49 protein-coding genes and 1 CRISPR repeat array (1 of these 50 only partly in view) are annotated in these 57,671 nt (G+C 58.0%); of the genes, 3 read left to right on the plus strand and 46 right to left on the minus strand.

Going from position 1 to position 57,671, the window contains the following annotated elements; all coding sequences use genetic code 11:
- The first annotated feature begins 177 nt into the window (after positions 1-177).
- Positions 178-633: a CRISPR direct-repeat array (repeat unit 29 nt; unit sequence CGGCTCATCCCCGCGTGAGCGGGGAAAAC).
- An 18-nt stretch (positions 634-651) separates the two neighbouring features.
- The 16 genes from cas2e to purL all read right to left on the minus strand — a co-directional run bounded on the left by cas2e (position 652) and on the right by purL (position 20,559).
- Positions 652-1,053, minus strand: coding sequence for a type I-E CRISPR-associated endoribonuclease Cas2e (gene cas2e, locus HMPREF0045_RS10115; RefSeq protein ID WP_005986296.1), 402 nt, complete (start codon positions 1,051-1,053; stop codon positions 652-654).
- Positions 1,050-2,003 (minus strand): type I-E CRISPR-associated endonuclease Cas1e, encoded by a 954-nt coding sequence (gene cas1e / locus HMPREF0045_RS05495; RefSeq protein ID WP_005986298.1) that lies wholly within the window; start codon positions 2,001-2,003, stop codon positions 1,050-1,052. Before cas1e ends, cas2e begins: the two co-directional genes overlap by 4 nt.
- On the minus strand, positions 2,000-2,686 hold the full coding sequence (cas6e, locus tag HMPREF0045_RS05500) for a type I-E CRISPR-associated protein Cas6/Cse3/CasE (RefSeq protein ID WP_231196682.1): 687 nt from the start codon (positions 2,684-2,686) through the stop codon (positions 2,000-2,002). Before cas6e ends, cas1e begins: the two co-directional genes overlap by 4 nt.
- A 53-nt stretch (positions 2,687-2,739) precedes the next feature.
- Positions 2,740-3,471 (minus strand): type I-E CRISPR-associated protein Cas5/CasD, encoded by a 732-nt coding sequence (gene cas5e / locus HMPREF0045_RS05505; protein WP_005986302.1) that lies wholly within the window; start codon positions 3,469-3,471, stop codon positions 2,740-2,742.
- Entirely contained in the window at positions 3,464-4,591 is a 1,128-nt protein-coding gene (cas7e, locus tag HMPREF0045_RS05510) for a type I-E CRISPR-associated protein Cas7/Cse4/CasC (protein ID WP_005986304.1), read from the minus strand. The genes cas5e and cas7e overlap by 8 nt, the downstream gene beginning before the upstream one ends.
- Before the next feature lie 23 nt (positions 4,592-4,614).
- Positions 4,615-5,268 carry a type I-E CRISPR-associated protein Cse2/CasB gene (gene casB / locus HMPREF0045_RS05515; RefSeq protein ID WP_005986305.1) on the minus strand — a complete coding sequence of 218 codons (654 nt, stop codon included), beginning with the start codon at positions 5,266-5,268 and terminating at the stop codon, positions 4,615-4,617.
- The gene (gene casA, locus HMPREF0045_RS05520) at positions 5,265-6,935 is read right to left on the minus strand and encodes a type I-E CRISPR-associated protein Cse1/CasA (protein ID WP_005986307.1); all 1,671 of its coding nucleotides are present in this window, start codon (positions 6,933-6,935) and stop codon (positions 5,265-5,267) included. The genes casB and casA overlap by 4 nt, the downstream gene beginning before the upstream one ends.
- Complete coding sequence (locus tag HMPREF0045_RS05525; RefSeq protein WP_005986309.1) at positions 6,922-9,891, minus strand: CRISPR-associated helicase/endonuclease Cas3; 2,970 nt, start codon at positions 9,889-9,891, stop codon at positions 6,922-6,924. The genes casA and HMPREF0045_RS05525 overlap by 14 nt, the downstream gene beginning before the upstream one ends.
- 476 nt (positions 9,892-10,367) lie before the next feature.
- Complete coding sequence (gene purM / locus HMPREF0045_RS05530; protein ID WP_005986310.1) at positions 10,368-11,492, minus strand: phosphoribosylformylglycinamidine cyclo-ligase; 1,125 nt, start codon at positions 11,490-11,492, stop codon at positions 10,368-10,370.
- Entirely contained in the window at positions 11,492-13,066 is a 1,575-nt protein-coding gene (gene purF / locus HMPREF0045_RS05535; protein WP_005986311.1) for an amidophosphoribosyltransferase, read from the minus strand. The genes purM and purF overlap by 1 nt, the downstream gene beginning before the upstream one ends.
- A 169-nt stretch (positions 13,067-13,235) precedes the next feature.
- Complete coding sequence (locus HMPREF0045_RS05540; protein WP_005986312.1) at positions 13,236-13,607, minus strand: sterol carrier family protein; 372 nt, start codon at positions 13,605-13,607, stop codon at positions 13,236-13,238.
- A 191-nt stretch (positions 13,608-13,798) separates the two neighbouring features.
- Positions 13,799-15,136 (minus strand): NADP-specific glutamate dehydrogenase, encoded by a 1,338-nt coding sequence (gdhA, locus tag HMPREF0045_RS05545; RefSeq protein ID WP_005986313.1) that lies wholly within the window; start codon positions 15,134-15,136, stop codon positions 13,799-13,801.
- Positions 15,137-15,269: 133 nt separating this feature from the next.
- Positions 15,270-15,704 (minus strand): hypothetical protein, encoded by a 435-nt coding sequence (locus HMPREF0045_RS11000; protein ID WP_005986314.1) that lies wholly within the window; start codon positions 15,702-15,704, stop codon positions 15,270-15,272.
- Complete coding sequence (feoB, locus tag HMPREF0045_RS05555) at positions 15,701-17,734, minus strand: ferrous iron transport protein B (protein WP_005986315.1); 2,034 nt, start codon at positions 17,732-17,734, stop codon at positions 15,701-15,703. The genes HMPREF0045_RS11000 and feoB overlap by 4 nt, the downstream gene beginning before the upstream one ends.
- Positions 17,731-17,955, minus strand: a complete 225-nt coding sequence (locus tag HMPREF0045_RS05560; RefSeq protein WP_005986316.1) for a FeoA family protein — start codon at positions 17,953-17,955, stop codon at positions 17,731-17,733. Before HMPREF0045_RS05560 ends, feoB begins: the two co-directional genes overlap by 4 nt.
- A gap of 222 nt (positions 17,956-18,177) precedes the next feature.
- A complete protein-coding gene (gene purL / locus HMPREF0045_RS05565; RefSeq protein WP_005986317.1) occupies positions 18,178-20,559 on the minus strand; it encodes a phosphoribosylformylglycinamidine synthase subunit PurL in 2,382 nt (793 codons plus the stop codon).
- A 213-nt stretch (positions 20,560-20,772) separates the two neighbouring features.
- Here purL and HMPREF0045_RS05570 point away from each other — a divergent pair, with 213 nt between their 5' ends.
- A complete protein-coding gene (locus HMPREF0045_RS05570) occupies positions 20,773-22,263 on the plus strand; it encodes a glycosyltransferase (protein WP_005986318.1) in 1,491 nt (496 codons plus the stop codon).
- 207 nt (positions 22,264-22,470) lie between these two features.
- Here HMPREF0045_RS05570 and purQ read toward each other — a convergent pair whose 3' ends face one another.
- Together purQ and purS are read right to left on the minus strand one after the other, a co-directional pair.
- A complete protein-coding gene (gene purQ, locus HMPREF0045_RS05575) occupies positions 22,471-23,172 on the minus strand; it encodes a phosphoribosylformylglycinamidine synthase subunit PurQ (protein WP_005986319.1) in 702 nt (233 codons plus the stop codon).
- A gap of 3 nt (positions 23,173-23,175) precedes the next feature.
- On the minus strand, positions 23,176-23,427 hold the full coding sequence (gene purS / locus HMPREF0045_RS05580; protein WP_005986320.1) for a phosphoribosylformylglycinamidine synthase subunit PurS: 252 nt from the start codon (positions 23,425-23,427) through the stop codon (positions 23,176-23,178).
- 245 nt (positions 23,428-23,672) lie between these two features.
- On the opposite strand from purS, the gene HMPREF0045_RS10120 reads away from it, so the two are divergent.
- On the plus strand, positions 23,673-26,936 hold the full coding sequence (locus tag HMPREF0045_RS10120; RefSeq protein ID WP_005986321.1) for a beta-N-acetylglucosaminidase domain-containing protein: 3,264 nt from the start codon (positions 23,673-23,675) through the stop codon (positions 26,934-26,936).
- Between the two features lie 237 nt (positions 26,937-27,173).
- Here HMPREF0045_RS10120 and HMPREF0045_RS05595 read toward each other — a convergent pair whose 3' ends face one another.
- The 6 genes from HMPREF0045_RS05595 to efeU all read right to left on the minus strand — a co-directional run bounded on the left by HMPREF0045_RS05595 (position 27,174) and on the right by efeU (position 35,544).
- The gene (locus tag HMPREF0045_RS05595) at positions 27,174-28,079 is read right to left on the minus strand and encodes a phosphoribosylaminoimidazolesuccinocarboxamide synthase (protein WP_005986322.1); all 906 of its coding nucleotides are present in this window, start codon (positions 28,077-28,079) and stop codon (positions 27,174-27,176) included.
- Positions 28,080-28,081: 2 nt separating this feature from the next.
- Positions 28,082-29,347, minus strand: a complete 1,266-nt coding sequence (purD, locus tag HMPREF0045_RS05600) for a phosphoribosylamine--glycine ligase (RefSeq protein WP_005986323.1) — start codon at positions 29,345-29,347, stop codon at positions 28,082-28,084.
- Between the two features lie 208 nt (positions 29,348-29,555).
- The gene (locus HMPREF0045_RS05605; protein WP_005986325.1) at positions 29,556-31,400 is read right to left on the minus strand and encodes a phosphoenolpyruvate carboxykinase (GTP); all 1,845 of its coding nucleotides are present in this window, start codon (positions 31,398-31,400) and stop codon (positions 29,556-29,558) included.
- A 223-nt stretch (positions 31,401-31,623) separates the two neighbouring features.
- The gene (gene efeB, locus HMPREF0045_RS05610) at positions 31,624-33,060 is read right to left on the minus strand and encodes an iron uptake transporter deferrochelatase/peroxidase subunit (protein ID WP_005986326.1); all 1,437 of its coding nucleotides are present in this window, start codon (positions 33,058-33,060) and stop codon (positions 31,624-31,626) included.
- Between the two features lie 179 nt (positions 33,061-33,239).
- The gene (efeO, locus tag HMPREF0045_RS05615) at positions 33,240-34,556 is read right to left on the minus strand and encodes an iron uptake system protein EfeO (protein WP_005986328.1); all 1,317 of its coding nucleotides are present in this window, start codon (positions 34,554-34,556) and stop codon (positions 33,240-33,242) included.
- Positions 34,557-34,668: 112 nt separating this feature from the next.
- On the minus strand, positions 34,669-35,544 hold the full coding sequence (gene efeU / locus HMPREF0045_RS05620) for an iron uptake transporter permease EfeU (RefSeq protein ID WP_005986330.1): 876 nt from the start codon (positions 35,542-35,544) through the stop codon (positions 34,669-34,671).
- A 294-nt stretch (positions 35,545-35,838) separates the two neighbouring features.
- Here efeU and HMPREF0045_RS09660 point away from each other — a divergent pair, with 294 nt between their 5' ends.
- Positions 35,839-36,729, plus strand: coding sequence for an LppM family (lipo)protein (locus HMPREF0045_RS09660; RefSeq protein ID WP_155813104.1), 891 nt, complete (start codon positions 35,839-35,841; stop codon positions 36,727-36,729).
- A 172-nt stretch (positions 36,730-36,901) separates the two neighbouring features.
- Here the strand turns inward: HMPREF0045_RS09660 and HMPREF0045_RS05630 are convergent, their stop codons facing one another.
- The 22 genes from HMPREF0045_RS05630 to HMPREF0045_RS05735 form a co-directional block, all read right to left on the minus strand.
- Positions 36,902-37,630: a hypothetical protein gene (locus tag HMPREF0045_RS05630; protein ID WP_005986334.1), complete on the minus strand. Its 729-nt coding sequence runs from the start codon at positions 37,628-37,630 to the stop codon at positions 36,902-36,904.
- Between the two features lie 182 nt (positions 37,631-37,812).
- Entirely contained in the window at positions 37,813-38,826 is a 1,014-nt protein-coding gene (locus HMPREF0045_RS09665) for a hypothetical protein (RefSeq protein WP_005986336.1), read from the minus strand.
- A 69-nt stretch (positions 38,827-38,895) separates the two neighbouring features.
- On the minus strand, positions 38,896-39,216 hold the full coding sequence (locus HMPREF0045_RS05640; RefSeq protein ID WP_155813105.1) for a hypothetical protein: 321 nt from the start codon (positions 39,214-39,216) through the stop codon (positions 38,896-38,898).
- 94 nt (positions 39,217-39,310) lie between these two features.
- Positions 39,311-40,204 carry a hypothetical protein gene (locus HMPREF0045_RS05645; protein WP_005986339.1) on the minus strand — a complete coding sequence of 298 codons (894 nt, stop codon included), beginning with the start codon at positions 40,202-40,204 and terminating at the stop codon, positions 39,311-39,313.
- A 143-nt stretch (positions 40,205-40,347) separates the two neighbouring features.
- A complete protein-coding gene (locus HMPREF0045_RS05650; protein WP_005986341.1) occupies positions 40,348-41,361 on the minus strand; it encodes a hypothetical protein in 1,014 nt (337 codons plus the stop codon).
- Positions 41,362-41,497: 136 nt separating this feature from the next.
- Complete coding sequence (locus HMPREF0045_RS05655) at positions 41,498-42,388, minus strand: hypothetical protein (protein ID WP_005986343.1); 891 nt, start codon at positions 42,386-42,388, stop codon at positions 41,498-41,500.
- Between the two features lie 19 nt (positions 42,389-42,407).
- Positions 42,408-43,286 carry a hypothetical protein gene (locus HMPREF0045_RS05660; protein ID WP_005986345.1) on the minus strand — a complete coding sequence of 293 codons (879 nt, stop codon included), beginning with the start codon at positions 43,284-43,286 and terminating at the stop codon, positions 42,408-42,410.
- Between the two features lie 75 nt (positions 43,287-43,361).
- Entirely contained in the window at positions 43,362-43,970 is a 609-nt protein-coding gene (locus HMPREF0045_RS05665) for a hypothetical protein (protein WP_155813107.1), read from the minus strand.
- 375 nt (positions 43,971-44,345) lie between these two features.
- A complete protein-coding gene (locus HMPREF0045_RS05670) occupies positions 44,346-45,335 on the minus strand; it encodes a flagellar basal body-associated FliL family protein (protein ID WP_005986349.1) in 990 nt (329 codons plus the stop codon).
- Between the two features lie 274 nt (positions 45,336-45,609).
- A complete protein-coding gene (locus HMPREF0045_RS05675; RefSeq protein ID WP_005986351.1) occupies positions 45,610-46,389 on the minus strand; it encodes a hypothetical protein in 780 nt (259 codons plus the stop codon).
- A gap of 113 nt (positions 46,390-46,502) precedes the next feature.
- A complete protein-coding gene (locus HMPREF0045_RS10715; protein WP_005986353.1) occupies positions 46,503-47,363 on the minus strand; it encodes a hypothetical protein in 861 nt (286 codons plus the stop codon).
- Between the two features lie 246 nt (positions 47,364-47,609).
- The gene (locus tag HMPREF0045_RS05685; RefSeq protein ID WP_005986355.1) at positions 47,610-48,776 is read right to left on the minus strand and encodes a hypothetical protein; all 1,167 of its coding nucleotides are present in this window, start codon (positions 48,774-48,776) and stop codon (positions 47,610-47,612) included.
- Between the two features lie 19 nt (positions 48,777-48,795).
- Positions 48,796-50,082 carry an adenylosuccinate synthase gene (locus HMPREF0045_RS05690; RefSeq protein WP_005986357.1) on the minus strand — a complete coding sequence of 429 codons (1,287 nt, stop codon included), beginning with the start codon at positions 50,080-50,082 and terminating at the stop codon, positions 48,796-48,798.
- A 366-nt stretch (positions 50,083-50,448) separates the two neighbouring features.
- Complete coding sequence (locus HMPREF0045_RS05695; protein ID WP_005986360.1) at positions 50,449-51,402, minus strand: ribokinase; 954 nt, start codon at positions 51,400-51,402, stop codon at positions 50,449-50,451.
- Positions 51,399-52,799 carry a uridine transporter UriT gene (uriT, locus tag HMPREF0045_RS05700; protein ID WP_005986363.1) on the minus strand — a complete coding sequence of 467 codons (1,401 nt, stop codon included), beginning with the start codon at positions 52,797-52,799 and terminating at the stop codon, positions 51,399-51,401. The genes HMPREF0045_RS05695 and uriT overlap by 4 nt, the downstream gene beginning before the upstream one ends.
- Positions 52,796-53,758: a uridine-preferring nucleoside hydrolase UriH gene (gene uriH, locus HMPREF0045_RS05705; RefSeq protein ID WP_005986365.1), complete on the minus strand. Its 963-nt coding sequence runs from the start codon at positions 53,756-53,758 to the stop codon at positions 52,796-52,798. Before uriH ends, uriT begins: the two co-directional genes overlap by 4 nt.
- A 133-nt stretch (positions 53,759-53,891) precedes the next feature.
- Positions 53,892-54,914, minus strand: a complete 1,023-nt coding sequence (fbaA, locus tag HMPREF0045_RS05710; RefSeq protein WP_005986367.1) for a class II fructose-bisphosphate aldolase — start codon at positions 54,912-54,914, stop codon at positions 53,892-53,894.
- A 104-nt stretch (positions 54,915-55,018) separates the two neighbouring features.
- A complete protein-coding gene (locus HMPREF0045_RS05715) occupies positions 55,019-55,717 on the minus strand; it encodes a TrmH family RNA methyltransferase (RefSeq protein WP_005986368.1) in 699 nt (232 codons plus the stop codon).
- Positions 55,714-56,319 (minus strand): hypothetical protein, encoded by a 606-nt coding sequence (locus HMPREF0045_RS05720; RefSeq protein WP_005986370.1) that lies wholly within the window; start codon positions 56,317-56,319, stop codon positions 55,714-55,716. Before HMPREF0045_RS05720 ends, HMPREF0045_RS05715 begins: the two co-directional genes overlap by 4 nt.
- A gap of 113 nt (positions 56,320-56,432) precedes the next feature.
- Positions 56,433-57,002 (minus strand): orotate phosphoribosyltransferase, encoded by a 570-nt coding sequence (gene pyrE / locus HMPREF0045_RS05725; RefSeq protein ID WP_180962950.1) that lies wholly within the window; start codon positions 57,000-57,002, stop codon positions 56,433-56,435.
- A gap of 13 nt (positions 57,003-57,015) precedes the next feature.
- Positions 57,016-57,516, minus strand: a complete 501-nt coding sequence (tpx, locus tag HMPREF0045_RS05730; RefSeq protein ID WP_005986374.1) for a thiol peroxidase — start codon at positions 57,514-57,516, stop codon at positions 57,016-57,018.
- Positions 57,517-57,532: 16 nt separating this feature from the next.
- Positions 57,533-57,671, minus strand: the final stretch of a protein-coding gene (locus HMPREF0045_RS05735) for an SDR family NAD(P)-dependent oxidoreductase (protein WP_005986376.1). 638 nt of this gene lie beyond the right edge of the window; the window shows 139 of its 777 coding nt (coding positions 639-777); its start codon lies off the right edge, out of view; the stop codon is at positions 57,533-57,535.

A 57,671-nucleotide genomic window follows, 5' to 3' on the forward strand; every position in this document is an offset into this window, starting at 1 on the left:
CTCATCCCGCGTGANCGGGGAAACTTTGTCTGCTTTGGTTGTAGACGCGGCCGCCTAGGCTCATCCCCGCGTGANCGGGGAAAACCAGAAGTCCTTGCCATCAATCACCAGACCTAGCGGCTCATCCCGCGTGAGCGGGGAAAACTACATTGGAGCAGTTTTCAGCTTATGACTGGGCGGCTCATCCCCGCGTGAGCGGGGAAAACGTAGGGTTACAAGTGCTAGTGCTATCCATGAACGGCTCATCCCCGCGTGAGCGGGGAAAACGGACCCCCGTCTCCATGTCGTGGCATGACCTGCGGCTCATCCCCGCGTGAGCGGGGAAAACTGGTGGTGCATGTTTTAGAGGGTCGGGGCACGAGGCTCATCCCCGCGTGAGCGGGGAAAACGATCCAACACATGCCAATCCCATTGCAGCCTAAGGCTCATCCCCGCGTGAGCGGGGAAAACACCTGCTTGGGGGTGCGCAGGTAGAGGCGCGCCGGCTCATCCCCGCGTGAGCGGGGAAAACACCAAACTCCGTGTCCCATTTGGCTAGGGCTGCGGCTCATCCCCGCGTGAGCGGGGAAAACGGCTCCGGCTTGGCCTCAGCGGGCTTAGCGGCCGGCTCATCCCCGCGTGAGCGGGGAAAACACTTCTCGAACTGGGGCTTTACGCCCCAAATCGGTCAGATTTTGGAAAGCCTTGAGAGCTGCGCCTACGCTGAAATTTACTCACTGCCGGTCGCCTACGCAACCGACTCGCGGGATCAGGCTCAGAATACTGGCCGCGCCCCTCAGAGTAGTAAGGGCGCATCATCAAAGTGAGCCCCTCAAAGTCGACCGGCTGCCAAGGATCACCCCAGGTCAGAAAGGCCAAACCCTGCTCATTACGGGCTCGATACACCATCACTGCTCGCCCAGTTTTTAGGTTCGCAACGACTATATCCCATAGACGCTCACGCACACGAGCACTTAAAGTACCCACAAAAACACCAGGCGAAATCTCCATAAGCCAACGCGTCACATGACCACGCAAACCCTCAGGGACAGCAGATAAAACCAGCACAATCACCAGGGCACATCCTCATCATAGGAAACACCAGCAGCTACCGTCCCATCCGCGTCATCCCACAGCCGCAAGTCGGCAACATCTAGCTCGTCGTCGGGCAGATCCCCAGCCACCGAGAGTAGTCGCTTAATATCCGTGACACACCGCTCCAGCAGCCGAAACTCCCTCACGGCGTCACGCACAGCCTTGCGGGCCGCGCTACCTACCGATTCCTCAGTAGGACTAGCCGCCAGGTCAAATGCAATCGGAATGGTTAGGTTCGCCTTATACAGATCCGCAATGTCGTAGACAAAAGAGCGGTAGGTGCCGCTATGGACAAAACCCAGCCCCGGACTACAGCCCAACGCAACTATAACCGCGTGAATAACACCGTAAATAGCTGAGTTAGCTGCCGACAGCGCCTGGTTAACCACTGATCCGTCCTCGAAATTGTCCGGATCATACTCGCGCTTATCCCAGGGCACGCCGGTGCGCTGCGAATTCTGCTGATACAGCCTACGCACTCGCGCCCCCTCACGCCCCCGCAGCTGCTGCAAGCTCAGTTTAGAGACATCCTCACCCACAAAACGCATCAAATACATGTTGCGGGCAACAGCGAGTCTCAAAGCCGGGTCACTTACTGCGCGGGCCTGCGCCTCCAGCAGGCGGGAGGAGCGGGAAGGCGGGGTGCCGTGCGCGTAGTACCGCACCCCGTTCTCTCCCACCCACACAACCGTGGAGCCACTTTCTGACAGTACAGAGATCGCCGAGTGAGTGATACGCACTCCTGGCCCCAGCATTAGCACCGATAGTGCCGCCGCCGGGACGTGGGCGATACCGTGCCCATCGGCCACAGTAATCGCGTTAGAGTCGCGGTTAATTGTGCAACGTTCCACGTACAGGAACGTTAAACGGTCACGGGCTCGCACCAGGTCCTTCGGGTCAGGAGGCTTGGCTCCCGGTATTGGTTTCATGGCCGGGCTAGGGTCAGTAGGCCACAGCCGTAGGCTTTGCCTCGGCCAATCCCGTTGACGACGGCGTGGCGTAGCGCCTGCGGGTCGCTCACCTCAAGGACTCCCTCAAAGGTGGCTATCGATAGCCTGACTAGGCCATTGCCGCGCCTGAACTCAACCAGGCTCCGCTCAACCCCGTTGATCAGGAGGTTTTTCCCATCAACGCGCTGACCCTGGCTGTCTTCCAGCACCGGCAACTCACCACCCAGATCAGCAGATTCCAGGATCTTAAAACCGCAGCGTTCAGCCCGGTCTAAAACCCATTTAGTCTGCTGCTCCTGGGTGACGTGGGCCAGAATTTTCTTCCGCCCAGCCTGATCAAGCTGACTTTTCTCCCTGAACGTGGGGTTTACGCAGAGTCGGAAACCCCAACGCTGCCCAGCTTCAAGCCGGTCCAGGAACCCGTCAAGTTCGCGCACCACTACACCACCGTCGGTGTCGTAACCCGCCGTCTCAACAATGTGCGAGGGGTCAGGCGGCACCGGGCTGGAAATGAACAGTGCATAGGCGGGGCTGCCCTGCTTGCCAGCTGAGTTAGCGACCCGGTCCAGCCGCCACAGCACGCGCGGAGCTGCAGCGTCATCGAGAGAGCCGGGAGGGAAGCAGTTTAGAACCGCCGCGTGCATCGTCTGCCGACTACGCATTAAATTCCGTGCTCCCCGGCGAAACGGGTTTAGGTAGATACGCGTCAGAAACATCAGAGCACCTCCATCGGATCATGAGTCAAACCGGGCATGGATTGGGGCTTTACTGGCACAAATTCAGGGTTTTCTACCTCAATCCGCGTCTCTTCAACAGTGCGCAGGCTGTAGCGGCGATGCTGGGAATCGAAACTGATAGGCACATCCTGCAAGGTGTGGGTGTGCTGGTAAGCAGTTCCCGCCTTGACCGGGATGATCCCCTGATCTGCCACCACACGCAGGCTCACGCGAGCCTCTTTGCGCTTGCGCTGGTAGAACTTTGCAGCCAGCCAGGGGGTTGCCTGCAAGGCATCCCAGGCGGCGCCGTCGTGAACCGCTAAACGCAGGGGCATAGTGGGTGGGCAGGCGCGCCTACCCAGGTAGAGCGGGAATACAGGCCGCACAATTGCCTGCGCCAGGGCTTCAATCAGCTCATCGGGCCCCTCAATGAAGGCACCGAAAGCCGCGTCAGCCCAGTAAAAACGGTCAGACAGGGGCATCGAGACCTCGCCACGGTGGGCCGTGTGGAAATCGCGAAGTAGCTGACCAGGCTGGTCTACCCGCACCGCCACGCGCAGCTGGGCTAAGTCCTCAATGGGATCTACCCGACGGCGCCCCTGGGCTGCTGCTAGGAGGCCAACCAGAGCGCTTTTCGTGGGAAAAGCCTCGGTTGAGCGACGTGTGAACCGGCTGGAGGAGCCCCATGACTGCATGGGGCCAGCCAGCCTTAGGACGAGTACCTTACTCATCGATTGCTCGCACCACTTCAGCAGTAGCCCCACCCAGCTCCGCTAGAGACACCTGGTCGCCCAGGGCATCAAAGCCTGCTCCGCGCGGCGTGGTCCAGGAGACGATGGAGGACACCGGGTCCATGCCGGTGAGCTCGCGCAGCTGCGACTCAAATTCCACAAACCGCTTGATAGCCGGGGTAGCAAAGCCCTCGCCAGCTGCCACAATGGGGTCCTCAAAGGCGCCAGCCAGGTTGATTGGCTGATCATCACGTACCTGCACCAGTACCGCGTCAGGCAGGGTGCGGTTAGCGAAGGTGGTGATCTTGCCGGTGGGCATGGAGCGCACGAAGCTGTCTACAAAGAGCTTAATGGCTTCTTCTGCCACAGCCTCATCACCCAGGTTTTCCCGCAGCAGTTCCACGTTAATCGTGGCGTAGCGGTAGACCGTGGCCGAAGCGAACTCGATGGTGCCGATCATGCCTGCACCTGCGTCAGCCTCGTCATCCTGGCGCTTCTCGTCGTCGACGGCGGTGTAGTAGTCGTATTCGCGCTCAACCGCGCCCACACCGATAGCGTGGGCCACCTGGCAGGCTGCGTCAACGTTTAGCGAGTTAGGCTCAGCAACCATGCGACCAAACAGCGCGATGTCAATGGAGTGGTCAGTGTCTACCAAGTTCCGGGGCTTGAGTGCCTTGAAGGCTTTCTCCGGGTCATCCTCACCAGCCACAGAGATCAGCGCCTCTACCACGTGGTCAATCTGCTTAGCGGATAGGAATACCAGGAACCCCGCTTCCGCCAGCTGCTTTTCGCTCTTGTTGCCACGCGGCTCGGTGAGCTTGAAACCGATGGCCTTCAGCCCCATTGCCGCAAGGTCTGCAGCCTGCGCCTCTAGGTCCGGGCGCTTGGCTACGATGGCGCGGGCAACCAGGTCAACGATCAACTTAGTGCGAACACCGTAGTTGCCGTTAGAGATCTTCTTCTCGAAGTCTTGGCGGGTAGCGCGCTTGATGGCCTGCGAGGAGATGCGCATACGGCTGACGCCACCGAAGGTTGCGCTCTTAGGGGCGCCGGTGTCATCACGGTTCGGGTTCGAGGGGGGCAGGGTCTGCAGGACGTGGATATCGATGAAGAGTGACATTGGTTTTTCCTTTCTTTTTGGCGTCACTTGTTGTCGGTGTCAGTATCGGTGTCGGTGGCTTGCTTAACTCGGGCGAATTGACGCCCCCAGTCACGCATAACAGAGGTGCGGTAGCGCGGGTCTTGCCAGGTGAACAGGTCAGCAGCAAGCTGGCCGTAATCGCAGGGGATTTCAGCAGACTCAAGCTGAGATACCAGCGAGCGTAGGTGTACTAGCAGTCCCGCAAAGGTAGGCGACTGCACTGCAGCAGCAAAGCGCCGGTAGATTGGGGTTTCTTCAGCGCGCTTGTCACCACGCTGGCTCTCGGCAATTAGCCGGATAGCAGAAGCAAAGCGTCGTGGCTGCTCTGAAGTGTCGTGCATAGGCCGCGTGTTAGAGCCCTGATGTAGCGCCCAGAGAGTCAGTGCCGCGTGAGTGGCCTTCTCCCCACGGGTGGGAGCGTCACCTAGGTATCCTGAGCGATCATCTAGGGTCAGGTCCCAGATTGCTGGAACAGTGCCAACCTCCTTGCTAATCGCACCGCGTAGCTGTGCACGCAGTGCGCGCGCTGAGGGGGTGGACACAGACAGGCGGTGAACGATTACCCCATCCACCCGTCCGCGTACTGCTGCGCGTGAGCTGAACCCTTGGCTGCTAGGAGCCGGAGGCGTCTGAGCAGCAGCAACATTGCTGGTCATTTCATTCCTTCCTGTTTGTTATCTGGATTCGGCACTAGCTTTTGCAGAGCCGACCTAAAGAAGTTCTCGGCGATGGAGACATTCATGAAGCCCCAGCCGGTGTCCCGGCCGATAATCGCTGAAGAAGATGCGGAGGCTACTAGTTGTTCCCCTAGCTCAGTTGCGTAACGGCGCAGCTCGCTTGCCCACATCTGGCCCACTTCGCGGGCGCTAAGGCGTCCATCAACCTGTGCAAGCCAGGCCCTAAATGGGTCATCGATGCGGGAGAAAAATTGTTCTTTGGCGCGGTCGCGGGCGCCGTTACCGGCCCCGTCACCGCTTTCACCAGCCGCGCGGGCTAGATTGGCGGCGAGCATACCTACCGTTACAGCCACCTGCTCTGTCAGACGTGCCTGTCGATCAACCTCAGTTGCCAAGTCCTCGCGTTCAGTGCGCATCATGGCTACAGAAAGCGTCAGTTCATCAGCGTAGATGTCATCAACAGTTGCTTCTTGGGGACCATAGGTGACCCCTACAGCTTGGATCTGTATCTGTGTGGGATAGTCTTCAGCAAGCATTGAGCTCTTAAGCTCAGCGTGGAAGCTCAAGACTGCGGACTGCAAGAATTCTCGCTTAGGCTGTTTGTCTGCCCCCTTGATCATTTCGCAAACTGGCAGTGTGCCAGGTAGGTCTCGCCACAGTGCACGCCCCGCCTTGAATTTGCTGGGCATGTAGACGTCTTGCTTGAAATCTCTGGACTGAGGCAGCGAGTAGCGCCATAGACTCTGCGGCTCATAACGCTGCATCTGCTGGGGAGCCAGCTTGTCGCCTTGAGCCAGCACCACGCTTGTGACTCCGCTTGGGTCACCGATCAGCTTGATTCGGCGCGAATGCCAGGTCAGCAGCCTGGGGATGCTCAGGTCTCGCGGGGTTCCCTTTGGGTCTAGGCGGGAGTAGTTTCCGCGCGCAGACGTTTCAGGTGTACTTACTTCCCAGGTACACCAGTCCCATTCGGTTGTGACAGGCACTCCCTTGAGGTCGCCGGCATCTGCAGGCACCAGGTTTAGCAGCAGGGTTTCGTTGAAGTTCTTGCCCTTAAGCCATACCAGACCTAGGTGACCGCACCAGGCCGGACCAATCGGGTAGCCTTTACCGCCCTTCACCTCGCGGTCCCCTACAGCGCCTGAGCGGATTCCGGAGGGGTCGTAGGCTTGAGTGTGCACCACCCAGCGGGCGGCTTCTGCGGCACTAATGCGCTCCAGTGCCTTGCCGTTGCGGGTGGTGAAAAATTGCTCGCCGTTGGGCACGTCAGCAATCACTTTTTCTAGCCCTGAGACTGTGTCTTTAGGGGTACGTAGGTCTGCCACCTGCATGAAGGGGTACTGTCCACCGAATAGGTAGAAACGCTCACGCCACTTTTCCAAGTATTCGATCATTTGCTCGATGGGAGCGCCCTCTTCCAGCTGTTCTAGCCATTCTTCGGCATCTAGCGGCGTGGCCACTCGATAAGCAACAGCTAAAACTAGTCGCTGGATTGCGATGTTTTGTGTGGGTAGCTCGCAGGCTAGGTCAGCGATGTCAGTGCTACGCTGCAGCAGCTCCAGCAGTCCCACCTCGGTGATGGTCCCGTCGAGTAACCTGACGGGAACCCATGGTTCATCAAGCAGATTGTATTCAGGGGGTTTCATTACCCTGTACCTCCATTCCATTTTCAATCGAATAGGTAAGTTTGTGTCCGTATAGGTCTCGGGTCAGGCGCGTGCCGTCAGGGCTCAGGTACATGGCCAGGATTAGTTCTCCAGCTAGTAGCGGGTGCTGGAGGCAAGCCCAGTCTTGGGTGATGGGGTCGTCCCAAATTTCTTGGGCCACAGCGTCCACTGCTTCATCTAGGTCCTGCCCGCTAGCGCGAAATGCCCACGGCGGTAGGGAGATGCTCCAGCTGCAGATGTCGGCTATGCGGCCGCGAGCGTTGTATTCGCTAACTGCAAGCGGGGTGCCATCTGGTTGTGTGCCGCTGATTGGGGGCGCTACCGGCACGTTGTTTAGCTCTGGGTCTAGGGCGACGACGAGCACGGGGATTTGGTCCTCGCCGTCGCGTACGGCTGCTCGGCTGGCGGCTACGGCAGGCCCGTTTGATTCTTCCCCGGTGGCAGCGTTACCCATGAATTTGCTTTCTAATGCGGGGGCTTTCCACTTGGGTAGGTTCATGCCGTCTAGGCACCAGTCATCGGCTTTGGCCTGTGAGCGCTGGTTGTCGTGTAGGTACTTTTCCAAGGCGGCATCTAGGGAGGCAGCCCATTGCTGCGGGCCTACTGGTTCAGCTGTGTTGTAGGCCAAGGCGGTGAGCTGGGCGTAGTCGTTGGGCTCGCTGACAGTAATTTGTCCGCGATCAGCGAGGATGCCTAGGGTGCGTAGATTTGTGTAGCGCGCGTAGACGTAGTCGGTGCCGCTGGAGTAGCTCCAGGGGGCAGAGGCGAGATCATTGACTAGTACCAGGCAGCGGGCGGCTTGTAGACCTTGGGGGCGGTTGCGCCCAGCGTGGCGGTGTAGGCGGCCAATGCGCTGCAGCACTAGGTCCATAGGGGCGGGGTCGGTGAGCATCAGGTCGAAGTCGACGTCGAGGCTCTGTTCGATCACCTGGGTGGCTACTACCACGTGCCTTTGGGGGCGTTTGGTGCTGTTTTTGCCAAATAATTCCAGCATTGAGCTGTCTCGGGCAGAGCGTTCAACTGCCAGGAACCGCGAGTGCAGCAGCGTGGCTTGTTGGCGTCCGAAGACTTTTTTGACGGCGGCGTAGGTTTCTTGGGCTTCGCGCACCGTGTTTCGGATGACCACTGCGCAGCCGCCATCAGCTAGTTCTTGCTCTAGTAGTTTTGCGATTTCTTCAGCACTGGCTACTTGAGTGGGAATGATCTGTTTGGTTACTTCTGCTTCGCCCTCAATTTCGTGGATGCGTACTTCACTTGCGGTCACGGTGGAGATCACCGGGTAGCCGATTGCCTTATCCAGCGCGGTGTTGGCTGCGGTGGCACCTTGGCCGCGTCGGTAGGCGTCTAGCAATTCTCGACGGCGCTCGGGTGGCAGGGTGGCCGATAGTAGGACCACGGGGATTTGGTACAAACCCAGCCAGGTCAGTGCGGCTTTGAGGTAGGTCTGCATGTAGGCGTCAGCGGCGTGTACCTCGTCAATAATCACTACTTTGCCCATCAAACCTAGGTGGCGTACTAGTACGTGACGGGATTTGAGGGCGGCCAGTAGTACTTGGTCGATTGTGCCCACGACTACGGGAGATAGGGTGGAGCGCCACCTTTGTCCCATCCAGCGGCTGGCGTGTAGGCCATTGTCTTTGTTGTCGGCGTCGTCGTCATAAACTTCTAGGGGGCTGTGACCGCTTTCTAGCAGTTCCATAAACGATTTATTTAGGTTGTTTTTACCGTGGGCTAGGTGCACCCCAAGTTTTTGCGGCTCGTCACCCAAGATGCTGGTGAGCCAGCTGGTGACGCGCTCAAACATGGCGTTTGTGGTGGCCTGGGTGGGTAGAGCCACGAAGATTCCCTGTAGTCCCCGCTCACGCATAAGTACCTCGGCGGCGGCGAAAGCTAGTTCGGTTTTGCCTGAGCCGGGTGGGGCTTCAACGATCATCAGGTCCGGGTTTTCAGCGGCGGCGATCTCAATGACTTCGCGCTGGGCTTTGGTGGGCTGGTAGGAGGCGGGCCAGCTAAAACGGTGGCGGTAGAAATCTGTGGCGTTTTCACTATGGAAGCTGGGAACGCGCATGGGTGTGGGGAACTGGGCGCGTTTCCAAGCTCGCCTGACGCGTTCGCGCTGCTGGCGGGCGTTTAATTCCGGATAGCCGCTAATTGAGAGTTTGCCGCCGTCATCTACCGGGCGCAGTCGCAGTGGGAAGTAGTCTTCATTGGAGGCCAACCAGTCTGCGATCACTAGGGCGGAGGTGTAGGCGGAGGCTACTGCAATAGGTAGCTCAGGTAGGGCAGTGTCGGGGGCGATGAGGGGGAAACCGCTACGGCGAGCCATGAAGCGCAGAATTTCTGAGCGAGCCTGCCCCCAGCGCGGATCGTCCTGACTGGAGCCCTCCTGGTACCTGTATTGTTGCTGGGCTAGGGCGACAGCCGCAGCGTCCGGGTAGCGCCCGTGGTGCACCCCTACCAAAATTGCCCACTGGCGGGCAGCTAGCCGGTTACCGCCAGCTTCACTGATTTCATCCCATAGGGCAAACTGGCTGACCAGGCCGTGAGGTAGGTATGAGCGCTCGGGGTAGTCCCGCTTGCGCATTACTGTCAGGCCCTGGTTACGGATCAGTTCGGCCAAGTCTGTGCGCTGACACGAGAACTGGGGGCTCACTTTCCCCAGGTCATGTATGGACATTAGGAATGTAAGACTAGCGCGAGCTTTGGCTTGGTCGCCGCCCCACGCTGAGGCCATGAGCTGGCGGTGATGCTCGCTTAGATACTCATCAAACAGATAACCCGCTATATCTGCACTGTCCAGCAGGTGCTGCACCACTGAGAGCCAGGTTTCGGCGTTACCGCTTTTAGCCCAAAAGCTGCGGGCCAGCTCAGACAGCTCACTAGCCTCCAGTTGCGGCTGCGGCAGCGGGAATGCGGGAGCAGGTTTGCGAATCATTTGTAATTCCTTGCTTGAAACCGCCCTCCTAAAAACATGTCGAGGATTAGCATGAAATTCATGGCGAGGGCTGCTAGACGATCCAGCGGATCGACATCGACCGGTGGGGTTGATGTCTAAAATCTTAGCACCCTTCCTTATGCAATACATCTTTCAAAAAATTAAACATGTACTGCGTCAGGGAATGCCAGCACCTGGAGAGAACAAAAAAATCCCCGCTTTCGCGGGGAAAACGCCCTTCTAACGCACTACCTGATGCACTACATAGGGTCATCCCCTAGACAGGGGAACACGATAACTGTGACTAGTATCACTAGTTATCACTAGTGCTAGATGGACTCTAAAAACGTATCACCCTCCCCCATCCCATTCAATTTGCCCCGCCGGGCCCCCGCATACGCTCCTAGACACCGCCTAAACGCCAGTGGGGACTGGCCGCCCGGCCAGTCCCCACCACGCTCTAGTGTTGTTGCAGCTCAGATGCGGTAGACGCCGTGGATATCCACTGCACCACCCTGCACACCCTTGGTGCCGCTAACCACTCGGCCAGTGACTTCATACTCATCAGCCTTATGTACGCTACCCAGCACGCAAGCCTCAATCCCGGCAGCGCGGCTTACCTCAATGGCAGCTTCAGCGATGGACTCATCCACCACTGCCACCATGCCGATACCCAGGTTCAAGGTGCCCTCCAGGTCATCCCAGGGCACATTACCCAGGCGGCGCACCACATCAAAGACGGGCGGGATCTGCCAGGCGCTACGGTCGACGTCGGCAATTAAGCCAGAGGGCAGCACACGCGCCAAGTTAGCAGCCAGGCCCCCACCGGTGACGTGGCTAAGGGCGTGCACATGCATAGTGGCCGGGTCCGGGCCGCTACCCACGCCCTCAATCATGGCCAGGCAGGCGCGAGTGTATAGGCGGGTGGGCTCTAGTAGCTCCTCACCCAGGGTGCGGCCAAACTCGTCAACGTGACGCTCTAGGCCCCAGCCGGCCACCTCAACTACCCGCCGCACCAGCGAATATCCGTTAGAGTGCAGACCCGAGGCGGCCATACCAATCAGTACGTCACCAGCCCTTACCCGCTCAGCACCCAGCACGCGGCTAGCCTCAACCACACCCGTAGCCGCACCGGCGACGTCGTAGTCATCAGGACCCATCAAACCGGGGTGCTCAGCGGTCTCGCCACCCAGCAGCGGGGTGCCCACAGCCGCACAGGCCTGGGCCACGCCGCGCACAATGTCAGCGATGCGTTCGGGCACCACATGGCCGCAAGCAATGTAGTCAGTCATCAGCAGCGGGCGCGCACCCACCACCACGATGTCGTCAACCACCATGCCCACCAGGTCCTGGCCAATGGTGTCGTGGATGTCTAGGGCCTGGGCGATAGCCACCTTGGTGCCCACACCGTCAGTGGAGGTAGCCAGCAGCGGGCGGCGGTAGTCGCGCAGCTCGCTGACATCCACCAGCCCGGCGAATCCGCCCACTCCCCCAACCACGGCGGGGGTCATGGTGGCGGCCACGGAGGCCTTCATTAGTTCAACGGCACGGTCACCTGCCTCGGTGTCCACGCCCGCAGCGGCATAGGTAACTTCACTCATTACTTGACTCCTTCAATGCGTGGTACCACTGAGTTTCGACGCGGCAGGGGCGCGTCAGTTTTGTTTTCGTCGCGGCGACGGCGGTACACCGAGGGCACGCGCGAGATCGGCAGGGTGGAAATCACCGGGGCCGCATGTGGGGGCTCAATCGGGTAGTTACCGTCAAAGCAAGCCATACACAGGCGTGAAGCTTCCTGGCCACTGGCTTCCACCATGCCCTCTACGGAGAGGTAACCCAAAGAGTCAGCCCCAATGTGGTTGCAAATCTCCTGGGTGTTCATGCCGTTGGCGATCAGCTCAGCGCGGGTGGCAAAGTCGATGCCATAAAAGCAAGGCCATTTAACCGGCGGGGAGGAAATACGGATGTGGATCTCCTTGGCGCCAGCCTCACGCAGCATCCGCACCAGGGCGCGCTGGGTGTTTCCACGCACGATCGAGTCATCAACCACCACCAGGCGTTTGCCTTCAATAACCTCACGCACCGGGTTGAGCTTGAGCCTAATACCCAGTTGGCGCAGGGTTTGGGTGGGTTGGATGAAGGTGCGGCCCACATAGGCGTTTTTCACGATGCCCTGGGCGAAAGGAATACCTGATTCTTGCGAGTAGCCAATAGCGGCGGGCGTGCCCGAGTCGGGGGTAGCAATCACCAGGTCAGCTTCAACCGGGTGTTCGCGCGCCAGCGCCGCACCCATGGCGTTACGGGCCGCAATAATGGAGCGCCCCGAAATACGGGTGTCGGGGCGAGCCAGGTAAACATACTCAAATACGCAACCAGTGGGGGTGGCGGGGGCGAAACGGCGCGTAGCTACGCCGTCGGAGTTAATAGTCAAAAATTCGCCCGGCTCAACCTCACGCACATAGGAGGCACCCACAATATCCAGGGCGGCAGTCTCGGAGGCCACCACCCAGCCGCGCTCTAGGCGTCCCAGCACCAGCGGGCGCACGCCGTGGGGGTCGCGGGCCGCATAGAGGGTGTCTTCAGTCATGAAGGTGACTGAGAAAGCGCCCTTGAGCTGCGGCAGCATCAGCATGGCTACCTCTTCGAGGTCTAGCTCAGGGTGCTGCTTGGCGGTGAGGGAAAGCAGGGCGGCCATCACGGCGGTGTCGGTGGTGGAGCCGCGTCCCAGTTCACCGGAAATATCCTGGCCGGAGGCTTCACGCACGTATTCCATTAGCTCGCGCGTGTTGGTGAGGTTACCGTTGTGGGCTAGGGCCACCGTGTGCTCAGCTACCGGCCCCAGCATGGGCTGAGCGTTTTCCCAGGTGGTGGAGCCTGTGGTGGAGTAGCGTACATGCCCCACCGCGATATGCCCACGTAAGGCTGACAGGCTGGTTTCATCAAAAACCTGGGAGACCAGCCCCAGATCCTTATAAACCATGATTTTTTCGCCATCTGAGGCAGCGATCCCGGCTGCCTCCTGGCCACGGTGCTGTAGCGCGTACAGACCGAAGTAGGTCAGTTTGGCTACATCTTCACCTGGCGCCCACAGCCCAAAGACGCCACATTCATCTTCAGGCTTTGGCTCTAGATAATCGACGGGTTGACTTTTGCGCGGGATTTCACCGAGTGTCACCTTCTAAGTTTGTCACATCCCCTTTAGTGACGCATGTGGCCATTTGTCACATGCGCGCGCTAGTCTCGCTTAACCCACCCCCGCGTTTGGGCCCAGCCACCTCACTTTGAGCACATCAGCGCACCGGTATGACGACGGCGTCCCCCTAGCAGTTTTGGGCCCGCTGGGGTTAAAGCAGCGGCAGGAAATCGCTTAGATCTGTGCGTAGCCCCGAGGCGCTGAGTTTGCCCTCGTCTAGGGCCGCATTCCACTCCAGCACACCAATGGCCAGTTCCAGCCAGGTTTGGGCGTCAGTTTCTACTACCGACGGCGGGGTGCCGCGCCGGTGGGTGGAGCCGGCTACTGCTTGGGTAGCGCCGTATGGTGGTACGCGCACTTCCACGCTGCGTCCGGGGGCGACGGCGGCCAGCTCCTCCAGCGTGTAGCGCACGGCGGTGGCGGTGGTGTTGCGGTCAGCTTCTTGGCCTTGCTGGTACAGGTTGCGCCAGTGGTGTAGGGCAGCGATGCCTTCGGTGATGTCGATACGACGACGGGTGCTCATAGCTGGCCAGATTACCCTCTTGGGCGGCTCTTAAGCAGCCGCTAAAGCTGGCTGCTTATTTGCGGCCGCGCACAGCCCAGGGCACGCCGGCCCCCCAAGCCGCGCCTAACTCAGGCCGCGCACAATGCCAAAAAACACATTGACCCGCCAGGCGTTTAGCCCAGCGGGTCAAGTTGTTGAACTAGCTTGGATCAGATGATGCCGAAAGCGTTCATAACATCGGCTACGCGCACGAAACCAGCAGCGTTAGCACCCAGCACGTAGTCGCCCGGGCGCCCGTAGGTGTCGGCAGCCTCCAGGCAGGAGTGGTGAATGTCAGCCATGATGCCGGTCAGCTTGGCCTCAGCGGTGGCAAAATCCCAGCGGCTACGAGAAGCGTTCTGCTCCATCTCCAGTGCGGAGGTAGCCACACCACCAGCGTTAGCGGCCTTACCGGGGGCGTAAAGAATCCCGGCGGCCTGGAAGTGCTCCACAGCCTCGGGGGTGGAGGGCATGTTGGCGCCCTCAGCCACCACACCGCAGCCGTTACGCAGCAGGCGCACTGCGGCGTCGCCGTTTAGCTCATTCTGGGTGGCACAGGGCAGCGCCACAGAGCAGGTCACATCCCAAATGCTGCCGCCGGTAACCAGCTGGGCAGAGGGGCGACGCTTGACATAGTCGGCTACGCGACCACGCTCGACTTCCTTAACCTGCTTTAGTAGCTCCAGGTCGACGCCGGCCTCATCCACCACGTAACCGGAGGAGTCAGAGAAGGTAACTACCTTGGCGCCCAGGGCCTGGGCCTTTTCAATGGCGTAGATAGCCACGTTACCGGCGCCGGAAACCACCACGCGCTGGCCTTCCATCGACTGACCACGGGTAGCCAGCATGGACTGGGCAAACAGCACAGTGCCGTAACCGGTCGCTTCGGTACGCACTAGCGAACCACCCCAGGCTAGGCCCTTACCGGTTAGCACGCCGGCGTCGTAGGAGTTACGTAGGCGCTTGTACTGGCCGAACAGGTAGCCGATCTCGCGGCCACCCACGCCGATGTCACCGGCGGGAACGTCAACATTGGGGCCAATGTGGCGTGATAGCTCAGTCATGAAGGACTGGCAAAAACGCATGATTTCGGCGTCGCTGCGGCCGTGGGGGTCAAAGTCACTACCACCCTTACCGCCACCGATACCCTGGTTGGTCAGGGCGTTCTTGAAGATCTGTTCAAAACCCAGGAACTTGATGATGCCTGCGTTAACTGAGGGGTGGAAGCGCAAACCACCCTTGTAGGGGCCCAGCGCAGAGTTGAACTCAACCCGGAAACCACGGTTGACCTGTACGTTACCGGCATCGTCAACCCACGGCACACGGAAGATAATCTGACGCTCAGGCTCAACCAGACGCTCTAGCAGAGCGTTGTCGGCGTAGTGAGGGTCCTTTGCTAGCACCGGTTCCAGGGAGGTAAGTACCTCATGTACTGCCTGGTGAAACTCGTGCTCACCCGGGTTACGGCGGATGACGTCGGCATAAACCTTATCGATAGCGGCGGTCATAGCGACCCTTTCCTAAGAGCCCCGGAGGGCATCTGTATGCAATCTCGGTACGTGCATTAGCCTTGCAAAGAATTGTTTACTCTAGGTTACAGACGCAGAAAATCTCACTCCTTGACATAATGATTCACGTCACCTAAATGGTGCGTTTGAGACTTAAGGGACAGCCGGCGCAGCGTATCGCCGTATTTTCATCCACCTCCAGGCTGTGGCACGCCCCTAGGCCAGAGGCGCATAGGCTGGTGGCGCCCAGCAGGGAACCGCTGCGTCGTAGCTGCTCTACCATCACCGCCGCCAGTTGCGGGCTCACCCCGGCTTCTTGGGCGGCGCGCGTGAGGGTGGCGCCGCGCGCTAGGGCTTGGGTTAGGCGTTGGCGCGGTCCGGTTGCGTCCGTCTTGGGGGCGACGCCGGCCATGCCCGTCTTGGGGCCGACGGCGCCGGTTGCGCCACTACTGCCAGGGCCTGAGCTGTCACCAAGGCCGGCTGCGCTGCTGGCAGCCGCTGCGACGTCGTCGACCCCATTTGCACGGCGTAGGCGTGGCCATCCCAGCGCCACCCGCGCGGACTTCACCAAATCAGTCTCCCGATTTGGAACACCACCACCGCCAAGATCCAGGCCGTCACCAGCTGCACGCCCACAGCGCTAGCCGCCCTACGGGCCCCAATCTGGCGGGCCTGCTCAGCCACCGTAGCCAGGCAAGGCGTGTAGGTAAGCACAAACACCAAGAAGGCGTAGGCCCCCACCATGGCGTCGGCACCAGCAGACTTAGCGAAAGAGACACGCACCAACTTAGGCAGCTGACCCAAGTTATCGCCGCCATCTTCAGCGTCACCACCATCAGCTTCAGGATCCATGTTGTAGGAGGTGACCACCGAGGAGATTACGGTCTCTTTAGCCACAAAACCAGTCATAAGTGCACCGGTCATGTGCCATTCACCAAATCCGGCGGGCTTAAAGACAGGCTCTAACACCTGGGCGGTGCGGCCATAAAGCGAGTCCTCCATAGGCAGGTTGGAGTCAGCGAACTTGTGACCGCCAGCCATGGGGATTGCCCCCATCAGCCACACCACCAGGGTCATCAGCAAAATGATCTTGCCGGCGCCCACCACGAAGGCCCATGAACGCAGCCAGGTGTTCTTCAGCGTCACCACTACGCGCGGCACCTGGTAGGCCGGCAGCACCAGAAACAGCGGGGCGTGAGACTGGCCCTTAGTAATAAACGGCTTCAAAACCAGCGATCCCAGCACCACCATTATCAAGCTGAGCACATAGAGGCTAAATACCACGGTGCCGGTGTGGGTGGGGAAGAAAATGCGGGTAATAAGCAGGTAAATGGTCAGTCGTGCGGCGCAGGAGGTGTAGGGAATCACCAGGGTGGTGACCAGGCGCTGGGCCGCGTTAGGTAGCGTGCGGGTAGCCGCCAGGGAGGGCAGGTTGCAACCAAAACCCATGATCAGCGGCATGATTACGCGCCCATCCAAGCCAATGGCGCGCATGAGACGGTCGCCCAGGAAGGCGGCGCGAGCCATATAACCGGAGTCTTCCAGGATTGAGATCATCAGGAAGATGATGAACATCAACGGAATGAAGGAGGCCACCACCCCTAGACCGGTGCACAAACCACCAATCAGCAGGCCATGCACCCAGTTGTCTTGCCAGCCAACCGCTTTTAGAGCCAGACCAATTAAGTGGGCTAGCGAGTAGCTCTTGGACTCGTCAGAAAAAGCCTGCTCAAAGAAGTCCTGGATGGGGCTAACCCATTCACCAGCGATCTTGAACAGCAACCACATCAGGAAGAAGAACACCGGCAGGCCCATAAGCGGGTGCAGCAAAACCCGGTCCACCTTGTCTGAGAAGGAGGGCTCCAGGGGCTGCTCTAGCTTGCCAAAAGCCTGGGCTTCAAGCTTTTCTACCCACTCAAAGATGGCGTCGGCTTGCTCTAGACCGCTGGCCTGGGCTTCTGCCTTGCAGTGACCGCACTTGCATTCGTGCTTGCGTGCGCCGGGGGCACTGTGGGAGGGCTCAATGCCTTTAACCCACTTGGGGTGGGCAATGTTTTCTTTCACCAGGGCCGCAAACTCGTCTGCGTTGCCCAGGTGGCGGGGGTCAATAACGACGACGTCGATCCCCAGGGCCTTGCTTAGGGCCTCCGCGTCAGGGGCCTCATCGGCCACATCCGCCATGGTCAGTACCGCCATGGCGTTGTGTCCAGCCTGGGCTACCTGGCCGAGCAGGTAGAGCGAGCGGGTTAGGGCACTGGCGTCTAGCACCACCACGGTTAGGTCCAGGCCACCGCCGTTTTCGGGGTCGGTGAAGGAGCCGGGGACAGCCGCCAGGGTGTCTACCACTACCTGCTCATCAGGGGAGGCTGCGAGCAGCGAGTAGGTGCCGGGCAGGTCTAGCAGGTTAGCTTCAACGGCTTTCCAGTTGCCACGCATCATTTCGACGGTGGTGCCGGGGGCGTTGATAACCCGCTGGCGGGCGCCGGTTAGAGCATTGAACAGGGTGGATTTACCAACATTGGGGTTACCCACCAGAGCAATAGTGGTGTCGTGGACAGTGGTGTCCAGGGTGATTGTGGCGTGACAGGAGCAGCTCACTTGATTACCTCCACGTTGATGTGGTGGGCGCTGCGGCGGTCTACAGCCACACGAGCGCCGTCAATATTTACCACTACCCCGCCAAAAGCTGCGCGGTTAACCACGTGGAGGTTAACGCCCGGGCGCAGGCCCAGTTCATGCAGGCGTAGTAGGTTCTCTTCGCTAATATCCAGTTCGGCCACCTTGGCGCGAACTCTTTTAGGGCACTGACTTAGCAACATGGCGTTATCTTAAGCCTTGCCTTACTTAGGCTAATAGGACCTTAGATGTAGCACTAATTGCTGCAGTTTTAGTTAAATTATGCGGTTTAACCTGGTCATTTAGGTAAGGCTAAAGGGACCTTAAGCCAATATAAAAACGTTTTGTCACAAAAAGCTTGGGGCCGACTGGCTGCTGCCAGTCGGCCCCAACGCTCACTAGGGTAAACCTATTAACCTGGTGTTTTAGTTGAACAGGTCAGGCAGTACGCGCTCAACTGCGAGGCCTACCTCCGCTAGTTCTAGGACCATAGGCGCACCTAGGTCCTGAGAGAGGATGTCATGACCGGTGATAGCAAACAGGTCGCCACCGGTGGTACCAATGCGGGCAGCCTTAACACCTTCAGCTTCAGCGGCGGCGTAAACCGCCGGCAGCGCCCCTTCGGGCACAGCAATCACGCAGCGCGCCCCAGACTCAGAGAACAGGAAGGTGAAGTCATCCAGCCCGGCGCCGTCGGCGGCAGCAGTGGCCGCATTGGCGATGTCCACGCTTACACCCACGCCGCAGCGCAGGGAGCCCTCCAGCAGGGTCTGCACCAGACCACCGGCAGAGCAGTCGTGGGCGGCGTTGATCAGGCGCTCACCAGCCGGGGTGCGGGCCTCGCTTAGGGCCAGCAGCACGTTCCCCAGGGCCATTTCGGCGTCCAGATCCACCTTGGGCGGCAGGCCACCTAGGTGACGGTGCACTACCCGAGCCCAGGCGGAGCCGTCCAGCTCATCGTAGGTTTCGCCCAGCAGCACTAGGGCTAGGCCTTCTTCCTGCCAACCTGAGGGGTTAGCGCGGGTGACGTCGTCGATCACGCCCAGCACGCCCACCACGGGAGTGGGGTTAATGGAGGAGTCAAGCAGACCCTTAACCTTGCCGTGGGAGTTGTAGAGGGACACGTTACCGCCGGTAACCGGAATACCCATCACCTTGCAGGCGTCAGCCAAACCGGTAATGGCCTCCACCAGCTGCCACATGGCGTCAGGGTCCTCGGGGGAACCAAAGTTCAGGCAGTCGGTTACCGCCAGCGGGCGGGCGCCAACCGTACACACGTTACGGTAGGACTCGGCCAGAGCCTGGGCTGCGCCGGTAGCCGGGTCAAGCTTGGTGAAACGCCCGTTAGCGTCAGTGGAGATAGCCACACCCAAGCCGGTCTTTTCATCCACACGCACCACACCGGCATCGTCGGGCTGAGACAGGGCGGTCTGGCCGCGCACGAAACGGTCGTACTGGTTGGTAACCCAGCTGGCAGAGGCGTAGTTGGGGTTAAGCGCAATAGCCATGGCGTGGGCCGCTAGCTCCTTGGAGGAGGCGGGGCGCTGCAGCTTGGCGCTAGTGTCAGCGTTTAGCTCATCCTGCCAGGCAGGGCGGGCGTAGGGGCGATCATAGGTGGGGCCTTCGTGGGCCACGGTCTTGGGGTCCACGTCCACAATGCGCTCACCGAAGTGGTCAATGGTTAGGCGCCCAGAGCCGTTAACCTCACCAATCACGGAGGCTTCCACATCCCACTTGCGGATGACCTCCATGAAGGCCTCCAGCTTTTCGGGGGCCACCACAGCCATCATGCGCTCTTGAGATTCACTCATGAGGATCTCGCCGGCGGTTAGGGACGGGTCGCGTAGCAGCACGTTTTCTAGGTTGACGTGCATACCGCCGTCACCGTTGGAGGCCAGCTCGCTGGTGGCGCAGGAAATACCGGCGGCGCCTAGATCCTGGATACCTAGCACTAGATCCTGCTTGAACAGGTCTAGACAGCATTCGATAAGTACCTTCTCCATGAAGGGGTCGCCCACCTGGACGCTGGGACGCTTGGCCGGCATACCATCCTCGAAGGATTCGCTGGCCAAAATGGAGGCGCCACCAATACCGTCACCACCGGTGCGGGCCCCGAATAGCACCACCTGGTTGCCGGCGCCCGAGGCGTTAGCTAGGTGAATGTCGTCGTGGCGCATAACGCCCACGCACAGGGCGTTTACTAGCGGATTTTCCTGGTAGGAGGAGTCGAACTCGGTTTCACCACCAATGTTGGGCAGGCCCAGGCAGTTACCGTAACCGCCCACACCGGCCACCACGCCGTGAACCACGCGGGCGGTGTCTTCATGGTCAACCGCACCAAAACGCAGCTGGTCCATAACCGCCACCGGGCGGGCACCCATAGAGATAATGTCGCGCACAATACCGCCCACACCGGTAGCCGCGCCCTGGTAAGGCTCCACGAAGGAGGGGTGGTTGTGGCTTTCCACCTTGTAGGTGACGGCCCAGCCGTCACCGATGTCTACCACACCAGCGTTTTCACCCATACCCACCAGCAGGTGCTCACGCATCTGGGGGGTGACCTTCTGGCCAAACTGCTTGAGGTGGATCTTGGAGGACTTGTAGGAGCAGTGCTCAGACCACATTACGGAGTACATGGCCAGCTCAGCGTTGGTGGGACGGCGCCCAAGCAGTCGCTTAATGTCTGCATACTCTTCCGGTTTGAGGCCCAGCTCCGCGTAGGGCATTTCCTTATCTGGGCTAGCCGCAGCGTCCTGAACAGTATCGGGGTGCTCCACGGGGGTAACGGAATTGGGCAGGGAGGTCATTGGCGCTCCTGAACGTGACGTTTAATTGCGCTTAACCGGCGTTGAGTGCGCCTAGCGCATTTACTCTCTAACTCTACTCGTCTTGACTGGGAAGTTAACAGAGGAAGGCGACAATCGGCCAATATGTGCACTCCAGCATTTTTCACATTGTTGTTTTCGGCGAAAATTCCAAAAGTGCTGTGCACCACAAGCAAATGATGTTGGACTGGTGTCATGAGGAACATCGACGTTACCCCTCGCCCCTTAGCGGAGTTAGCGAGCCACCTCAGCGACGCGGCCACGAAGCGCCTGGACGCCGTCGTCGACGCCGGACGCCGCCTAGGTCAGGGACGCACTATTTTCAACATCACCCCCAGCGCCGCTGCTGACTCAGGTGTGGCCGAGGCAGTAGAAACTATTACCGCGCTGGCACTGGATGCGGGCATAGACACCCGCTGGTATCAGCTGGATATGCCCGCCCCGTTTAGAGTTTTAAGCGAGCGACTAGACAACTGGCTGCATGGCTACGACGGCGACGGCGGGGTCTTGCGTGACAAGGAACGTGATCTTTATGAGCACGTGTTGTCCTCGAACGCGGAAAACCTGGTGGATGAGATTTCCAATGGCGACATTGTGGTGCTGCATGAGGCGGCCACCGCTGGCCTAGCCCAGGCTTTCTCTGAGGCGGGGGCCTGGGTGGTGTGGCGCTGCCACGGCGGCACTGAGGATCTAAACGAGCACAGCCAGCTGGCCTGGAGTTTCCTGGAGCCTTATCTGGACTGGGCCAACCGCATGGTGTTCACCCGTGATGTGTACCGCCCGCCATTTGCCCCGCCGGACAGCTGCGACGTGATTGCCCCTTCTATTGTTCCCGACTCCCCGAAAAACCGCGTTTTGGACTTGGATGAGTCCTTGTCAATTGTGCGTTTAGCAGGAATTTTCGACGGCGTAGCTCCCTTTGATGCGGTGCCTTTCATACGTGAGGATGGGCGCCCGGGGGTGATTGAGAAGCTTGACGGCGTGATGCTGGCCGGCGGCCCGGTTCCCCAAGGGGCCCGCGTGGTTACGCAGGTTTCACGCTGGTCTGCGCTTAAAGGCAATGTGCAGCTGATTGAGGCTTTTGCCGCTGACCGTGAGCTGCTTGCCGACGACGTGCACTTGCTGCTGGTGGGGCCGGCTTTGGATAGTAAGAGCCGGCAAACTACCAGGGTGGTTAACAGCGCTAGTGGCGAGCCGCAGCTAGCTCCCCACAACGGGCATCCTTCTGAGGCGGCCAGGGTGTTGGCGCAGGTGCTTGACGCCCATGCGGTGCTGCCGCCGTCGCTGGCTGAGCGGGTGCATGTGGCCGCTATCCCAATGCTTGACCACGAGGTAAATGCGCTGATTGTTAACGCTTTGCAGCGCACTAGCACGGTGATTACGCTGATGAGCCGCCAGGAGGGTTTCGGTTTACCGGTCACTGAAGCCATGTGGAAGAAGGCCGTGGTGGTGGCCGCCCAGGTGGGTGGCTTGATTGAGCAGATCGACGACGGCGTCAACGGGGTGTTGGTGCCGGGCCTGTCTGCCTACAGCTGGGGCCAAGCCGTAGCTGAGGTACTGCGTTTCCCACAGCAGTCGGCGGAAATGGGCCTGGCGGCCCATGAATCTGTGCGCGCTAATTACCTGCCGGACCGCCACTTGCGTGACTGGCTGGAGCTTATCGCCACCATGGTGGACGAACGCTAAAAGACGAACGCTAAAACTGGTGGAGGCAGCCCCTGACGGGGCTGCCTCCACTTCTAGCTGTTGCGCCTGGCTGTTAGCCGCGAGCGCCGGCCATCCGCGAATGTCCGCTGGTAAACCGCGAGCGCTGGCTAACCGCGAGCGCCAGCTGGCCTGGGCCGTCCCAGCTTTGGCGCCTGGCTAGCTCTGAGTGGCCGGCTACCTGGCTGATCAGGCGGTGGCTAGCACTGCGTTTAGGACGGAGGCGAATACGCCTAGGCCGTCAACGCCGGTGCGTAGGCCGCCGGCGCCGGTGGGGCCGAAGCCGGGTTCTACGGCGTGTTCGGGGTGGGGCATGAGGCCCACTACGTTGCCGCGTTCGTTGGTTACGCCGGCGATGTCGCGGGCGGAGCCGTTGGGGTTGCCGCCTAGGTAGCGGAAGACTACGCGGCCTTCGCCTTCGAGGCGGTCTAGGTCTTCGTCGGAGGCGATGAAGTTGCCTTCACCGTTCTTCATGGGGACCACGATTTCCTGGCCGGCGCTAAAGGCGTTGGTCCAGGCGGTGTTGGCGTTTTCGATCCGTAGTTTCTGCTCGCGGCAGATGAATTTTTGGTGGTCGTTGCGGATTAGGGCGCCGGGTAGTAGGTGGGCTTCGGTGAGGATTTGGAAGCCGTTGCAGATGCCTAGTACGGGCATGCCTTGGTTGGCGGCGTCGATTACTTCTTGCATTACCGGGGCGAAGCGGGCGATGGCGCCGCAGCGTAGGTAGTCGCCGTATGAGAAGCCGCCGGGTACTACTACGGCGTCGACTGCGTGTAGGTCGGCGTCTTTGTGCCAGAGGCTGACGGGTTCGGCTCCGGCTAGGCGTACGGCGCGTAGGGCGTCGACGTCGTCGAGGGTGCCGGGGAAGGTGATTACACCGATACGTGCCAAGGTTTAGGCCTCCTCAGCGCGAACAGAAACCACGTCTTCAATGATGGGGTTGCTCAGCAGCTTGTCGGCGGCTTCGCGGGCGGCGGCTAGGTCTGCTTCGGTTACTTCGCCTTCTACGGTTAGTTCGAAGCGGCGCCCTTGACGCACCGCGGTGAACTGTTCGAAGCCTAGTCGCGGTAGGGAACCCACTACGGCTTTACCTTGGGGGTCTAGGATTTCCGGCTTAGGCATAACTTCAACAACAATGCGTCCCATGGTTTCTCCTGTATGGGCGGGCGTAAGTCACTACCAGGTTACTAGCACCAACGGACAAACTACATACTTGCCAGGCGTTGTATATCTCAATTTATTGGTTTGGTTGGCTGCCTGAGGCGAGCGGGAAAGTAAGTAACTAATACTTTAGACTGGTGTTGACCGCGCGTGGCCTGCCCCGCCCCCTTTGTTTCGCTGTGGAAACGGCCGCTGACCACGCATCCATTAATCTCGATGAAGAGGACATAATGCGTCTAACTTTGCCTCGGCGTCGTTGGGCGGCCGGATTGGCTGTTGTGGCTATGACTTTGACGGGTCTGGCCCCGGTAGCCGTCGCAACTGGTCCGGTAGCTGTGCCGGCTAGCCCCACCCAAGCCGATTCCCATCCCCAGGTTTTGCCTGTTCCCCAGTCACTGAGTTGGGGTAGCGGCGCTGCCACGTTTAAGTCCACTACGGTGCATTTTGATGTGCAAAACCAGGACGAGCCCACTAAAGCTACGCTGAATGCTTTAGCTAAAGCCAATAATTTGCAGGTTACTAGTGCGGCTGCGGCCACGCTGAAGGTCACGGTTAAGGTGGCTGCTTCTGGTGAGCAGGGCGACGGCGCTGGCCAGGCCCCTAAGCACGCTGAGGGCTACCTGCTTAAAGCTGAGGGTAATAGCGTCACTATTACCGGCTCTGATACGCGCGGCGCTTACTATGGCGTGCAAACGCTGCGTCAGCTGGTTAAAGACGGCAAGCTCTATCACGCCACGGTGCGCGACTGGCCGCTGATGAGTGTGCGCGGCACGATTGAGGGTTTTTACGGTATTCCCTGGTCTCACCAGGCTCGCCAGGATATTTTGGCTTTCTCTGGCAAGCACAAGATGAATACCTACATTTACACCCCTAAGGATGACGCTTATCTGCGCGCTAAGTGGCGTGAGCTGTATCCGCAGGCGGAGCTGGCTAAGCTTAAGGAGCTGGTGGATACCGCTAACGCTAACCACGTGGATTTTGTGTTTGCCCTCTCCCCCGGTAACGACATTTGTTATGGCCAGCAAAGTGACTATGACGCCACGGTGGCTAAGTTTGAGCAGCTGCGCAAGATTGGGGTGCGCTCGTTCTATATCGCTTTGGACGACATTAACCCGCGTTTGAACTGTGACTCTGACGCCACCCAGTTCCCTTCGCGGGGGCCTTGGACGCAGCTGGCTGACGCCCAGTCTTACTACCTGAACAAGGTGCAAACTGAGTACGTTAAGGCCAACCACCTCAATGATTTGATGATGGTGCCCACTAACTATTCGGGTAACGCCACTGACCCGTTTAAGACGGCTCAGGGTGAGCGTTTGCACCAGGATATTCGGATGCAGTGGACTGGGATGGGGGTTTTCTCTGACCAGATCACCGTTGACCAGGTGACTAAGGCGGCCACCACCTACAACAATAAGCACCTGTTTATTTGGGATAACTTCCCGGTTAATGATGGCCAGCGGGGGCGACTGTTCCTTAACCCCTTGGAGGGCCGTGACCCTAACCTGTACAAGTACATTGACGGTTTCACCTCTAACCCCATGATTCAGCCTTATGCTTCGCTACCGTCGCTAGCTAACTATGGTGATTACACCTGGAATGGACCTAAGTATGACGCTCAGGTCTCGTTTAAGGCGGCTTTGGCGGAGCTGGCTGGCACCAGTGATGGCCAGGTAACTAAGGCGCTTGATGCGTTTGTGGATCTTAACCAGTCGTGGAAGCCTTACCGGGCTTCTTCGCAAAGCGCCCCGCAGCTGTCTAGCGACGTTAAGGCTTTTAAGGATGCTTTAGCTAGCGGCAATGCGGCCACGATTAAGTCCACTGCCGCTACTTTGCGTGCGCGTTTGCAGCTGATCCAGCAGGCCCCGCAGCTGCTTGCCAAGATGGAATCTAAAGGTTTTTACAATGACATTAAGCCTTGGCTGGAGGCGGCCCGCGATTGGGCTAAGGCCAGCGAGTCGGCTGTGGATGTTTATTTGGCTATTGGCGCCAATAATGGGGAGCAGGCCACTAGCGCCCTGATGGCGATGCAAGCCTCACAACAAAGCGCGCTTGCGCCCCGCGTAGATGATATGGATTCGGACTTTACGGTTAAGCCCGCTTCTATTACGGCTTCTGTAGGCGACGGCGTCTTTAACGCTTTCGTGGACGATGCCGCCAAGGCTTGGGATAAGTGGGCTGCTTTGACTCCCGCTAAGGGCGGGGCCGCCTTGAAGGTAACCGAGGCTTCTACCACTATGGGCACTTGGGAGAGCTATGTGCCCGCTAATGCGGTTGATGGCCGGGAGGACACTTTCTACTGGTCTAACTCTGCCCCACAGCCGGGTTCTTATTTCCAGCTTGATCTTGGTAGCGAGCAGGAGATTGGTTTGGTGCATGTCAGCCAGGGCCGTAGTGCTTCGCAAACTGGCGACATGATCTATAACGCTGAGGTTGAGGTTTCTGGTGATGGCTCTAACTGGACTTCACTGGGCCAGTTCACTAACCAGGCTGAGATTACGGCTAAGGCGCCCGCCGGCACTATGGCGCGTTATGTGCGCCTGAAGGCCACTGCGGCTAACGGTAATGGGGCTTGGGTGCAGATCCGCGAGTTCCAGGTTTCTAGCCCCACTAAGGGCCTGTCTACCACTTTGGTTAGCGCTAAGGACCACCCGCTAGATAATGCGGTTGACGCTAAGGGGGCTACGGCTTTGGTGGCCACCCAGGTGCCTGAGGACGCTAATTTGGTGCGTGAACTACCCCAGGCGGCTAGCGGCAAGGTGAGTGTGGTTGTGGCCGGCCAGGTTGGGGCCACGGTTGAGTACCAGCGCAGCGACGGTAGTTGGGTGGTTTTGGGTAGTGCCGACGCCGCCAAGCACTATCAGGTGTTTGCGGTTGAGGGCCCGGTTAAGGCGATTCGGCTAACTTCCATTAAGGGCGAGGTTTTGCCCAACATTTTGGAGTTTTCTTACCGGGCTTGGCGTGCGGGTGATCCTCAGCCAGGCTCGACGCCGGCGCCCACCCCCACCCCGACGGTTGCGCCCACTGCGTCCCCAGCCCCCACGGCCAGCCCGGCACCAACGGTAACGCCCACCGCCACGCCGACGGCTACTCCCACGGCTAGCCCGACACCCACTGCGGCTCCAACCGTTACCGCAGCGCCTAGCCCCACCGCTAGCGCTACCCCCACGGCCAGCCCAGTACCAACCGCTGCCCCGGCACCCACAGCTAGCCCGGCTCCGACCGCTACCGCAGCACCCACGGCTAAGCCCACCGCGGCTCCCACAGGCCGGCCTAGCGCCCTACCCAGCGCTTCCAACCGCGCCAGTGCGCTGCCCTCGACTAAGCCGTCCTTGCTGCCTGGACAGCGGATCACGCTAAACCCGACCCCTGGCCAGGCCCGCTACTCCAATGGCTTGCTGGCCCACACCGGGGCCAACCTTGCGATTGGTTTAGTGGCCCTAGCGGCACTGGCTAGCGGCGGCTTGCTGCTGGCCCGGCGTCGTCGCCAAAGCTAAACCAAAGGCGCCGGGCAAGGAAACGGTAACCAAAAACCTTGCCCGGCCCTAAAAACACTTTTGGGTGGGACGCTTAAAGCATCCCACCCAAATCTGTATCTAGCCGCTACAGCCACGGCGCATCAGACAGCAACCAGGGCCCCAGCACAGCCAAGCACGCACTTAGCAGCGCGGCAAGCGGCAACCATGACTGTGGCGCGGCAAGCAACGCTGGGCCTACGGGGGCGGCAGTGGTTGTTACAGGGCCAGGGGCTTGCCGGTCAGGCGCTCATAGGCCTCCAGGTAGCGCTCGCGGGTGCGCTCAACTACCTGCTCAGGCAAGGCCGGGGGCTGCTGGCCACTGTTGCGATCCCAGCCGCTTTCCTTAGCTAGCCAGTCACGCACAAACTGCTTGTCATAAGAAGGCGTCACCTGACCCTCAACCCACTGGTCAGCCGGCCAGAAACGGGAAGAATCAGGGGTCAGCACCTCGTCACCCAAAACCAGTTCACCCTGGCTACCGCGCCCAAATTCAAACTTGGTGTCAGCCAAGATAATGCCACGCTGCTTAGCGATATCAGCGGCACGCGTGTACAGCTCCAAGGTGGCCTGGCGCAGCGCCTGGGCCGGTTCTAGGCCAACCATTTGCGCCACCCGTTCAAAGGAAACATTCTCGTCGTGATCGCCCAGCTCAGCCTTGGCGGCAGGGGTGAAAATCGGCTCCGGCAGCGGCGAGGCCTCCACCAAACCAGGCGGCAAAGCCACCCCACACACCTGCTGGCCGGCGCGGTATTCAACCAGTCCAGAGCCGGTTAGGTAGCCGCGAGCTACGCACTCAACCGGATACATGTCCAGGCGGCGGCAAATCATGGCGCGCCCAGCCACCTGCGCGGGCACATCCAGCGACAGCAGGTGGTTAGGTACTACCTGCTCCAGCTGCTCAAACCACCACACGCTCAGGGCAGTTAGCACCTTGCCCTTGTCGGGAATCTGCGAGCTAAGCACATAGTCATAGGCGCTGATGCGGTCACTGGCCACCACCAGCAGCACATCCTCACCCTCCCAGGGCCCCTCGGGGGCAGGCACGTAAACGTCACGGACCTTGCCGGAAACCAGGTGCTTCCAGCCATCTAGGACCGGTGCGGCAGGTAGTTCAATTCCCATTTTTAACGCTCCACATAGGCGGGGGCGGCGATATCACTGCGGTGATAGGCGCCGTCGAACTTAATCTTGCTTACCGCCGCGTAAGCCTTAGCGCGCGCTGCGGCCACATCTTCACCCAAAGCCACCACCGACAGCACCCGGCCACCGGCGGTAACTAGCTCGTTGTCGTCATTACGGGCAGTTCCCGCGTGCAGCACATGCACGTCAGGGTCAGCTTCAGCCTGCTCAATACCGGTGATTACATCCCCAGTGGTGGGGGTGGAGGGGTAGCCGGCAGCGGAAATAACCACGTCAACCGCAGCCTTATCACTCCAGCGAGGCTCAGCCACCTGATCAAGGTGCCCCACCGCAGCCGCATGCAACAGCTGGGGCAGCGAAGAGTCTAGACGCGCCAGCACAGCCTGAGTCTCAGGGTCACCAAAACGCACGTTAAACTCCACCACGCGCATACCCTTGCTGGTTAGCGCCAGGCCACAGTAAAGCAGGCCAATAAAAGGCGTGCCTCGGCGAGCCATCTCGTCAACCACCGGCTGCGCCACCTGCTCTATCACCTGCTGACCCAGGTCATCCGGGGCCCAAGGCAGCGGCGTGTACGAACCCATACCACCCGTGTTCGGGCCGGCGTCGCCGTCACCAATACGCTTAAAGTCCTGAGCGGGGCTCAGTGCGCGCACAGTGCGCCCGTCACAAACACAGAAAACCGAGGCCTCGGGGCCGTCTAGGTAATCCTCAACCACCACGGCGCCGCCCTCGCGCTCTAGGCAAGCCAGGCCGTGCTTAAGCGCCGCGTCACGGTCAGAAGTAACCACAACCCCCTTACCGGCAGCTAGCCCGTCTTCCTTGACCACATAGGGGGCACCAAACTCATCCAAAGCCTGCTCTAGCTGGTCAGGGCTGGTGACAATGCGGGCACTGGCGGTAGGCACATGGGCGGAGGCCATAACTTCCTTAGCGAAAGCCTTAGAACCCTCCAGGCGAGCAGCCGCCTTACTGGGCCCAAACACCGCAATATCTGCCTGACGCAAAGCATCGGCCACGCCTGCTACCAGTGGCGCCTCCGGGCCCACCACCACCAGGTCAGCCCCCATTTCACGGGCCAAGGTGACTACTTCGTCAGGGCTGTTGGGGTCAATGAACAAGTTAGTAGCGATCTGCGCAGTACCGGGGTTACCCGGCGCTACAACAAGTTCAGTGGTTTCAGGGTCACGGGATAAGGCACGGGCCAGCGCATGTTCACGTGCACCAGAGCCCAGAAGCAGGATTTTCACGTACCCACTTTAGCCGCTCACCGTCCCTAATTAAACCGCTAACGGTCCCAAATACCCGTTAGTAGTTAATTAACGATAGTTAAATAAAAGTTTCCCCCCGCCCAGTGGGCGGGGGGAACTATCTATGGTTAGCGGCCAGCTAACTGGTAAGCAGCTGCTGTGTTAGCGCTTGGCTAGCTGGTTACTTGCTAGTTGTTACTAGCAGCGCTCACTTGGCGGCGGCGATGCGCTCACGGAACTTGGCCAGCTGAGCGGTGATCTCGGCGGGAACCTTGTCACCGAACTGAGCCAGGTACTCCTCGGTGGAGTCCATCTCAGCGGCCCAAGCCTCGGGGTCGATAGCGAAGAGCTTGTTCCAAGCAGCCTCGTCTACCTCGTCCAGGCCCTCAAGGTTGAAGTCCTCGAACTTGGGGTAGCGGCCGGTGACGCCGTCGATGGCCTCTACCTGGCCAGCGGCGCGACGCACGATCCAGTCCAGAACACGGCTGTTCTCGCCGTATCCAGGCCACAGGAAGTTGCCGTCCTCGTCCTTACGGAACCAGTTGACCTGGTAAACCTTGGGGAACTTGTCGCCAACCTTGTCCTGCATCTCCAGCCAGTGGCCCCAGTAGTCGGCCATGTTGTAACCGCAGAAGGGCAGCATAGCGAAGGGGTCGTGGCGCAGGGAGCCGGCCTTAACGTCGGTGGCGGCAGCGGTGACCTCAGAGGCCACGGAAGCACCGATGAACACGCCGTGAGCGGGTTCGTACTGCTCGGCTACCAGCGGCACGTTGGTGGCGCGGCGGCCACCGAAGAGGATGGCGTCGATGGCTACACCCTCGGGGGCTTCCCAGTCACCACAGATGATCGGGCACTGAGCAGCCGGGGTGGTGAAGCGAGAGTTGGGGTGAGCGGCCTTCTTACCCTCGGCAGCGTCAGCCGGGGTGTAGTCATTGCCGTGCCAGTCGATCAGGTGCTCGGGCAGTGGAGCGTCAATGCCCTCCCACCAAACGTCGCCGTCGTCGGTCAAAGCAACGTTGGTGAAGATGGTGTTGGCCTTCATGGTGTCCATGGCCATCGGGTTGGTCTTGTAGCTGGTGCCGGGGGCGACGCCGAAGAAGCCAGCCTCGGGGTTGATGGCGCGCAGGCTGCCGTCCTCACCAGGACGCATCCAGGCGATGTCGTCACCAATGGTCTCAACCTTGTAGCCCGGGATGGTGGGCTGGAGCATGGCCAGGTTGGTCTTACCGCAGGCGCTGGGGAAGGCGGCAGTTACGTGGTACTGCTTGCCGCTGGCCTCATCGGTCAGACGCAGAATCAGCATGTGCTCGGCCATCCAGCCGTCGCGGCGGGCCATGGTGGAGGCGATACGCAGGGCGTAGCACTTCTTGCCCAGCAGGGCGTTGCCGCCGTAACCGGAACCGTAGGACCAAATCTCGTTGGTCTCGGGGAAGTGGGTGATGTACTTTTCCTCGTTGCAAGGCCAGGTGGTGTCTTCCTGACCGGGAGCCAGCGGGGCACCTACAGAGTGCACGGCGGGAACCCAGGGGCGGCCTTCGTTGATCAGGTCCATGGCCTTGGTGCCAATGCGGGCCATGATGCGCATGTTGACTACCACGTAGGGGGAGTCGGTGATCTCAATACCCAGCTGGGAGATGGGGCCGCCGAGGGGACCCATGGAGAAGGGGATCACGTACATGGTGCGGCCGGCGTAGGTGCCGTCAAACTTCTCGTTGAGGATCTTCTTCATCTCAACCGGGTCGTACCAGTGGTTGGTCGGGCCGGCGTCTTCTTCCTTCTCAGAGCAGATGAAGGTGCGCGACTCCACGCGGGCGACGTCGCTGGGCAGCGAACGGGCCAGGAAGGAGTTAGGGCGCTTCTCGGGGTTTAGGCGAGTGAACATGCCGGACTCAACCATTTCGCTGGTCAGACGGTCCCACTCTTCCTGGCTACCATCGCAGAAGTAAACCTTCTCAGGCTTACCTAGTTCAGCGATACGGGTAGCAAAAGCAATGACGTCTTCGGGAGCGTTGGCCGGAGCAGCGGCGCGAACGTCCTGCGCGGTGACAGTCATATGATTCCCTTCCTTGGGGGTGCTTATTTATCTTTGGCTTGCGCCTGTTAACTTGCTTATTCTCTCTCAATAGCCCCGGTCACTTCTTCCCAAAAGTCCTATGGTTCATGTCACATACATAGAAAAGGCGCAGATAAACCGCGAGATTTACCTGCGCCTGAACTACTCAAAAGCCAACAAAAAGCTTCTAAGCTGCTAGGAAACACGCCCTAGCTGGGTGGGTTTAGCTAAATAAGGCTTGCCCCACCATAGTGTCTGACTGACCGATCCCGGCAGGAATCGCAAACAGGGCGCGTGCCTGGTGCTGCAAATATTCACTCAGGGCGTCCTTTTGAGTCATCTTGTCCAAGATCGGGTAGAAGTTTGTGCGCGGGTCACGCACGAAGGCAATGAAGAACAGACCTGCACTCAAACGCCCTAGTGCGTCTGAACCTTCGGTGTAGTTGTAGCCGCGACGCAGCATCCAGCGCCCCTTATTTTGCTCGGGGTTAACGATGGCGATGTGCGAGTCTTCGGGCACCTCCAGCTCGCCCTCCTTGTTCTTAGCCTTGAAGTCGATCGGCTTGAACTCGTCTTTGCCGCTGGTAGGAGCCGTAACGTTAAGCGGGGCACCGTAACGCTTGTCGCGCCCAAAGGTTTGTTCCTGCTCGATTAGACGCAGGTTGTCCCACATCTCAGCGAACATGTGGATTTTGCGCACCACAAAGTAGGTGCCGCCCGTCATCCAGTCTGCGCCGCTGTCATCTCCCTTTTGCACCCACAGGTGCTCGTTTAGCTTGGCGTCTCCGTCTTCAGACTTAATGTTGTTGGTGCCGTCCTTGAAGCCAAACAGGTTACGCGGGGTTTCCTGGGCTACCGAGGTGGAGGAGGTGCGTCCATAACCGGTCTGGCTCCAGCGCATTTTGGCCGTGCCCATGGCAATACGGTTTAGGTTGCGAATGGCGTGCACACACACCTGGGAGTCGTTCGAGCAGGCCTGCACCAGCAGGTCACCGTCTGAATCAGCAGCGCGGATGTTTTCGTTAGCGAATTTGGGCATGCCCTCAGACAGGATCTTGGGCATCTTTTTGGCAATGCCGAAGCGGTCTTTGCCGTCGCTGTCTACAAACAGCGAGCGCCCGAACCCGAAGGTGATGGTTAGCCCGTTGGGCTTGTAACCCCAGGCTTCACCGCTGTCGCGCGGCACGGCCTGCTTGTTTTCGCTGGGTTCGCCGCCTACTAGTTCGCCGGCGGTCATTTGCTGTGCGGCTACGGTCCAGTCGCTTAGCAGCTGTTTGAGCTCTTCGGGGTCTGTGGTGGTGACATCGAAGGCGGCGCAGAACATGTTGTCTTGGGCGGGGGTGAGGATGCCGGCCTGGTGCTTGCCACGGAAGGGATAGGTGTCCAGGATTTTATCTGCGGGGGCATCTTCTCCCCCGGCTGCGTAGCCACCGGCGGCGCCGGCTAGGGCTCCGGCGGCTAGGCCGGCTCCGGCAAAACCGAAGGCGGCGCGGCGTGAGACGTGGTGGGCGGCTTTGTTCTCGTCTGCTCCGCTGTCAGTGGCGACGACGGCGTCGCCGGTGGTTTCGTTAGCCGTTTCAGCCGCGTTTTGGGTTGCGTCTGCGGCGGCTTCAGCGGGAGTGTTGGCGCTTTCGGCAGCGCCTGTAGCCTTGTTGCTCATTAGGTTCTCCTTGGCTAAATACAAATTTCCCAGTCACTATTATGGGTGTAAATAGCCCGCAGATCAGCCCTTAGGGACTAAATCTGCGGGCTATTTAGTCACATTTGCCTTACCTTAATCTGCTCAGCCTAAGCAAAGTGTTAGCTAAACAGGGTGGGCGCGGTGGTTAGCAGCGTTTATCAGTGCAGCACGATGCCGCTGATCTCGCTTAGCTGCTTGGCCAGGGCGGCAACCTCGCTGGAGAACTGCTGCTGAGCCTTGGTGTAGGAGTTCTTGGCGGGAGCCTCACCGGCGTCCTTCTGAACGGAGGCGATGGTGTCGTAGCCGACGTACTTGGTGGCACCGTCGGTGGTCTTACCGTCAGCGTGGGAGTCGATCAGCTTGTGTACAGCCTTGAACTTGGCCTTGATCTTCTTGTCCAGCTCAGGGTTGGACTTGGCCACGATTTCAGAGACGTTGCCGTAGGCTACCTCGGCGCCTTCAATGTTGGCCTTGAAGTCGTAGAGGTCAGTGTGGGAGAAGGTGTCTTCTTCACCAACAATCTTGGTGTCGGCCACCTCGTTGACTAGGTCAACGGAGCCGGTTACTACGTCGTTGATGGTCAGTGAAAACTTCTTGCCGTCCACACCGGTGATCTTGCCGTAAACCAGGTCGTAGAGTTTCTGGGTGTTTTCTTCCAGGTTGGTAGCGGCTGCCTTGCGGTCAGCGTCGCTGGCGAACTTGAACTGGCTGGCCCCCCACAGGTCGGCCTCGATGCGGTGCCAACCGGTCCAGCTCTTGAGCACCTCGGGGTCGGTGACAGACTTGCCGGCGTCGGCAGACAGGTTCTGGATACGCACGTCGAGTGCGCCGTCGAGGTCACCGGCTTCCTTGATACCAAACTTCTCAGCGGTCGGCTCGATGCGCTCGTAGTGCTGGCGCGCTAGCGGGAACAGTTCCTTAGCCTTGGCGGTGTCACCAGAGGTGTAGGCGGCGGTGAAGGCCTTGGTGGCGGTTAGTAGCTGACCGACCTGGTCCTTAACGTAGGAGGTGTAGTTGGCTACGGCCTGCTCTTCAAGCTTCTTGACGTCGCCGCCGACGGCCACTTCCTTACCCTTGGTGACCTTGAGCTGGGTAGCTCCCACCAGGGCACCCACCATGTTGGGCTTGCAGGCGCTGTAGTAGGTGCCTTCCTTGAGGGCGGTGGTTAGCTCGGTGGAGGTGCCCGGGCCGATGTTCTCCTTTTCGGAGACGATCTGTAGCTTGTTTTCGGTCAAAACCTCAAACTCGTTGGGGACAGTACCCTCGTTGGAGATCTTGAAGGTCACCTGGCCCGCGGGGAAGGACTTGGAGGAAACCTCGCAGCCCTTGTCGGTGATTTTGACGTTGATGGTGTTGGAGCCGGCTGCGTTAGTGCCGCCACTGCCACCCTGGTTGTTTGCAGTGCAGCCGCCCAGGACAGACAGGGCGACTACCGGCAGCGCCACCAGCGCGGCACGTACTCGACGTGTAATCATCTATTTTTCCTTGTCGGATGGGTTTTGGGTTGGGAAGGAAGGGGTAGTTGCTGTGGTCGCCAAGCTTCCTTCCCGACGCCGTCGACCACAAGTCTTTTAGGCTGCGGCTACCTCACTCGGCCTTGCTTTCCACCTTGGGGGCTTTACCCGACTTGGCGTGCGCCACCCGGGCGAAGAAGTACAAGGTGGGCCAGAAGTAGATGTTCCAGCCGATTACCTGCAGCCAGGTGGGGGTGGGGTTGACCTGGAACAAAGCCACACTGACCTCGTAAAGCCAACGCAACGGGTTAACCGAAGATTGGGGCACCCAGTTGGATACGTCCCAGGCGTGGTGAGCCCAGCCCGGCAGCAGCGAGGCTTCCTGAAGGTCACCAAAGCCGTAGGAGATAATGCCGGCGGCCACCACAATCAGGAAGTAGCCGGTCACCGTGAAGAACATGGAGAGGTTAATGCGCACTCCCCCGCGATAGATCAGGTAGCCCAGCACAATGGCCACCACCAGGCCACCGACCACCCCGGCGGCGATAGCTGGCGTGGATTTTTCTACAGCTGAGCGCACGGTCGCCCAAATGAATAGGGCGGTTTCGATACCTTCACGGCCTACCGCGAAGATAGCGATCCAGATAATGCCCCAGCCTCGCCCGTCTTTTTCTAGCGAGGCCGATAGGCTGTCGCGCAGGCCTTGGCTCATTTGGCGCGAGTTTTTGCCCATCCAGAAAATCATCCAGGTAACCATGGCCACGGCCACCAGCGATAGTGAACCACCAATGATTTCTTGGGCCTGGAAGGTTAGGGTTTGTGGACCCCAGGTCAAGATGGCGCCAATGGCTAGCGGCACCAGCGCAGCGGCCAACACCCCTAAAGTCAGCTTGCCAAACAGGTCTCGACGACCAATTTTGGCCAGGTAGGCGGCAATCACGCCTACCACCAGGGCGGCCTCTAGACCCTCACGCAGGGCGATAATAAAGTTCGCAAAGAATAGGGACATGCTCTTACTTTTATTAGGCTAGACTCACTTCCGAAAGGTCAGCCTAACCTTTATCTGCCCTGTACTCAAGCAGTTTTAGCTAAGTTGAGACGCTCAATTGCCGTAACATGACTCACCCTTAAGTCCCAGACGCGGCGTCAGAATATTTACGCAGCTACACGCCCCATTTTTAGCCACACCACGTCATAAAACCGGCACCGACGGCGTCGAGAAAATAACTGCTTTATTCAAAGCCGCAACCGTTCTACCCTCGACACTAAAACTACCAACGCTTAAACATGCGAAAATAGCTTTATGCGAGCATCAGCCAACCGAAGGCGTTTTGCGGCACTAACCTGCCTAGCCCTAGTCCCTACCCTTGGCGCCTGCCAGGCCCATATGGATCTAACCGTGCATGAAGAGGGCACCTACGACGCCGTCATCCGCATGGTGGATAACACGTCCTCGCAGATCACCAGCACTTCACAGTGCAAGCAGCTGGCTAGTTCCCTGCGCAGCTCGATTGCCACTAATAAGGGCAGTGAAATTAAGGTCAAGTCCATCAAGGGCGACGAGGGTATTGGCTGCGAATTCACCTTTAAATCCATTCCGGTAGCCACCGCCGCCACTAAGCCGATCCCCAATGCCAGCGCCGCTAGCACCGCCAATGCCTCAGCTAACGCGAACGCCTCGGCGAGCCCCACCGGCGCCACTAACGCACTAGTGTGGCGCCAGGGTAACAAGGTTTTTGTGCGTATTCCCGGGGTAAACACTGACGGAGACTCTGAGGCCGCCGGCGCTTCCCCTAGCGCCAGCACCTCAACTGGCGCAAACGGTTCCAGCAGCTCAAACGGTTCAAACGGCTCAGCTGGTTCGAGCGGCTCAGGTAGCTCTGGCGGCTCTAGCAAATCCGGCGGCAGCGATGATGTGGTTGAAAAATACAAGTCACTGATCGACACCAAACTGACAGTAACTTTCCCCGGCGCAGTTATTGACGCTGGCGGCGGCAAGGTGCAGGGGCACAAAGTCACTTGGAGCGGCCCGCAGATCCTGGCTACTGGGGTCAGCGCCTCAGGTTACGCGATTGGTAATGGCGGCATGCCCTGGTATTCGGCCTCACGCCCGTGGTCTTGGTTGATTGTCGGCTCGGTCTTTGCGCTGACGGCATTTGGTTTTTGGCGACGCCGCCGCGCCCACACCAGCTAACAGCAGCCAGAGTGACGCCGCCGACCCCAGTAGCGCCGTCGACCCCAGGCAGCTAAAACGGCGCCGTCGGCCCCAAAAAAACCAATAAAAAGCCCCGGTAACCTTGAACTGCGTCCCGAAACTTGGACGCGTTTAATGGTAACCGGGGCGATTTATTTAAGCGCTCGCAGGCTCAGCGGACCTGGGCGATCTTCTGCTTGCGCTTGGAGCTGACCACTACGGCCACAACCACAATCGCGATCACCAAAACCGCAGCCACGCCACCGATGATCAGACCGGTGGACAGGCCAGAGTCAGAGGACTTGTCAGCAGCGGCGGCCTTAGCAGTGGCGGTGGGCTCAGCCTTCTTCTCGGCGCTGACCTTACCGGTAATAGTGCTAGCAGTGGTGCCATCAGCGAAGGTTACGGTGTTACCGGAGATGGTGCCGCCCTTAGCGGAGGTTACGTCGCCGGGGTAGGTTACCTTCATGTCCATCTTGTAGGTACCAACAGCCTGCAGGCTGGATAAGGATCCAGTTAGCGTGGAAGCATCAAAGGTGAACTCGCCCTTTTCTTCCTTACCACCCAGGATCTTGACGGTGTCGCCCTTCACCACCAGGCGGCAGACCTTACCGCCATCAGTGCCATCAACAACCGTAGCATCGGTAGTGGTGCCCGCAGTGGCCGGAATAGCAGCCTTAATGTTGGGGCACACCTGGGTGATAATAGTGCCGTTATCGCCGTCAACAGCGACGTCAACCTGGTACACCGTGTTGGTCATGGACTCGATGTTGACGTTTGCGTGGATGGTGAAGGCCATAGCAGCCTGAGCCGGAGAAGCTACTAGCACGCCACCAACAGCCAGAGCTGCAGCTGCTCCTAGGGAAAGCGCCTTGGTACGAATACGCTTAAAAATAGACATTATCTACCTTTCTTTCTGCCCGGTTTGGGGATAAGCAGAATCCTCGGCAATTGTATGGGCTCAAACTTGATACTTGCTGGGACGTGTCCGACTTGTTACCTAAGTGGGTAACATATAAACCAAAACGACGATATAGCCCGGCTATATCGTCGCTTTAGTTTTAAACAGCTAACAAATGCGGCTTACTGCTGCGGGTAGCCACCCTGTCGGTAGCCCTGCTGAGGGTATTGACCCTGCTGAGGGTACTGACCTTGCTGAGGATACTGACCACCCTGCTGCGGGTAGCCCTGCTGAGGGTACTGACCACCCTGCTGGTAACCACCCTGGGGGTAGCCACCTTGCTGGGGGTAGCCCTGCTGCGGGGCGTAACCGAACTGGCCACCCATCGCGCTAGGCGGCTTCTTCTTGCCAGAGCGCACCGCGAAGAACGCGCCCACACCAACCAGCAGCACTACTACTACACCAATGATTACGTAGAGCACAGTGTTGTCATCTGAGCTGGAAGAGCTTGAGGAGCTCCCTGAATCCTTGGCGCTGCCGCCCCCATTATTCGAGGCACCACCTTTGTTGTCAGAAGAACCCCCGTTGTCAGAGGAGCCACTACCGGGGTTGCCTACTACCTTGTACTTCCCACCCAGCTTTAGCTTGGCGGTGTTGCCGCTAACTTCAGCACCTTCAGCGGAAACAATGCCGCCACCAAAGGTTAAACGATAGTCGATCGAGCTATCACCATAGCTAGTGAGACTGCTAAGCCCAGTTAGATCGCCTTCAACACGTACATTGCTACCATCGCGCTCAACATTGAAAGCAATACCGCTTACACCAGAGTCGGATGAGGTAGAGCTGATTACTGTCTCAAGCGGCGCAGTAACTTCGACGGCACAAACTTCTACACCCTCATACTGGGTAATTTCAGATTTGTTAACGGTGCCAAAACCAAGCGGGCTGGTACCGCCAGAGCTGTACCTATTGCACATAGTCTTGTGGTCAGCGCCTTGAACAGTGCTGTGTTCCTTCATAGAGATCGTTACAGTGTCCCCGGCGAATTTAAATTCGGTCCACACTTTCATAGTTTGAGCGTCATCAGCACGCGCTGGGACGGTAAAACTTACCAGCGAAAATGCCAGCACAAAAGCAGCCAATATGGCCCCTAGGCGCGCCACAAACGAGTGTGACTTCAAAGCAACAGCGTTCATGTTTATACCCTAGCCCTTTTTAGTAGGCCAGGCATCTTAAAGCCTTGGGGATTAAACCCCGGCGCCCAACTATTTCCTGATTTTGCGTGACCTAGCAGGCCGGTGTTTATGACCACAGGGCCCCACAATAAGCAGCACTACCCCAATGACTACCGTGAGCGCCGTCGCCCCCACAATCACATAAAGCACAGCGCTACCAACTGTCATCTCCGTGCCAGAGTCACCGGCACTAGTGACAACAGAACTGGTGGCGGAGCTAGCGTCAGTAGCCACGTAACTGGCAGCGCGGGCCGGCGAATTTACCAGCAGCAGCGCAAAAGCCAACAGCAGGGTGCCCAGCACAGCCCCTACTCGCTCTAACCCTACTTTCATAGCATTCATCCTGCTCACGGCCCTATCCTAGGAACATTTAACCGGGATTTACCTGGATTTTAGCTGGGGATAACTCCCCTACTGCGCAGTTCTTCGGCCCGGTGGTGGCGCACTATCTGCATTCTGGTGGCGCATTACCTGCATTTTCCGACGGCGAAGGCGCCTTCTGCGGCAAACCGGAATTGGCGTCTGCTGGCATAGCGTCAGGGCCGAGGTCTTCATTAGAAGTTACTGACTTAGCAAAACATGCCTTAACACACATAAAAATCGCTACCGCACCAACAATCAGTATCAACGCAAGCAATGTATTAAGCACCCGCATAAGATCAATCGACCATAACAGGCGATAGAATGACTGTAACTGGCGATAAAATCTTGGAGTCGAGGAAGTTAGGTCCCCTCTGGCCGGTATCTCGTTAGAGTCACTGGCCGGCACCTCGTTAGAGTCGTGGGAAGTCAAAGAAGCTACTACTTCAAAGTCTTCATTTTTGGCAACGAAAATGGAGGCATGCTTTTCCATCTCACCTCCAAAATAAGAAATAGTCTCTACATTTTGAAATCTAATAGTATATTCAATCTCGCCAGTGTAAGCAGGATCTGTTACACCTATTATTTTAACGATATTACCTTCAACAATAATCTCAGCACCGTATATGAGTGTGTGCGATAACTCCTCTTTAGAGATCGCGACAATATAAGCTGAGCAAACTTCTACACCATCATAATGCCCTATTTCAAGCTTATATACTCTCTGACCTAGGTCAGCCTCTAACCGCTTAACGTAATCAGAGCCTTTTGAGCACATGCTTTTGGTTAATTCATTAGAATTTATATGTGTTTTTATCTCAACATATGCCATACTATTATCAAAATTTATTTGCACCCAGGTGCGCATGCTATCTTCGCCATGCGCCGGCGCGGACACAGCAAACAGCGAACAAGTCAGCGCAAGTACTAACACCAAAACGCCGCATACACGAGTCGCCATTGATCGCGCGTTAGCCATACTGTCCACCCTTTAACCCTATAAACTCAAATAAATCAACTAGGGATAACTGCTCAAGTTTAGCTGTTAGGCACCAACTAACAGCTATTAAACAAAACCAGGGCCGGGTATAAAACCACGGCCCTGGTTGAAATGAATTCTAGCTAGCCGTTATAGCCGCCATATTGGCCTTGCTGAGGGTAGTTACCCTGCGGCGGATACTGTTGCTGGGGGTAGGAACCAGGCCCGTAAGACTGCGGCGCGTAAGCAAACTGCCCACCCATCCCACTAGGCGGCTTCTTCTTACCTGAACGCAGTGCCAGGAAAGCACCCAGACCCACAAGCGATACCACTGCAACGCCAATAATTACGTAAAGCAGAGTGTTGTCACTTGAGGACTTGGAGCTTTTTACAGCCAGCGGAGTGGGCGTAGCGGTAGCTGGAGCGCCGTTAGCGACAGTGTTTTCATTGTTGTCAGAACCAGGAGTAATAGAAGGGGTAGCAGTGGGAGTGGCGCCACCCTGGTTATTTCCCGAGGATCCGCCATTGTTGGAGCCGCCGTTGGAAGACCCGCCATTAGTAGAGCCACCATTTGAGCTGCCGCTACCCGGATTACCAACTACCTTGAACTTGCCGCCAAGCTTGAGCTTTGCAGTGTTACCACTGACTTCAGCACCCTCAGCAGAAACCACACCACCAGCAAAAGTGATCTTGTAATCAATAAACTGATCGCTAGTAGCATCAGAGAAGACAGATAAATCGCCTTCGTAGACAATGTTGGAGCCTTCGCGGTGAACCTTATCGTCTGCCCCAAAACCAATAGCCGTGCCATCAGAGCTAATGAATTGGTCAATCTTTACGGTTGCCTGCATTTCGCAAACTTCAACACCCTCATACTGGGTAATTCCAGACTTGAGGGCACCATCATAAGCACTGGAATTTCCGTATTTGTTGCACATGGTTTTCTGGTCATAGCCTTGCATTGTGCTGTGATACCTATAGGAGAAAGTTACGTTATCTCCACTAAAGCTATATTCCAACCACATTTTCATGTCTAGCTCGCCGTCAGCGCGTGCTGGCACAGTAAGACTTACCAGCGAAAAAGCCAGCATCAAAGCGACCACTACGGCCCCTATACGTGCCACAAACTCGCGTGATTTAAAAGCTACAACGTTCATGCCCCCTAGCCTAGCCAATTTTTAACCAGCTAAGCATTGGGGACAAGTCCCTAGGGCTACCTGACCATAGTCGCAACAGCCTCATGCCCCACCAATCTAGCTATTTGCCAAGCCCAGACAAGCTTATCGTCAATAGCTAGGGCTTCTTCCGGGACTGCAAGAATGACCACCCTAGTCCACCCAGCGCCAGCGCCCCTACCACCACAACAGCCCCATAAATAATGGTGTCGTTGCTGCCATCGGTAGAGCCGACGGCGCTGGTAGTGACAGCTGAACTGGTTGCGCCAGCCCCAGCTGCAGCTGCATTAGAAGTAGTCTCTTGCGGTTTAATCGCGTCACTAGCCGCAACGCTAGGAGAGCTAGTAGCAGCACCTAAAGAACTAGCGTCACTCGAAGCAGAGGGAAAAGAGCCCCCATTGTTAGAGGAGCCGCTGCCAGGGTTACCTACTACCTTGTACTTTTCACCCGGCTTTAGCTTGGCGGTGTTGCCGCTAACTTCAACGCCTTCAGCAGAAACAATGCCGCCAGCAAAGGTTAAACGAAAGTCCATCCAGTCATTACCATAGCTACTGACACCATAACGAGTAGTTTCGCCTTCGATACGTACATTGCTACCATCACGCTCAATATTGAAGTTCACATCACTTATGCCAAGGTCGGATGAGCTATAGTTGAGTACTGTCTCAAGCGGCGCAGTAACTTCGATGGCACAAACTTCTACACCCTCATACTGAGTAATTTCAGATTTAGCGGTGATATAACCGAGCTGGCTAGTGCCGTCAGTGCTGAACTCACTCTTACTGCAGAAGGTCTTGTGGTCAGCGCCTTGGACAGTACTGTGAACCTTCTCAGAGAGCGTTACAGTGTCCCCAGCGAATTTATATTCCACCCACACTTTCATGGTTTGAGCGTCGTCAGCACGTGCCGGGACGGTAAGACTTACTAACGAAAATGCCAGTACAAAAGCAGCCAAGATGGCCCCTAGTTGCGCCACAAGCGCGCGCATTTTTAAAACCGCAGTGTTCATAGCCCTGATACCTTTAGTTTCAGATTTTCTTCCTAGATTGCCAGACAGCAACCCCTAGTCCACCCAGCGCCAGCGCCCCTACCACCACAACAGCCCCATAAATAATGGTGTCGTTGCCGCCATCGGTAGAGCCGACGGCGCTGGTAGTGACAGCTGAACTGGTTGCGCTAGCCCCGGCTGCGGCCACGTTAGAGGGTGTGCTCTGCGGCTTAATAGCGTCACTAGCCGCAACGCTAGGAGAGCTAGTCGCCGCAGGAATGCCTGACTTAGAGGAATTTAAAGGACTAGCAGTGCCTGAACTAGAAGGCTTGGTACTAGCAGAAGCTTTAGTGCTGCCTACTACTTCAAATGTGGCATCATAGAGGCCATCATTGCCAAATACAGTTGCAGTATTGCCGACAATGTTAGCACTCGATGCTGCAGTGATCCCGCCATCAAAAGTGAAACTATAGGTGTTTGAATAGTTAACCGTGTCGTGTGGCGCGATACCTTTTACCTTGATGTTTTCACCTTCGCGCATCACACCGAAAAGTTCACTACGCGCGGTGCCGTTTAGCATTCCCTCAAGTGTTGCCCTGGATTCAACAACGCAAACTTGCGTGTCCTGATAGTGATCTAAATAGGCTCTGGTGATTGTCCACCCCCATACGGTAGTGCCTACGTTTTTTTGGGCCTCGGTACATATATCTGCAGTGGCAGCATTGCCACCTTCAGTTTCGACACGAGTTTTTGTGGTGGCAATTACCTCATCACCACTAAATCTTGTATTGGACCAACTGAGCGTAGACGCATGAGCCGGTGGAGCTACCACCAGTAGGGAAAATGCCAGCACAAAAGCAGCTAAAACCGCACCTACTCGCATCGTAAGCGCACGGGCATTTAAAACCTCAGCGTTCATGGATTAACTCTAACCAGTTTTAAGCGGTTCGCACTTGCAAAACTCCCAATAGTTAGAGCTAGCATCCAGATTCAGCTAAAAATTAGGGCCGTAACCAAACTGGGGGCCAACAGGTGGGCCGGGAGGCTTTTTCTTGCCAGAACGTAGCGCCAGCAACACTGCTAAGGCGATAATTAGCACCACTGCGGCAGCGATAAAAGCATAGAGCAGGGCGTTGTTACCTGAAGAGTTTGAGCTAAAGTCCCCAGCTAGATCATCAGCCTTATTATCGCCAGAAATAATATTTGCTGAACCATTAGGATCACCAACCACCTCGAAGGTGTCAGCACTTACCACAAAGGTGTTTCCCTCCACCTTGCCACCGGTAGAAGAGATAATCCCACCATCAAAGGTGATGCGGTATTCGATAGCTGAGTGCTCAGAGTACTCAGACCTGTCACTTTCAAGTTTTAGGTTTTTACCGTCACGCGTAACAGAAAAACCGTAGGTTTCATCGGTTGATGTCTCGATCATCGAGTTAACTGTTAAGTTGCCCTCGATAACGCAAACTTCCATGCCGTTGTATTGCTCTAGTTCAATCCTGGTGATTTCACCATTTGCCCCAGTGCTGGAACTGGTGGCGCTCTTGTAGCTAGCACACAGGCTTTTAGTAGTCGTATATTCGCTGGAAACATGAGTTTTCATGACGTAAGAAACCTTATCGCCACTAAATTTCATGTCCACCCAGCTCTGTGTGCTCTCAGCATGGGCAGGCGCAGCCAGGAGCAGCAAAGAGAACGCCAGCATAAAAACCGCCAAAGCAGCCCCAGCGCCAACTGTAAACACACGCTCCCCGGCCACAAGCGCAGGTGATCGCGCAGCGAAGCTGCGTGCCTGCGCCGCGAGCGCCCGTGCAGGCATGTTCAGCCCCTCCGCGAGCGCCCGCCTATGCGCGCCAAGTCCCGCAGCGAGCGCCCGCGTCTTAAAAGCATCTACGTCCATGCTTAACCCTAACCAGTTTTGGCTAGGCGGTCATATCCCCCGCGTGGAGGAGCATAAACGCACGCTTAGATGGCTTTGCTAGATCCCATAGCGGTCATATTTGCCAGGTTTTACACCTTTGCTTTGTTCTTGGCCGCTTGGGCTATAGGTGCCTACATTAGTTGGTTGGGCTGTTAGTTGTGCAGGCTGCGAGCGCTTTTTTGAGGGGATTGCCAGGAAGACCACTAGGCCAACTACGGCTGCAACTATTACGCCGATCAGCGCGTAAATCAGGGTGTTTCCCGATGATCCTGACTTAGCGTCAGAAGCTTGGTTCTTCGCGTTATCAGCGCCTGCAGCCTTATTTTGGTTGGGTGCAGCAGAGGGAGTTTGGCTAGTTTTTCCGCTGCCGGGGTTCCCCACTAACTCGTAGTCACCAGTGTTTATGGTTATGGTGTTGCCATCTACTTTGCCACCCTCGTGGGATACAATTCCGCCCGCGAAAGTGAAGCTATGTACGATATTTCCTTCATAAGTGACGGCAGAGGTGACTGACCCAGTTACGCGCACATTGTCGCCGTCGGCTTTAAGAACAAAACCGTAGTGGCCGTCTCCTTGCAGGGCCTTCTTAAGCGAGCCAACCCCTTCGACGGCGCAGACTTCTATGCCTTGGTACTGCTCAACTTCTGCCTTGGTTACTTCTGCACCCAGGTAATTGACTTGCTTTGCGTGAGTAGAGTCTTTAGTGCATATGCTTCTGGTAGATTCACCGTTTTGCTCAAGAGCATGGGTTTTTGCCGATACGTATATTTTGTCCCCATCTATTTTCACATGCGTCCATATGCGCATACTGTCATAGGCGTGGGCAGGGGTAGCCGACAGCAGCAGGGAAAACGCCAGCATAAAAACCGCCAAAACCGCCCCTGCACGAGCTGCAAACCCACCCGCCGCCAGCACACTATTGTGCGCCCCAGCACCCGCTGATAGCCCCGCCACGAGCGAGCGTTTAGGCATGTTAAGCCCCACCGCGAGTGCCCGCTCCCACACTTTCGCCGCGCGCGTGCGGACATTAGAAACAACCATGTTCATGGCTTAAACCTTAGTCATTTTCACCCTTTGGTAGCCACTAAATTCCCACCTGCAGTACGTTTTGCGTAAAACAGCCGACGACGTCGTCGCAGCTACTGCCTTTACGTTACGGGCTGTGCGTGCCCACTAAATTACGGGCTATACATACTGTTACATTGCGGGCCGCCGCGCTGCAGCTCCGCTAAAAACAGCCAGGTCCATTACCCGCCCAGATATAGACAGCCAGGGCCGGTTTCCCGACCCTGGCTGAGTAGAAGGATTATTTGGTGGCGTCTCAGGCGCCCTGACCGCCCTGAGCGTTAGGGTTGTAGGGCTGCTGAGCACCGGGCTGAGCGGCGTTGGGAGCTGCCTGGCCCTGAGGGTACTGACCTGGCTGAGCGGCGTAAGGAGAAGCGGACTGCTGAGGCTGGGTCTTCTTCTTGAAACGCATGCGGAGGAAGGCCCCTAGGCCGGTACCACAACCAATTAGCCCACCGATTAGTGCGTACATCAGGATTTTGGAAGTGCCACCGGGCTTACCGACAACCTCGAACTTAGTATCGGTGGTAACGAAGGTGTTACCTTCAACCTTACCGCCGCTGGAAGAAACGATGCCGTCATTGAAGGTGAAGCGGTACTCGATGTCACCGATAGAGGCGAAGCGGTTGCTAGAGGTGCTCTTGACGGTTAGTTTGTCGCCATCGCGTTTGATAGAGAAACCGAAAGCGGAGGAAGAGTCATTCTCATTTAGCTTACCCTCGGCCTCGATGACACAAACTTCTACGCCCTTGTACTGTTCCACCCCAGACTTGGTGACTTTACCGTCGGAGCTCTTGGTAGCCGAGTTTTTCATGCTATCGCAAATTGCCTTGGCGGAGCCATACTCGCTAGGCACGTGCATCTTCAGTGAGATAGCCAGGTTTTCACCACTGAATTTCATGCCAAGCCATACCTTGAAGCTGTCAGCGTGAGCCGGAGAAGTCACTCCTAGCAGCGAAAAAGCCAGCACAAAAGCAGCTAGTGCGGCACCTACGCGCGCAATCATTGCGCGGGGGTTAACGTTAATAGCGTTCATGGCTTAACCCTATTAGTTTTTATCTGTTCAGGCACAATCTGGTTGTTTTCTTTCAAAACAAAACCAGGGCCGGGGGTTAATCCGACCCTGGTCTTGAGAAGAAAAAGCGTTAGCTAGCCGTTGTAGCCCTGCTGGCCGTAAGGCTGAGCCTGCTGACCATAGCCCTGCGGTTGCTGGCCGTAGCCTTGAGGCTGCTGTCCGTAAGGCTGAGCTTGCTGTCCGTAACCGGGCTGGCCATAAGCCTGCTGGCCATAGCCCTGGGGCTGACCGTAACCCTGCTGGCCGTAAGGCTGACCGTAGCCACCGTACTGAGGCTGGGGCTGCTTCTTAGAACGCATCACGAAGAAGACGGCCACCCCAGCGCCGATCACAACTACCAGTCCGATCAGCACAAACATCAGCATGTTGGAGCCGCTGCCAGGCTTACCGGTTACCTCAAAGCTACTGCTATTGGCAATGAAGGTGTTTCCGTCAACCTTGCCGCCGCTAGAAGAAACCACCCCACCATCAAAGGTGATACGCACCTCCGTGCTGGCTGCCGAGGAGGTGAAGGAGCCGCCGCTGCCTTTAACCTTGATATTGTCACCATCACGGCTAACAGAGATGCCAAGTGATGAGCCTGATTTGTCTACTACCTCACTGAGGCTCCCACTGCTTTCAATGGTGCAAACCTCAACGCCCTCGTATTGCTCTACCTCAATCTTGTCGACTTTTTTGCCGATCTTCGTTGAGCTGGCTTCGCTCTTGCTCTTCTCACAGAGACTCTTGGTAGACATCCCATACTGCTCGGGAACGTGCATTTTAAGCGACAAAGTCACCTTGTCCCCACTGAATTTAAGCTCAGTCCAGGTCTTTACATCGTCAGCGTGAGCTGGGGAAACCATAGTCAGTAAAGAAAAAGCCAGCACAAAAGCGGCTAAAGCAGCGCCTACACGCGCCAAAACCGTGCGCGGGTTGAAAGTAACAGCGTTCATGGATCCAATCCTAATGCCATTGCCACGTCATTCGCCTCATTTTTAAGGGGATCAATCCCTAGCACCATCAGCACATCCTGACTGCCTTCACCTGTACAACACAAGGTAAGACCACACTGCAGTGCTCCCCCATACCTGCGCAGTGCTCCCCCATGCCTGCCGCGCAGCTTTGCTCGTGCAAGGGATGCACAGTAATTACAATAATGGCGCAGCCTAAGCTGCGCCATTATCTGTAAACACCGTTAGTTAGCGGAACATATCCTCAAAGCCTGAACCTTCAAGCTTGTAGTAGTAACCGTCTTCACCCGGGTAGTAGGCCACGCCGTCCTGGTAGTACAGGCCGTTGGGGTGGTAGCCATCTTCAATGGTTTCTTCACCCGCAGTGGGGGCCTGCTCATATGCGGGCTCTGTATAGTCCTCGTAGCCAGCATCGGCATAGTCCTCATCGCCGGCACCAGAGTCATAGACCCCGCCCTCTACGTAAGATTCGTAGCCATCGCTTTCGTAAACGCCCTGCTCAGCCGCTGCAGCATAAGTGGCGGCCATAGCGGCATTGTTATCAGCATCAGGAGTGTGGATTAGCGGCACGCCGGGGATACCAGCCGCAGGAACCTCAGATTCGCTGATTGGGGCAATCTCAGACAAAGAAACCGTCTGGCCCTGCGGGTCAGGGATCTGACCGGCTGCAATAGCCGCCTTAGTAGCCAGACTTTCCTTAACGCGCTTGTAAATACGCACGCCACCCAGCCACAAAATACCGGCCAAGATCAGGCAGGAAGCAATACCCAGCACCCATCGCACCACATGCTGTAGGGCAAGCGAGGGAACCGTACCCACTACTTCAAAGGAGGTAGCACCCTTTTTAGGAACAGCGGTGGAGCCCTTAACGTCGGCGTTCTTGTAGGAAACAATCTTGCCGTCGTACTTGACCGTCACGTGCGAGACAATCAGCTGGTTAGAGATAGCGATGTAGCGAGGGATAGACACCTTCACACGGTGGTCTTTGTCGGTGCTCATGTTGAAGCCACCGAACTGCGTAAGCGCAGCCGGGCCAGCACCGTTTTGGAAAGCGCCCTCTACCTTGGCTTCACATACCTCACGACCATTGCGCTTACTTACCCAGGTAACCACTTTGGCGTTGTGAGTGGTGGTTTTCTTGTTTTGATCTGCACCTTTTTGAATGGTCTTGCAGATAACAGCTGGTTTCAAACCAGTGTGCGAACCGGGCGCAAACGCGAAGTCAAGCACCGCGTAGTTTTCGCCCTTTACGTTAACGTTAAACCAAATCTCATTGGGCTGCGAGGTTTCAGCTTGAACCTCAGAGACGCTTAGCGGCGCCATAAAAACCAGCAGCCCCGCCACTAAAGCCGCAAGCACGCGGCTAGTTACAGACTTGTAGTTAAGGGTGTTCACGGGTTCCAGCCTAGCAGCTTCAGTCAACTAACGAGTGTCGAGTAATTGTGGCTTCGCGCCCTGCGCCCACACCAATGGCGGAAATTCGCACTCCAGCCAACTGCTCAATTCGCTCCACGTAACGCTGAGCGTTAAGCGGCAGATCCTCGAATTTACGTACGCCAGTGATGTCTTCGCTCCAGCCGGGTAGCTGCTCGTAGATGGGCTTGGCGTGGTGGAAGTCAGACTGGGTTAGGGGCATTTCGTCCCAGCGCACGCCGTCGACGTCGTAAGCCACACATACCGGGATGGTGTCGTGCCCAGTGAGCACGTCTAGCTTGGTCATCACCAGGTCAGTTAGGCCGTTAACGCGCGCTGCGTAGCGGGTGACGACGGCGTCGTGCCAGCCACAGCGACGGGCGCGCCCCGTGGTTACGCCGTACTCTCCACCTTCAGCGCGTAGACGTTCGCCCATTTCGTCGTTTAGCTCGGTGGGGAAGGGGCCTTCACCTACGCGAGTGGTGTAGGCCTTAACCACACCAACCACCCGGTTGATGCGGGTGGGACCCACCCCGGTGCCAGTGCAGGCGCCGCCGGCGGTGGGGTTGGAGCTGGTCACGAAGGGGTAGGTGCCGTGGTCAATGTCTAGCATGGTGGCCTGACCGGCCTCGAACAGCACCGTTTTGCCCTCGTCTAGGGCCTTGTTTAGCAGCGTGGAGCAGTCCACCACCATGGGACGCACGCGCTCGGCGTAGCTGAGCAGCTCGTCAGCAACTGCGTCGGGGTCGATCGCGTCACGCTTGAAAATCTTGGTTAGCAGACCGTTCTTCTGGTCCAGTGCAGAGTGAACCTTTTGACGCAAGATGGACTCGTCAAACAGGTCCTGAACGCGGATACCGATACGGTTCATCTTGTCAGCGTAGGTGGGGCCAATGCCACGGCCGGTGGTGCCCAGCTGGCGAGAGCCCAGGAAACGCTCGGTGGCCTGGTCAAGCACCCGGTTGTAGGAGGGAATTACGTGGGCGTTAGCGCTGATCAGCAGCTTTGAGGCGTCTTTGCCGCGCGAGGTAATTTCCTCGATTTCGCTAAAGAGCACCTCTAGATCAATCACTACCCCGTTGCCGATAACCGGAGTTACCCCCTCGGTTAGCACACCGGCTGGCAGTAGGTGGAAAGCGAACTTTTCTCCGTCAATAACTACGGTATGACCAGCGTTGTTACCGCCGTTGAACTTGACTACGTAGTCAACATTCTGACCTAGCTGATCGGTTGCCTTGCCTTTTCCTTCGTCGCCCCACTGGGTTCCGACTACTACGACACCTGGCATTGAAAACTCCTATAAACGGCAAACGCCGCGTTGACCACACGACTGCATTAGTCTAGCGGCCCTATAGGCAGATTTCTAGATTTTGCCGTTACTATACCGCTTTATTTTGGTTTGGCAAGCACCCACTGTGGTGTCCACCCTATCCCCTACCCCGCTGCACATATTGTGACCTGCGGGAATACTTTTTTGTTCGGTGTGGTTGGCCCTAGTGTCATCACCTGACATATGGCGACGGCGCCAGGAAGGTCCCCGACGCCGTCGCCACACCTTTTAGCTTAAAGCCGCACTTTATGCGCATTTCTTATGCACGCCTGGGTTGAGCGTGCTTGAGCTGGACGCTCCTGAGCTGGGTGTGCTCAAACGCGCTCACTTTAGGAACTCGCGCACCTCATCAGCACTGGCGTAGGAGGCCTGCGCGCCCACCTTGGTGGTGGAGCAGGCCGCTACCGCCGCAGCTAGGGTGGCGCCGTCGGCAAGTGAGACGCCGGCAGCCAAAGCCGACAGCAGCGTGCCCATGAAAGAGTCGCCAGCGCCGGTGGTGTCTACCGGGTTGACCTTGAAAGCTGCCACCCATTCGAGGCGGCCCTCCTCATAGATCAGGGAGCCGGCCCCACCCAAGGTGAGGACCCCGCGCTTAACGCCAGTGGCCATGAAAGCCTTAGCTACCTGCTCTAGGTCTGCAGTGTCTACGCTTTGACCACTGACCAGAGACAACTCGTGCTGGTTGACGATCAGCACATCGGTTAGTTCCAGCAGTTCGGGTGAGAGCTGACGGGCCGGGGAAACATTGAGAACCACCGGCACGCCAGCCTCGTGGGCGCAGCGGGCCGCAGCGGTGACAGTTTCCAGGCTTACCTCCAGGCACAATCCCAGGGCCCCAGCCTCAGCGATTACCTGCGCCTTATCAACCACATCAGCCGGGGTGAGGGTGGCGTTAGCGCCGGGTGAGATCACAATGGTGTTCTCAGCGGCGCCGTCCACAGTAATCATGGCGGTGCCGGTAGCCACTTCACGTTCATAAACGTGGCGGGTGTCTACCCCCTTTAGCGCCAGGGATTCGAGCAGCAACTGGCCGTTGCCGTCGCGCCCAACCGCCCCAATCATCACGGTGGGCACACCCAGCAAAGCAGCCGTGGCAGCCTGGTTGGCTGATTTACCGCCCGGCAAGATACGCAGATCTGAGCCAACTACAGTTTCACCCGGACCAGGTAGGCGCTGGGTGGTTACCGTTAGGTCCGCGTTCAGAGAGCCTAAAGCCACCACCGGGGCACCTAAACGGTCTAACGCCTCCAGGGCGCGGCCACGATCAGCTACGTTCACGCCGCCGTCTCCTTTTCAACCGCCGGCGCGGGGATCAGCAGCGAGCTAGCAAAAGCCAAGGCCAGCAACACCAAACCGGTGATAACTGCACCCTGGAAACCGCCTAGGCCGTTACCTAGCGTCACCGAGACTGCCGGCAGGATCGCGAAGGAAATACCCGCACCCAGGTTGAAAGCACCAGCGTTAAGGCCTGGCAGGTAGCCGGGGTTGTCGCTGGGAGAAAGCACCACACCTAGACCGTTGAGCATAATGTTGCTCATACCGGCATAGGTGATACCCACAAACACGTTAACTGCCAGCAGTAGCACTGGGGTGGCGCTTGGAGAAATCACAAAAATCGCGCCCAAGCCAATCACCGTGCCCAGCAAGCCCACGCGCAGCACCTTACGGTAGCCAAAGCGGCCGGCCAGGGTGCCAGATACCGGGCCCATTAGTAGGCCGGCAATGGCGTAAGGGGTCAGGGTCCAGAAAGAGACGACGTCGGGGCTAAGGCCCGGCCCGTAATCAGTGTCCTGAGCTAGACCCGGCACCAAACCGTTCATAACCGCAAACACGCCGGTCATGGTTAGGGTGGTGGTCAGCAGCAGCGCCCAGGTGGAACGCGACTGGAGGTAGACGGTAGCCACCAGGGGCTGGCTGGTGCGGTCCTCCTGGATCCAGAAAGCCACAGCAGACAAAGCAGCCAGCAGGAACAGGCCCGCCACCAGCCAAAAGTTAGCGTTGGAGAGTTTAGCTAGCTCATTGAAGATGATTAGCAGCGCACCTACCGCCACCACCAGGGCAATAGTGCCGGACCAGTCCATGCGGTGGTCGCCGGGCACCAGGGATTCATCGGTTAGGAAGGCTACCGCCACCGCCGCCAACACGGCGATTACAGCCATAGTCCAAAATACTGAGCCGAAACCAAAGTTTTGGGCTAGCCAGCCACCAGCTAGGGCATCCACACCCGCAATACCACCGTTTACGGCGGTAATTACGCCTAGCAGGGTGCCGTAACGCTTGGGGTCAGGTACGGCCACGCGCAGCATAATCAGACACACGGGCACGGTCGGCCCGGCCACGCCCTGAATCACGCGGCCCACAAATAGCAGCTCCACTGAGCCAGTCATGCCAGCCAGCGCAGAAAGCACACAACCCACGGCGGTTAGCGCCATCATGCCGGTTAGTAGTTTGCGCCGCCCGATCATGTCACCTAGGCGGGGCAGGAACAGGCTAAATAGCGCGGCAGCCGTGAAGAACACGGTCTGGGTTAAGCCGATTACGTCGTCGGTGGTTTTTAGCTCCTTGGCCATCACTCTCAGGGCCGGAGAGAGCATGGAGGCATTGAGCTGGAAGGCAAAGCAGGCCACCAGCAATGCGGTCATAACCGCCGCTGTTGAGCGTTTAGTGACGCTCATTTGCGGTCTTCCTTGGCGGCTAGATCCTTCTGTACGCGGTCAATGGAGTCAATTACCAGGTCCCAGAAGCGGTCAAAGTCCAGCTTGGTGGCGGCCTGGGTGTGGCAGTCGGGCCCGGCGGGGGCGCGGAAGTCGGCTACGGTCATGCCGGTGGTGAGCGTGCCGTTGAGTTCCACATCGATGGGGACCTTAACAGTTTCCACAATCTGCGGGTCGATCAGGTAGGCCACGGTGCACGGGTCGTGTACCGGCGGAAACTCAAAGCCTTGGGCGTCCTGGTAGGCCTTGCGGAAGAAGGTGAATAGGCCCAGCACAAAGTCGGCTACCGGGCCGCCCAGGTCAGCGATCTTGGCGGAGATAGCGTCAGTGGCTAGGGCCTGGTGGGTTAGGTCCAAGCCAACCATGGTTACCGGCCAGGGCTCGTTGAAAACAATGTGGGCTGCCTCAGGGTCAACCTTGATGTTGAATTCGGCTACAGCAGACCAGTTACCTACGTGGTAGCCGCCACCCATTAGCACCACTTCACGCACGCGCTCTACGATGCGTGGTTCTTTACGCACTGCCAGGGCAATGTTGGTTAGCGGGCCGGTGGGAACTAGGGTGATTTCGCCGGGTGCGTGGGACATTACGGTTTCGATGATTACGTCGACGGCGTGGCGCGGGTCTAGGGCTACAGGTTCGGGTAGCTCGACGCCGTCTAGGCCAGAATCGCCGTGGCAGTCCGGGGCGGTTTCTACCGGGCGCAGTAGCGGGCGGGTGCAGCCTGCTGCGATCGGTACGTCTTGCATCCCGTAGACGGTGGCTAGGCTCAACGCATTGTTAGTTACTTTTTCTAGAGTTTGATTACCACCAACAGTGGTTACTGCCAGTAGCTCAATGTTGGGGTTGGCGTGTGCCAGCAGCATAGCGACAGCGTCGTCATGACCCGGGTCGCAGTCGAGGATAATCTTCCTAGGCATTAGGTCGCGTGCCTCTCAATTGTGGTGGGTGTGGTCACAATATTTTACACACATATAAATAAATGTGCCCCAGGTTATATAACCTAGGGCACATTCAGCGATTAAACGCTAGTTGCCTTAGCGGCAGTTAAGCTCAGCGACGGGCAGAGCCGACGGAGCCCAGACGCTCGCAGGCCTCAACCACGCGGGCAGCCATACCGGTCTCGGCAGCCTTACCCCAAGAGCGCGGGTCGTAGAACTTCTTGTTGCCGACCTCGCCGTCGATCTTGAGGACGCCGTCGTAGTGCTCGAACATGTGAGCAGCAATCGGGCGGGTGAACGCGTACTGGGTGTCAGTGTCAACGTTCATCTTGATAACACCGTTGCGTACGGCGGTAGCAATTTCCTCGTCGGTGGAGCCGGAGCCACCGTGCATGACTAGGTCGAAGGGGCTCTCCTTGCCAACACGCTTGCCGACCTCAGCCTGGATCTCACCCAGCAGCTCGGGACGCAGCTTGACGTGACCGGGCTTGTAGGAGCCGTGCACGTTGCCGAAGGTCAGAGCGGTGGTGTAGCGGCCGTTCTCGCCTAGGCCCAGGGCCTGGACAGCGGCGTAAGCGTCGTCAGCGGTGGTGTAGAGGCTAGCGTTCTCTTCACCCTTAATGCCGTCTTCCTCGCCACCTACAGCACCGATCTCGATCTCGAGGATGGTGTGGGCAGCCTTAGAGCGAGCCAGCATGTCCACGGCGATCTCAATGTTGTCTTCTAGGGTCTCAGCGGAGCCGTCCCACATGTGGGAGTTGAACATGGGCTCTTCGCCGCGCTTGACCTGCTCGGCCTCGATGTCCAGCAGCGGGATAACCCAGTCAGCCAGCAGCTTCTTGGGGCAGTGGTCAGTGTGCAGACCGACAACGCCGGGGTACAGGTCGCCGACGGCGCGAGCGTAGGCAGCGAAAGCGATGGAGCCGCGTACGCGGTCTAGACGAGAGGAGCCGGACCAGTAAGCAGCGCCACCGTTGGAGATCTGGATGATACCGTCAGACTCGGCCTCGGCGAAGCCCTGCAGCGCAGCAGATAGGGTCTGAGAAGAAGTAACGTTGATAGCCGGGACGGCGTACTTGCCGGCCTTGGCGCGGTCAATCATGTCCGCGTAAGTTTCCACGGTTGCAATAGCCATTGCAAATCCTCCTGGTTGTGTTTCACTAAACAGTGGTGCTTCTATTCTGGCACGTTTTAGCGCTAATTGGTACGCGCAAATACCGTCAGCCTGTGCAAATTCAGTTAAAAGGGTGCACTTTGTCCATGTTGCATGATCCAGGCATGCATAGCGATAGCTGCTGCGGCTGACACATTAATGGACCGGGTAGAGCCGTATTGGCCAATACGTAACTGGCGTTTGCAGTGCTCAAGTAGGGCCGGGCTGATGCCTTCGCCTTCACTGCCCACCACCAGCATGGCGTCAACCGGCAGTGAGGTTTTTTCTATCAGCTCGCTGCCTGGGCCATTGTCGATAGCTAGTAGTTCCAGGTTATTTTCCTGGGCCCAGCGCACCAAATGCTCGGGCGTGGGGTGATGGTAGACACGCAGGTAACGGTCGGTGACCATGGCGCCGCGTCGGTTCCAGCGGCGCTTGCCCACCACGTGTACTCCGCCCACATTAAAGGCGTTAGCGGTGCGCACAATTGAGCCGATGTTTAGATCGTGGCTGACATTTTCGATCGCGATATGTAGGCCGTGGGCGCGCGCTGCCATATCGGCTTTAATGGCCTGCCATTTCCAGTAGCGGTAGGGGTCCACCACGTTGCGTCGATCGCCGTGTTCTAGCAGCTCATGGTCCCAGTGGTCACCTTCAGGCCAGGGCCCCTGCCAAGGCCCCACCCCCACTTCGCGCTCTGGATCTGGGGTTACTTGGGCTAAATAGGCGACGACGCCGTCACTAGCTTCGGTGACGACGCCGTCCTCGTTTTCGTAACGGCTCATGCCTTATCCTCTAGCTCCAATACCTTGGCGTCTTTGGGCTTTTTGTAAGTGCCTTTACGCTTGAGCTTGTCAGCTAGGAAGTACTGGCTGGAGGCGCGCCCGGCGCTGCGAGCTACTGCCGTGAGCGGTCCGTGGCACAGGAAGTTGTAGGTGGGCACCATAGCGTTGTAGTCGCGCCGGGCTTTGGCCACGGCTTTGTCAGCTTTCTTTAGCCGCTTGTAGGCCAGGCGGTACCCGGGCTCTTTATTGCGGTTAGCAGCCCGTACACTTTCCACAATGCGACGCAAAATCAGGGTGATGTCGTCTTCATAGTTGGCGCGCAGCAGCGGCTGGTTTTCCTGCTCAGCTAGGGCAATAGCCTCGTTTAGGGCGCTCATGTCTCCTGGCGCCAGGGCACCGAGTTTGTCTGCTTCACGCGCTAGTTTTTTGGCGCGGCGGTGGCGCCTAGAGAGGGTCTCTTCAACGTCAGACCAGTTGTGGTCCAAGCGCTCACCCAATGAACGTACCTGCACGCGGGCAACCACAATGATGGCTATCCACAGCAGCAGTAATAAACCTCCGCCAATGAACAAAGCGATGGTTCCGGTGGGGTTAGAGTCCATGGTTCCTCCTTGGGATTGGGCACCAACTCCTAGTTTAGCCTGACCTGGCTTAGGTAGCAGACTTGGCGGGCGCTGGGTTGCTTAAAACCCAGGCGCCCGCCAAGGGGTCAGTATTACTCCAGGTCTAGGTCTTCTAGACCAAGGGCATATAGGTAGGGTAAATCAGCGGCTTCAATGCGTTCGCGAGCGCCAGTGTTGCGGTCTACGATCACGGCCACAGCCAACACCTGCGCGCCGGCTGCGCGTAGCGCCTCTACTGCCTGGATGGGCGAGCCACCGGTGGTGGAGGTGTCTTCCAAAACCACTACGCGTTTGCCTTCGACAGACGGGCCTTCGATCTGGCGTTTCATGCCGTGATCTTTGGCGGCCTTGCGCACTACGAATGCGTCTAGGTCTAGGCCGCGTGCGGCGGCGGCGTGCAGCATAGCGGTAGCTACCGGGTCAGCACCCATGGTTAGGCCACCGACGGCGTCTACCTCATCTACGCTGAAGCCGTTTTCTTCTAGCAGATCCAGCATTACATGCCCGATCAGCGGGGCGGCTTCGTGGTGGAGGGTGGCGCGGCGCATGTCCACGTAGAAGTTGGATTCAAGCCCTGAGGCCAGGGTGACTTTGCCGCGTACTACGGCCAGTTCGTTGACTAGCTCGGCTAGGCGGGCGCGGTTGGAGTCGTTGGTGGTGATAGCCATGGAGTTTTCAGTTTCCTAAATATTCAACGACGGCGTCGTAGTCGGGTTCTTGCTTGATTTCGGGTACTAGCTGCACGTAGCCAACGGTTCCGTCAGGCTCGATTACTACGACGGCGCGTGCCAGCAGCCCGCTTAGCGGCCCCTGGGCCATGGTTAGGCCGTAGTGTTGGCCAAACTTGGAGCGGAAACCGGAGGCGGTAGCGACGTTTTCAATGCCTTCAGCGCCGCAGAAGCGCCCCTGGGCGAAAGGTAGGTCATTGGATACGCACAGCACCACGGTGTTGTCGAGGCCGCCGGCCAGCTTGTTGAAGTGGTGCACACTGGCGGCGCATACACCGGTGTCGATGGAGGGGAAGATGTTTAGCACTACGCGCTTGCCGGCGTAGTCGCCTAGTTTGATGGGGCTTAGGTCGTTGGCCACCAGCTCACAGGTGGGAGCGGGGCTGCCTACCTGGGGTAGCTCGCCAACGGTAGTTACTGGGGTACCTGCTAGGGTTACAGTTGCCATAGCTAAATTATGTCTCTCAGTAGTGGGTGGCGGCCACCCTTGAGGCTCCCACGAAATAGCGCACCCCGCAGCGCGGCAGACGGCGCAGCACAGCCTCGCTAAGGGCGTAGCGTAATGAGGGCACGCAGTAGACGCGCCCTTTACGGACAGCGTCT

It is taken from the genome of Actinomyces graevenitzii C83 (assembly GCF_000239695.1).
GTDB classification, from domain to species: domain Bacteria; phylum Actinomycetota; class Actinomycetes; order Actinomycetales; family Actinomycetaceae; genus Actinomyces; species Actinomyces graevenitzii.

Coding starts and splice junctions, on each gene's coding strand:
- cas1e (WP_005986298.1), bottom strand. CDS start 2,003: ATGAAACCAATACCGGGAGCCAAGCCTCCTGACCCGAAGGACCTGGTG.
- cas6e (WP_231196682.1), bottom strand. CDS start 2,686: ATGCGTAGTCGGCAGACGATGCACGCGGCGGTTCTAAACTGCTTCCCT.
- cas5e (WP_005986302.1), bottom strand. CDS start 3,471: ATGAGTAAGGTACTCGTCCTAAGGCTGGCTGGCCCCATGCAGTCATGG.
- cas7e (WP_005986304.1), bottom strand. CDS start 4,591: ATGTCACTCTTCATCGATATCCACGTCCTGCAGACCCTGCCCCCCTCG.
- casB (WP_005986305.1), bottom strand. CDS start 5,268: ATGACCAGCAATGTTGCTGCTGCTCAGACGCCTCCGGCTCCTAGCAGC.
- casA (WP_005986307.1), bottom strand. CDS start 6,935: ATGAAACCCCCTGAATACAATCTGCTTGATGAACCATGGGTTCCCGTC.
- HMPREF0045_RS05525 (WP_005986309.1), bottom strand. CDS start 9,891: ATGATTCGCAAACCTGCTCCCGCATTCCCGCTGCCGCAGCCGCAACTG.
- purM (WP_005986310.1), bottom strand. CDS start 11,492: ATGAGTGAAGTTACCTATGCCGCTGCGGGCGTGGACACCGAGGCAGGT.
- HMPREF0045_RS05540 (WP_005986312.1), bottom strand. CDS start 13,607: ATGAGCACCCGTCGTCGTATCGACATCACCGAAGGCATCGCTGCCCTA.
- gdhA (WP_005986313.1), bottom strand. CDS start 15,136: ATGACCGCCGCTATCGATAAGGTTTATGCCGACGTCATCCGCCGTAAC.
- HMPREF0045_RS05560 (WP_005986316.1), bottom strand. CDS start 17,955: ATGTTGCTAAGTCAGTGCCCTAAAAGAGTTCGCGCCAAGGTGGCCGAA.
- purL (WP_005986317.1), bottom strand. CDS start 20,559: ATGACCTCCCTGCCCAATTCCGTTACCCCCGTGGAGCACCCCGATACT.
- HMPREF0045_RS05570 (WP_005986318.1), top strand. CDS start 20,773: ATGAGGAACATCGACGTTACCCCTCGCCCCTTAGCGGAGTTAGCGAGC.
- purS (WP_005986320.1), bottom strand. CDS start 23,427: ATGGGACGCATTGTTGTTGAAGTTATGCCTAAGCCGGAAATCCTAGAC.
- HMPREF0045_RS10120 (WP_005986321.1), top strand. CDS start 23,673: ATGCGTCTAACTTTGCCTCGGCGTCGTTGGGCGGCCGGATTGGCTGTT.
- HMPREF0045_RS05595 (WP_005986322.1), bottom strand. CDS start 28,079: ATGGGAATTGAACTACCTGCCGCACCGGTCCTAGATGGCTGGAAGCAC.
- HMPREF0045_RS05605 (WP_005986325.1), bottom strand. CDS start 31,400: ATGACTGTCACCGCGCAGGACGTTCGCGCCGCTGCTCCGGCCAACGCT.
- efeB (WP_005986326.1), bottom strand. CDS start 33,060: ATGAGCAACAAGGCTACAGGCGCTGCCGAAAGCGCCAACACTCCCGCT.
- efeO (WP_005986328.1), bottom strand. CDS start 34,556: ATGATTACACGTCGAGTACGTGCCGCGCTGGTGGCGCTGCCGGTAGTC.
- efeU (WP_005986330.1), bottom strand. CDS start 35,544: ATGTCCCTATTCTTTGCGAACTTTATTATCGCCCTGCGTGAGGGTCTA.
- HMPREF0045_RS09660 (WP_155813104.1), top strand. CDS start 35,839: ATGCGAGCATCAGCCAACCGAAGGCGTTTTGCGGCACTAACCTGCCTA.
- HMPREF0045_RS05630 (WP_005986334.1), bottom strand. CDS start 37,630: ATGTCTATTTTTAAGCGTATTCGTACCAAGGCGCTTTCCCTAGGAGCA.
- HMPREF0045_RS09665 (WP_005986336.1), bottom strand. CDS start 38,826: ATGAACGCTGTTGCTTTGAAGTCACACTCGTTTGTGGCGCGCCTAGGG.
- HMPREF0045_RS05645 (WP_005986339.1), bottom strand. CDS start 40,204: ATGGCTAACGCGCGATCAATGGCGACTCGTGTATGCGGCGTTTTGGTG.
- HMPREF0045_RS05650 (WP_005986341.1), bottom strand. CDS start 41,361: ATGAACGTTGTAGCTTTTAAATCACGCGAGTTTGTGGCACGTATAGGG.
- HMPREF0045_RS05655 (WP_005986343.1), bottom strand. CDS start 42,388: ATGAACACTGCGGTTTTAAAAATGCGCGCGCTTGTGGCGCAACTAGGG.
- HMPREF0045_RS05660 (WP_005986345.1), bottom strand. CDS start 43,286: ATGAACGCTGAGGTTTTAAATGCCCGTGCGCTTACGATGCGAGTAGGT.
- HMPREF0045_RS05665 (WP_155813107.1), bottom strand. CDS start 43,970: ATGAAAACTCATGTTTCCAGCGAATATACGACTACTAAAAGCCTGTGT.
- HMPREF0045_RS05670 (WP_005986349.1), bottom strand. CDS start 45,335: ATGAACATGGTTGTTTCTAATGTCCGCACGCGCGCGGCGAAAGTGTGG.
- HMPREF0045_RS05675 (WP_005986351.1), bottom strand. CDS start 46,389: ATGAACGCTATTAACGTTAACCCCCGCGCAATGATTGCGCGCGTAGGT.
- HMPREF0045_RS10715 (WP_005986353.1), bottom strand. CDS start 47,363: ATGAACGCTGTTACTTTCAACCCGCGCACGGTTTTGGCGCGTGTAGGC.
- HMPREF0045_RS05690 (WP_005986357.1), bottom strand. CDS start 50,082: ATGCCAGGTGTCGTAGTAGTCGGAACCCAGTGGGGCGACGAAGGAAAA.
- uriT (WP_005986363.1), bottom strand. CDS start 52,799: ATGAGCGTCACTAAACGCTCAACAGCGGCGGTTATGACCGCATTGCTG.
- uriH (WP_005986365.1), bottom strand. CDS start 53,758: ATGCCTAGGAAGATTATCCTCGACTGCGACCCGGGTCATGACGACGCT.
- fbaA (WP_005986367.1), bottom strand. CDS start 54,914: ATGGCTATTGCAACCGTGGAAACTTACGCGGACATGATTGACCGCGCC.
- HMPREF0045_RS05715 (WP_005986368.1), bottom strand. CDS start 55,717: ATGAGCCGTTACGAAAACGAGGACGGCGTCGTCACCGAAGCTAGTGAC.
- HMPREF0045_RS05720 (WP_005986370.1), bottom strand. CDS start 56,319: ATGGACTCTAACCCCACCGGAACCATCGCTTTGTTCATTGGCGGAGGT.
- tpx (WP_005986374.1), bottom strand. CDS start 57,516: ATGGCAACTGTAACCCTAGCAGGTACCCCAGTAACTACCGTTGGCGAG.